52 protein-coding genes and 4 pseudogenes (2 of these 56 only partly in view) are annotated in these 56,118 nt (G+C 61.6%); 25 read left to right on the forward strand and 31 right to left on the reverse strand.

Features of this window, described 5'->3' with window-relative positions; all coding sequences use genetic code 11:
• From AC4BCK_RS18105 to kdhC, 9 genes are all read right to left on the reverse strand, one after another.
• Positions 1–809 carry the 5' portion of an XdhC family protein gene (locus AC4BCK_RS18105; RefSeq protein WP_363960038.1) on the reverse strand. 325 nt of this gene lie to the left of the window's left edge, so only the first 809 of its 1,134 coding nucleotides appear in the window; it begins with the start codon at positions 807–809; its stop codon lies beyond the left edge, outside the window.
• Positions 802–1,890 (reverse strand): vWA domain-containing protein, encoded by a 1,089-nt coding sequence (locus tag AC4BCK_RS18110; RefSeq protein ID WP_363960035.1) that lies wholly within the window; start codon positions 1,888–1,890, stop codon positions 802–804. The genes AC4BCK_RS18105 and AC4BCK_RS18110 overlap by 8 nt, the downstream gene beginning before the upstream one ends.
• Positions 1,891–1,908: 18 nt before the next feature.
• On the reverse strand, positions 1,909–2,802 hold the full coding sequence (locus AC4BCK_RS18115) for an AAA family ATPase (protein WP_354176553.1): 894 nt from the start codon (positions 2,800–2,802) through the stop codon (positions 1,909–1,911).
• Between the two features lie 197 nt (positions 2,803–2,999).
• Entirely contained in the window at positions 3,000–3,881 is an 882-nt protein-coding gene (locus tag AC4BCK_RS18120; RefSeq protein WP_363960062.1) for a carbon-nitrogen family hydrolase, read from the reverse strand.
• A 5-nt stretch (positions 3,882–3,886) separates the two neighbouring features.
• Positions 3,887–4,591, reverse strand: a complete 705-nt coding sequence (locus AC4BCK_RS18125) for an SRPBCC family protein (protein WP_009357526.1) — start codon at positions 4,589–4,591, stop codon at positions 3,887–3,889.
• Positions 4,592–4,603: 12 nt separating this feature from the next.
• A complete protein-coding gene (locus tag AC4BCK_RS18130) occupies positions 4,604–5,797 on the reverse strand; it encodes an FAD binding domain-containing protein (RefSeq protein ID WP_363960029.1) in 1,194 nt (397 codons plus the stop codon).
• Positions 5,794–6,726 (reverse strand): cyclase family protein, encoded by a 933-nt coding sequence (locus AC4BCK_RS18135; RefSeq protein ID WP_141002297.1) that lies wholly within the window; start codon positions 6,724–6,726, stop codon positions 5,794–5,796. The genes AC4BCK_RS18130 and AC4BCK_RS18135 overlap by 4 nt, the downstream gene beginning before the upstream one ends.
• Positions 6,723–7,031 (reverse strand): Dabb family protein, encoded by a 309-nt coding sequence (locus AC4BCK_RS18140; RefSeq protein ID WP_363960026.1) that lies wholly within the window; start codon positions 7,029–7,031, stop codon positions 6,723–6,725. The genes AC4BCK_RS18135 and AC4BCK_RS18140 overlap by 4 nt, the downstream gene beginning before the upstream one ends.
• A gap of 95 nt (positions 7,032–7,126) precedes the next feature.
• Complete coding sequence (gene kdhC / locus AC4BCK_RS18145; protein WP_363960023.1) at positions 7,127–9,511, reverse strand: 6-hydroxypseudooxynicotine dehydrogenase complex subunit gamma; 2,385 nt, start codon at positions 9,509–9,511, stop codon at positions 7,127–7,129.
• Between the two features lie 167 nt (positions 9,512–9,678).
• Between kdhC and AC4BCK_RS18150 the strand changes: the two genes are divergently transcribed.
• Together AC4BCK_RS18150 and AC4BCK_RS18155 are read left to right on the forward strand one after the other, a co-directional pair.
• Complete coding sequence (locus tag AC4BCK_RS18150; protein ID WP_363960020.1) at positions 9,679–10,782, forward strand: 2,6-dihydropseudooxynicotine hydrolase; 1,104 nt, start codon at positions 9,679–9,681, stop codon at positions 10,780–10,782.
• Entirely contained in the window at positions 10,775–11,125 is a 351-nt protein-coding gene (locus AC4BCK_RS18155) for a cupin domain-containing protein (RefSeq protein WP_363960017.1), read from the forward strand. The genes AC4BCK_RS18150 and AC4BCK_RS18155 overlap by 8 nt, the downstream gene beginning before the upstream one ends.
• 33 nt (positions 11,126–11,158) lie before the next feature.
• On the opposite strand, the gene AC4BCK_RS18160 is transcribed toward AC4BCK_RS18155, so the two are convergent.
• Positions 11,159–12,382: a PucR family transcriptional regulator gene (locus AC4BCK_RS18160; RefSeq protein WP_363960014.1), complete on the reverse strand. Its 1,224-nt coding sequence runs from the start codon at positions 12,380–12,382 to the stop codon at positions 11,159–11,161.
• A gap of 64 nt (positions 12,383–12,446) precedes the next feature.
• Between AC4BCK_RS18160 and AC4BCK_RS18165 the strand changes: the two genes are divergently transcribed.
• From AC4BCK_RS18165 to kdhB, 3 genes are all read left to right on the forward strand, one after another.
• The gene (locus AC4BCK_RS18165; protein WP_363960011.1) at positions 12,447–13,631 is read left to right on the forward strand and encodes a PucR family transcriptional regulator; all 1,185 of its coding nucleotides are present in this window, start codon (positions 12,447–12,449) and stop codon (positions 13,629–13,631) included.
• A 149-nt stretch (positions 13,632–13,780) separates the two neighbouring features.
• Positions 13,781–14,674 (forward strand): 6-hydroxypseudooxynicotine dehydrogenase complex subunit alpha, encoded by an 894-nt coding sequence (gene kdhA / locus AC4BCK_RS18170; protein ID WP_363960008.1) that lies wholly within the window; start codon positions 13,781–13,783, stop codon positions 14,672–14,674.
• Complete coding sequence (gene kdhB, locus AC4BCK_RS18175; protein WP_363960005.1) at positions 14,671–15,153, forward strand: 6-hydroxypseudooxynicotine dehydrogenase complex subunit beta; 483 nt, start codon at positions 14,671–14,673, stop codon at positions 15,151–15,153. Before kdhA ends, kdhB begins: the two co-directional genes overlap by 4 nt.
• Positions 15,154–16,409: 1,256 nt before the next feature.
• On the opposite strand, the gene AC4BCK_RS18180 is transcribed toward kdhB, so the two are convergent.
• Complete coding sequence (locus AC4BCK_RS18180) at positions 16,410–16,625, reverse strand: hypothetical protein (protein WP_363960002.1); 216 nt, start codon at positions 16,623–16,625, stop codon at positions 16,410–16,412.
• Between the two features lie 17 nt (positions 16,626–16,642).
• Positions 16,643–16,867 (reverse strand): annotated as a pseudogene (locus tag AC4BCK_RS18185) (DUF948 domain-containing protein); the annotation flags it as partial.
• Between the two features lie 199 nt (positions 16,868–17,066).
• On the opposite strand from AC4BCK_RS18185, the pseudogene istA reads away from it, so the two are divergent.
• A pseudogene (gene istA / locus AC4BCK_RS18190) lies at positions 17,067–17,876 on the forward strand (IS21 family transposase); the annotation flags it as partial.
• Here the strand turns inward: istA and AC4BCK_RS18195 are convergent.
• Positions 17,871–19,400: an IS1634 family transposase gene (locus AC4BCK_RS18195; RefSeq protein ID WP_363960563.1), complete on the reverse strand. Its 1,530-nt coding sequence runs from the start codon at positions 19,398–19,400 to the stop codon at positions 17,871–17,873. The pseudogene istA and the gene AC4BCK_RS18195 overlap by 6 nt on opposite strands.
• Positions 19,401–19,493: 93 nt before the next feature.
• Here AC4BCK_RS18195 and AC4BCK_RS18200 point away from each other — a divergent pair.
• Positions 19,494–20,327: pseudogene (locus AC4BCK_RS18200) on the forward strand (IS21 family transposase); the annotation flags it as partial.
• Positions 20,324–21,112: an IS21-like element helper ATPase IstB gene (gene istB, locus AC4BCK_RS18205; RefSeq protein ID WP_237428195.1), complete on the forward strand. Its 789-nt coding sequence runs from the start codon at positions 20,324–20,326 to the stop codon at positions 21,110–21,112. The pseudogene AC4BCK_RS18200 and the gene istB, both read left to right, overlap by 4 nt.
• Before the next feature lie 135 nt (positions 21,113–21,247).
• On the opposite strand, the pseudogene AC4BCK_RS18210 reads toward istB, so the two are convergent.
• The 7 genes and pseudogenes from AC4BCK_RS18210 to moaA all read right to left on the reverse strand — a co-directional run.
• A pseudogene (locus AC4BCK_RS18210) lies at positions 21,248–21,400 on the reverse strand (DUF948 domain-containing protein); the annotation flags it as partial.
• Between the two features lie 554 nt (positions 21,401–21,954).
• On the reverse strand, positions 21,955–23,232 hold the full coding sequence (locus AC4BCK_RS18215; protein WP_363960319.1) for a (S)-6-hydroxynicotine oxidase: 1,278 nt from the start codon (positions 23,230–23,232) through the stop codon (positions 21,955–21,957).
• A gap of 70 nt (positions 23,233–23,302) precedes the next feature.
• Positions 23,303–25,753 (reverse strand): 2,6-dihydroxypyridine 3-hydroxylase subunit NdhC, encoded by a 2,451-nt coding sequence (ndhC, locus tag AC4BCK_RS18220; protein WP_363960322.1) that lies wholly within the window; start codon positions 25,751–25,753, stop codon positions 23,303–23,305.
• Complete coding sequence (ndhB, locus tag AC4BCK_RS18225; RefSeq protein WP_354176544.1) at positions 25,746–26,246, reverse strand: 2,6-dihydroxypyridine 3-hydroxylase subunit NdhB; 501 nt, start codon at positions 26,244–26,246, stop codon at positions 25,746–25,748. The genes ndhC and ndhB overlap by 8 nt, the downstream gene beginning before the upstream one ends.
• Positions 26,243–27,094, reverse strand: a complete 852-nt coding sequence (gene ndhA / locus AC4BCK_RS18230; RefSeq protein ID WP_009357542.1) for a 2,6-dihydroxypyridine 3-hydroxylase subunit NdhA — start codon at positions 27,092–27,094, stop codon at positions 26,243–26,245. The genes ndhB and ndhA overlap by 4 nt, the downstream gene beginning before the upstream one ends.
• Positions 27,095–27,727: 633 nt before the next feature.
• On the reverse strand, positions 27,728–27,994 hold the full coding sequence (locus AC4BCK_RS18235; RefSeq protein WP_363960326.1) for a MoaD/ThiS family protein: 267 nt from the start codon (positions 27,992–27,994) through the stop codon (positions 27,728–27,730).
• Between the two features lie 7 nt (positions 27,995–28,001).
• On the reverse strand, positions 28,002–29,126 hold the full coding sequence (gene moaA, locus AC4BCK_RS18240) for a GTP 3',8-cyclase MoaA (RefSeq protein WP_363960329.1): 1,125 nt from the start codon (positions 29,124–29,126) through the stop codon (positions 28,002–28,004).
• 278 nt (positions 29,127–29,404) lie between these two features.
• Here moaA and AC4BCK_RS18245 point away from each other — a divergent pair, with 278 nt between their 5' ends.
• The 6 genes from AC4BCK_RS18245 (at position 29,405) to AC4BCK_RS18270 (ending at position 34,690) form a co-directional block, all read left to right on the forward strand.
• Positions 29,405–30,694: a molybdopterin molybdotransferase MoeA gene (locus tag AC4BCK_RS18245; protein ID WP_363960332.1), complete on the forward strand. Its 1,290-nt coding sequence runs from the start codon at positions 29,405–29,407 to the stop codon at positions 30,692–30,694.
• A 56-nt stretch (positions 30,695–30,750) separates the two neighbouring features.
• On the forward strand, positions 30,751–31,176 hold the full coding sequence (moaC, locus tag AC4BCK_RS18250) for a cyclic pyranopterin monophosphate synthase MoaC (RefSeq protein WP_490566931.1): 426 nt from the start codon (positions 30,751–30,753) through the stop codon (positions 31,174–31,176).
• A gap of 178 nt (positions 31,177–31,354) precedes the next feature.
• On the forward strand, positions 31,355–31,762 hold the full coding sequence (locus AC4BCK_RS18255) for a molybdenum cofactor biosynthesis protein MoaE (RefSeq protein ID WP_400594665.1): 408 nt from the start codon (positions 31,355–31,357) through the stop codon (positions 31,760–31,762).
• Between the two features lie 249 nt (positions 31,763–32,011).
• A complete protein-coding gene (gene modA / locus AC4BCK_RS18260; RefSeq protein WP_363960335.1) occupies positions 32,012–32,806 on the forward strand; it encodes a molybdate ABC transporter substrate-binding protein in 795 nt (264 codons plus the stop codon).
• Between the two features lie 19 nt (positions 32,807–32,825).
• Positions 32,826–33,644: an ABC transporter permease gene (locus AC4BCK_RS18265; protein ID WP_490566301.1), complete on the forward strand. Its 819-nt coding sequence runs from the start codon at positions 32,826–32,828 to the stop codon at positions 33,642–33,644.
• A complete protein-coding gene (locus tag AC4BCK_RS18270) occupies positions 33,641–34,690 on the forward strand; it encodes a sulfate/molybdate ABC transporter ATP-binding protein (protein WP_363960341.1) in 1,050 nt (349 codons plus the stop codon). The genes AC4BCK_RS18265 and AC4BCK_RS18270 overlap by 4 nt, the downstream gene beginning before the upstream one ends.
• Before the next feature lie 1,437 nt (positions 34,691–36,127).
• On the opposite strand, the gene AC4BCK_RS18275 is transcribed toward AC4BCK_RS18270, so the two are convergent.
• Entirely contained in the window at positions 36,128–36,433 is a 306-nt protein-coding gene (locus tag AC4BCK_RS18275) for an antibiotic biosynthesis monooxygenase family protein (protein ID WP_363960344.1), read from the reverse strand.
• Between the two features lie 220 nt (positions 36,434–36,653).
• Between AC4BCK_RS18275 and AC4BCK_RS18280 the strand changes: the two genes are divergently transcribed.
• A protein-coding gene (locus AC4BCK_RS18280) for an IS5 family transposase (protein WP_490565937.1) occupies positions 36,654–37,551 on the forward strand; the annotation gives its coding sequence in 2 pieces (ribosomal slippage) (positions 36,654–37,004 and positions 37,006–37,551; 897 coding nt in all).
• On the opposite strand, the gene AC4BCK_RS18285 is transcribed toward AC4BCK_RS18280, so the two are convergent.
• Positions 37,548–38,489: an SMP-30/gluconolactonase/LRE family protein gene (locus AC4BCK_RS18285; protein ID WP_366280245.1), complete on the reverse strand. Its 942-nt coding sequence runs from the start codon at positions 38,487–38,489 to the stop codon at positions 37,548–37,550. The two genes, AC4BCK_RS18280 and AC4BCK_RS18285, sit on opposite strands and share 4 nt — an antisense overlap.
• Positions 38,490–38,688: 199 nt before the next feature.
• On the opposite strand from AC4BCK_RS18285, the gene AC4BCK_RS18290 reads away from it, so the two are divergent.
• Positions 38,689–39,027 (forward strand): hypothetical protein, encoded by a 339-nt coding sequence (locus tag AC4BCK_RS18290; protein ID WP_174175080.1) that lies wholly within the window; start codon positions 38,689–38,691, stop codon positions 39,025–39,027.
• A gap of 37 nt (positions 39,028–39,064) precedes the next feature.
• Here the strand turns inward: AC4BCK_RS18290 and AC4BCK_RS18295 are convergent, their stop codons facing one another.
• Together AC4BCK_RS18295 and AC4BCK_RS18300 are read right to left on the reverse strand one after the other, a co-directional pair.
• The gene (locus AC4BCK_RS18295; RefSeq protein ID WP_490566302.1) at positions 39,065–40,000 is read right to left on the reverse strand and encodes a threonine/serine dehydratase; all 936 of its coding nucleotides are present in this window, start codon (positions 39,998–40,000) and stop codon (positions 39,065–39,067) included.
• A gap of 7 nt (positions 40,001–40,007) precedes the next feature.
• Complete coding sequence (locus tag AC4BCK_RS18300; RefSeq protein ID WP_490566303.1) at positions 40,008–40,268, reverse strand: hypothetical protein; 261 nt, start codon at positions 40,266–40,268, stop codon at positions 40,008–40,010.
• 238 nt (positions 40,269–40,506) lie between these two features.
• On the opposite strand from AC4BCK_RS18300, the gene AC4BCK_RS18305 reads away from it, so the two are divergent.
• The gene (locus tag AC4BCK_RS18305) at positions 40,507–41,112 is read left to right on the forward strand and encodes a dTMP kinase (protein ID WP_490566304.1); all 606 of its coding nucleotides are present in this window, start codon (positions 40,507–40,509) and stop codon (positions 41,110–41,112) included.
• Positions 41,113–41,183: 71 nt separating this feature from the next.
• Here the strand turns inward: AC4BCK_RS18305 and AC4BCK_RS18310 are convergent, their stop codons facing one another.
• Complete coding sequence (locus AC4BCK_RS18310; RefSeq protein ID WP_490566305.1) at positions 41,184–42,032, reverse strand: hypothetical protein; 849 nt, start codon at positions 42,030–42,032, stop codon at positions 41,184–41,186.
• 321 nt (positions 42,033–42,353) lie between these two features.
• Here AC4BCK_RS18310 and AC4BCK_RS18315 point away from each other — a divergent pair, with 321 nt between their 5' ends.
• A complete protein-coding gene (locus tag AC4BCK_RS18315) occupies positions 42,354–43,106 on the forward strand; it encodes a GntR family transcriptional regulator (RefSeq protein WP_188731370.1) in 753 nt (250 codons plus the stop codon).
• 33 nt (positions 43,107–43,139) lie between these two features.
• Here AC4BCK_RS18315 and AC4BCK_RS18320 read toward each other — a convergent pair whose 3' ends face one another.
• Both AC4BCK_RS18320 and AC4BCK_RS18325 read right to left on the reverse strand, forming a co-directional pair.
• Positions 43,140–43,598, reverse strand: coding sequence for a PTS sugar transporter subunit IIA (locus AC4BCK_RS18320; protein ID WP_174175090.1), 459 nt, complete (start codon positions 43,596–43,598; stop codon positions 43,140–43,142).
• A complete protein-coding gene (locus tag AC4BCK_RS18325; protein WP_079595209.1) occupies positions 43,598–43,828 on the reverse strand; it encodes a PTS sugar transporter subunit IIB in 231 nt (76 codons plus the stop codon). Before AC4BCK_RS18325 ends, AC4BCK_RS18320 begins: the two co-directional genes overlap by 1 nt.
• A gap of 230 nt (positions 43,829–44,058) precedes the next feature.
• Here AC4BCK_RS18325 and AC4BCK_RS18330 point away from each other — a divergent pair, with 230 nt between their 5' ends.
• The 5 genes from AC4BCK_RS18330 (at position 44,059) to AC4BCK_RS18350 (ending at position 49,935) form a co-directional block, all read left to right on the forward strand.
• Complete coding sequence (locus AC4BCK_RS18330) at positions 44,059–45,309, forward strand: PTS transporter subunit EIIC (RefSeq protein WP_490566306.1); 1,251 nt, start codon at positions 44,059–44,061, stop codon at positions 45,307–45,309.
• A gap of 92 nt (positions 45,310–45,401) precedes the next feature.
• Positions 45,402–46,181 (forward strand): glucosamine-6-phosphate deaminase, encoded by a 780-nt coding sequence (nagB, locus tag AC4BCK_RS18335; protein ID WP_174175094.1) that lies wholly within the window; start codon positions 45,402–45,404, stop codon positions 46,179–46,181.
• The gene (locus AC4BCK_RS18340) at positions 46,166–46,957 is read left to right on the forward strand and encodes a copper homeostasis protein CutC (RefSeq protein WP_490566307.1); all 792 of its coding nucleotides are present in this window, start codon (positions 46,166–46,168) and stop codon (positions 46,955–46,957) included. Before nagB ends, AC4BCK_RS18340 begins: the two co-directional genes overlap by 16 nt.
• Positions 46,954–48,156, forward strand: a complete 1,203-nt coding sequence (locus AC4BCK_RS18345) for an N-acetylglucosamine-6-phosphate deacetylase (RefSeq protein ID WP_490566308.1) — start codon at positions 46,954–46,956, stop codon at positions 48,154–48,156. The genes AC4BCK_RS18340 and AC4BCK_RS18345 overlap by 4 nt, the downstream gene beginning before the upstream one ends.
• A gap of 54 nt (positions 48,157–48,210) precedes the next feature.
• Complete coding sequence (locus AC4BCK_RS18350; protein WP_490566309.1) at positions 48,211–49,935, forward strand: HNH endonuclease signature motif containing protein; 1,725 nt, start codon at positions 48,211–48,213, stop codon at positions 49,933–49,935.
• Positions 49,936–50,105: 170 nt separating this feature from the next.
• Here the strand turns inward: AC4BCK_RS18350 and AC4BCK_RS18355 are convergent, their stop codons facing one another.
• The 3 genes from AC4BCK_RS18355 to AC4BCK_RS18365 all read right to left on the reverse strand — a co-directional run bounded on the left by AC4BCK_RS18355 (position 50,106) and on the right by AC4BCK_RS18365 (position 52,861).
• Positions 50,106–51,023: a Rieske (2Fe-2S) protein gene (locus AC4BCK_RS18355; protein WP_174175100.1), complete on the reverse strand. Its 918-nt coding sequence runs from the start codon at positions 51,021–51,023 to the stop codon at positions 50,106–50,108.
• Between the two features lie 92 nt (positions 51,024–51,115).
• Positions 51,116–51,415 (reverse strand): putative quinol monooxygenase, encoded by a 300-nt coding sequence (locus tag AC4BCK_RS18360; RefSeq protein ID WP_174175102.1) that lies wholly within the window; start codon positions 51,413–51,415, stop codon positions 51,116–51,118.
• A gap of 39 nt (positions 51,416–51,454) precedes the next feature.
• A complete protein-coding gene (locus AC4BCK_RS18365; protein WP_490566310.1) occupies positions 51,455–52,861 on the reverse strand; it encodes a cation:dicarboxylate symporter family transporter in 1,407 nt (468 codons plus the stop codon).
• Between the two features lie 241 nt (positions 52,862–53,102).
• On the opposite strand from AC4BCK_RS18365, the gene AC4BCK_RS18370 reads away from it, so the two are divergent.
• Both AC4BCK_RS18370 and AC4BCK_RS18375 read left to right on the forward strand, forming a co-directional pair.
• Entirely contained in the window at positions 53,103–53,408 is a 306-nt protein-coding gene (locus AC4BCK_RS18370; protein WP_188731353.1) for a hypothetical protein, read from the forward strand.
• The gene (locus AC4BCK_RS18375; RefSeq protein WP_400574572.1) at positions 53,405–55,102 is read left to right on the forward strand and encodes an amidase; all 1,698 of its coding nucleotides are present in this window, start codon (positions 53,405–53,407) and stop codon (positions 55,100–55,102) included. Before AC4BCK_RS18370 ends, AC4BCK_RS18375 begins: the two co-directional genes overlap by 4 nt.
• Before the next feature lie 58 nt (positions 55,103–55,160).
• On the opposite strand, the gene AC4BCK_RS18380 is transcribed toward AC4BCK_RS18375, so the two are convergent.
• Positions 55,161–56,118, reverse strand: the 3' portion of a protein-coding gene (locus AC4BCK_RS18380; RefSeq protein ID WP_251420397.1) for an Lrp/AsnC family transcriptional regulator. The gene runs 71 nt beyond the window's last position; the window shows 958 of its 1,029 coding nt (coding positions 72–1,029); its start codon lies beyond the right edge, outside the window; it ends in the stop codon at positions 55,161–55,163.

Raw genomic sequence — 56,118 nt, forward strand, 5'->3', positions numbered from 1 at the left:
ACAGTGCGGTTGTCCACCTTTCCCTTCGCCACTTCTTCCTGAAGGTAAACGTGGGGCCACGATACGATTACCTCATCGGCCCCAGGAAAACGCGCTGCAGTGGCAAACACTGGACGAGCATCGCAGACCGTCACATTGAACCCGACCATTGACCCAGCCCGCGCGACTGCCGCGGCAAAGTCAATGGCCCCGAAGATGATCATTCTGGGCTTCGGCTGGTAGGAAGAAACAAAGACCTTTGTGCCGGTTTCCATCCGCTCTCCACTGGGGCCGTACGTGATCACTTTGGATTCGCCGGAGGCAAGCACCCCTCGAGCATCGTCGGCCACCGCATGATCCAGCATGGCACTGCCAAGGGTTCCGGAAGCGTGGGTTGGCCAAACTACGAGCCGCTTTCCCAGCATTTCTGCCTGGTCATGTTCCACCACGGTCGCGGTAGCAACCGGGTTACCTACCTGAACGTCCTGAATGACAGTCCTTATATCGGGATAACTTTCGTCGGTAACTCGTTCAACGAAGACGTCGATTATTCCGCCACAGGTTAAACCCACTGCTACGGCGTCATCGTCGCTATACCCAAACCGTTGCAATACCGGGGTACCGTCTTCGATTACGTCCTGGGCAATTTGGTAAACAGCCCCCTCAACGCAGCCGCCGGAAACTGAACCGACGGCCTCCCCCGCGGTGCTAACAGCCATTGCTGCGCCCGCTGGCCGGGGGGCCGATTTTGACGTGCTGACCACTGTAGCGAGTGCGAAGGTTTCTCCGCGCATCGTCCACTGTGCTACTGCTTCAATAACTTCACGCATGTGCTATCCGATCTGCTAGGTCCCTAAAGGCGGCCATGGTGTGGCCTGCGACCAAGGCATCGATGTGCGGAAGAACGGCCTTGATGCCGCTCTGTAGGGGTTCATATCCGGGCTTGCCACGGTGGGGATTGGACCAGATGACACAGTGCGCCAAGCTATGGAGGCGGGCAACCTGGTGGGCCAGCTCCCCTGGATCCCCGCGTTCCCACCCGTCGCTGGCGATCACTACCACAGACCCTCTTAGCATTGCGTGTTGTCCCCACAAGGTGATGAAGGCCTGTAGGGCTTCCCCCAGTCGCGTGCCTCCGGACCAATCCGGCACGACGAAACCTGCGTCCAACAATGCGACCTCTGGATCCGGATGCTGTAAGGCCGATGTCACTCTGGTAAGTCGTGTGCCGATAGAAAATACTTCTGTCGTGTCCGCGCCATCTAAAAGCCGGTGACCGAAGCGAAGAAAACTGTCAGCGTAGGCTTCCATCGATCCCGAAACATCCACGATCAGGACGACTCGGCGTGACTTTTTCGTTCGGTGGCGATACTGCAGCTGGCCTGGTTCGCCGCCTCGTTTTAGGTGGTCTCGAACAGTGTGTGCCGGATCGATGCGCTTGTGGCGATGGGTCCGCTTGTAACGCGCCCTTCTCAGCGGTGGTCTAATAGGCAGGGCAGCAAAGGCCTCCGCAAGATACCTCTTTTCCTCAGCAGACATCAGGGCTACATCCCGATGCTGCAGGGCTTCGTCCTTGCTAGCCAGTGCAATTTGCTGCTCGAGTTCTGACTGGGGGCTGTCGCCGTCTGCTGCGTCTGGCAGGCTGGCCTCCTGTCTCTCCGAAAAGGGCACAGGTACTAGAGGCTCGGATGAAAACCACAAGCGAAACGTCTGGTCGTAAGTCTCGAAGTCGGACCTGCTCCTACACAACGTCGCGCGTCCGGCCCAGAAGACCTCGCTGCGGCGTTGGAGATTGAGAACGCTCAGAGCCTCGAGGTAAAGCCGGGCCTGTTCGGCCCCTATGGCCATCCCCTCATCTCTGAGAGCACCTACGAAGCCATAGAAGATCGTCAAACCTATTTGTGAAGACATCACAATCACAATTCCCGGTCAGGTAGGGAAGATGGTTCTCAAGGTGCTCAAGATAAGCTCCCGGTCGTCTTGGTCTTTGCAGAGGGCACCAATCGTCAAGCCAGCACTGTCGGAGTTAATGTCACTTCCGCCAAGGCGGTCCAAGGCCTGGGCCCAGTCAAGCGCCTCCGCTACCCCGGGAGAACGTCGCAAGCGCCCTTCATTGCGCAGGGACTGGACTACGTCAACCACCTGCTGCGCTAGCTTCTCATCGACGCCGGGAAGCCGCGTCTTGATGATTTCCAACTCACGGGCCGGTTCTGGGTGGTCTATCCAATGGAAGTAGCACCGCCGTTTCAAAGCCTCGTGTAACTCACGTGTCCGGTTCGACGTCAGGATCACGATGGGTGGAACACTCGCGGTGATGGTACCCAACTCAGGAATTGATATTTGGTTTGACGCAAGCACCTCCAAGAGGAAGGCCTCAAACTCATCGTCCGCCCGGTCAACCTCATCGATGAGCAGAACGGCCGGCCCGCCTTGCAAGGCACGAAGAATCGGGCGGGGAAGTAGGAACCGCTCCGTGTATAGGGACTGCTCCAGTTGCTCCGCATTCGTTGTCGAATTTGCTGCCTCTAGTGACCGCAGGTGCAGAATCTGACGTGAAAAGTCCCAATCATAGAGCGCCTGGGTCGATTCGATGCCCTCGTAACACTGCAGCCGGATCAACGGGATCGCGAGCATCTTGGCTAAAGCTTCAGCCAGCGACGTTTTGCCCGTTCCTGGAGCACCCTCGACAAGCAACGGCTTATTCATAGCAACAGATAAGAAGACGGTGGTGGACAAGCCCTCGTCAGCCAAGTAGTTGACAGCCTTGAGCCGCGCGGCCATCTCTCCGGGGCTTTCTGGCTTGATCACTTTGTCGTTGCTCATTGTTCGCCTTGCTAATCGTTTGAGAGGTTGTGCATTCTGGCTCTCCGCAGTGACTACGTATGTCGTAACGGATACCGCTGGTAGACGGCCGCTATGCCGTGCACGAGCGTAAGATCAGCCGGTTCCGGGATGTCCCCCCTGTATCAAAAGGCAGGACATCCCGAAGCCGAGAACATCAGCTCGGACTGAACCCTTTGCTATTCCTGCAAGTTGCTCGCGATCATCGTCTTGCCTTTAACAACCCAGATATCTGCCCGCTGGTCGTTCAGGACTGGGAAGGAACTTCGCATTTCATTCAGCGAATCGAGATCCAGACTGGCGTGGAGAACGGTTTCCTCTCTCTCCGCCTGGGTCAGGATGTTTCCGTTGCCATCCACAATCTGACTGTGTCCACCCAACTCTATGTTCTGGTCAGCCCCCGTCATATTGCACTGAATGACGAAGGATTGGTTTTCGATTGCTCGAGCGCGACCCAGAGTCTGCCAGTGCTGAATGCGCGACAGGGGCCAGCACGCTGGTATCACATTCAGTGCCGTACCCTCAGCTGACATATGCCGATAAAGTTCGGGGAAGCGAAGATCGTAGCAAGTGCTGAGTCCAGTGATGGCGGTGCCTCGTTCTGTCTGCACCTCGAGAATCGCGGGCTCATCGCCCGCTGCTATCAGCTTTGGTTCTCCATCGGAAAACCCAAAGCGGTGGATCTTCTTATACGTTGCCCGGAGGGATCCGGCCGGGTCAAAAAGAACAGACGTATTCCACATGCCAGAAGCCGCGTTGCTGTGCTCCGTCACCATGAAAGAGCCGGCATGCAACCAGGCTTTCTTTTCCGTGGCCACTTCGGACAGGAAGGTAAACACCTCACTTTGCAGCGAGACAGCGTTCTGTCGCCAGGTGTCGTAGGAAAACCCGCCATGAAGCCACAGTTCAGGCAGAACGATGAGGTCCGCTTCGCCAATGCCAGAAATCAAGCCCTGGGTACGCGAAATCCTGTCCTCGAGCAGTTCTGCCGAGTCGAATCTCACCTGAACAGCCGCTACATCAAGCTGCCCCCTATTTGGTGCTACTTCGCGCACATCCATCAGGTTCAAGACTTTCGGTTGCTTCCGGCTGCAACACCGGCAGCGAAGACCGCAATCAGTGCAGCTACGACAGAAACAATTGCGGGCAGCCATTGTCCGGCTGCGGGGATCTCCATCTGGGGGCCCTTTTTGGCAGCCCGCGTGTCCTTCGCCAGCTTGATGAGGTCCAGTGCTTCGGGTTCTGCCTGCGAAGGCTGCCTTAGTTCTTTTCCTTGGCCTCCTTCAGTCTTTGAGAGCTCAGTGGATGCTCCGCTGGTGGACTCGCCCCCTGAAGTCATCTCCACGGCCAACCTTTGAGCGAAGACTCCGAGGATGGCGGTCGCCGCTTCATTGATCACACCTCGCCCGAACTGGGCGATTTTTCCGGTCATGTCCAGCTCGGTCTGAACGATAACGGTTGCGCCATTGGCTTCCGGCTCAAGCCGGGCGGTAATGGTCGCCGACATATTCCCTTGCCCGCGGGCATCCTTCGCACGGGCCTGGATTACTGCGCGCCGACCCTTTTCATCGACCTCAATAAAGCGGGCGACGCCTACATACTCGGCCGTGATGGGCCCCACCTTGATTTTTGCCTTACCCTCGTACTCATCACCATCAACGCTGGTGATGGAGGCTCCGGGAAGCATGGGGGCGATTCGCTGCAAGTCCAGCAGTACCGGCCACGCCTCCTCCGGTGGGACGGGCACGGTGAAAGTGTTGGTCATCTCCATGATGGTTTTTCCTTAAACGTTCTCGACGACGGATGGTTCATCCACTTTAGGGAGCCCGAATGCAAATGCGGGGTTTCCGGGCTCAAAGCTTCCCCCGTGCTGCAGGCGGGACGCCATCTCTTTAACTTTCTGGAGATAGGCGTTTCCCTGCTGCAGTTGTTTGGTTTCCCAATTTTGCAATGACCCCCGCAGATCGTGGTTCCTTGTAAAGACTTCAGCAAGGGTGCGTGCGTCGTCACAGGCTTTTGCTCCACCCGCAGCTGCGTGGGGCCTGGGAGTCACAGCCGCGTCTCCGATCAGCAGGACGCGGCCGTGAACCATGTGATCCACGGTGGCATCTGCCACAACAGTCACAAAAGGGGAAGACGCGTTGAGCACGAGTTCCCTGAAAGGCTTGAAAAGTCGCTCGCCCTTGCTGTGGAACTGACGGAGATTGTGGGGATTCAGCGAGTTGTGGTGCACTGATGTCGGGAGCCTTATGCCGCGAACGTCTGTCATAAGTTCGTCGATGTCAGCTCCTTCAGGGACGTTCCAGTACCACTGAAAGTTCAGACGCGGAGACTCTGCGTTTTCCCGTCCAGGTATCGGGTAAGCGATGAGATGACCGTCTTCCAGAAGACCGTACGTGAACTTGTCGTTGAAGTAGTTCCACACATCATCGGAAACTTCGCCCGGCTGAAGCACGCCACGCCAAGTGACGTAGCCCGCGTATTTAGGCTCAATGCCCAACAGTCGTTTACGAACTACAGAGGCTCCGCCGTCTGCGCCGATCAACCAGTTCGCTTCAGCCTGCGTGCCGTCGGAAAAGCGCAGCTGCACCGCTTCGGAATCCTGGTTGAGGCCGACGAGGCACTTACTGGTGTGGTATCGCTCGGGTCCGAACAGCTCGTAGAGCGCCCCGTAAATTGAGTCGTAGCTAGTAAAACGCCAGTCTGCAGGAACGGATCCGAAACTTTCTCCTGTCAGCGCGTCGACATATTCCATGGAGGATGACGGAACGCTAATGGAGTCCAGCTCAACACCTTGCTCCATCAAGTAACGAACAAGCTCCGGTTGAACGACGATGCCTGTGCCGAAGCCCGAGAGGGGCTGGGGGGATCGCTCATAGACATCGACCTCAACGCCAGCATCTCGAAGCATCAGCGCTGCGGTCAAGCCAGCTATCGAACCTCCAACTACTGCAATGCGGTCGGTTGTCGGGCTCATGCATTCTTCCTTAGTGCCATGGCGAGCGGCCGCATTGGCGCGCCGCTCGCTCCCCTAAGACGGATCGGAGCAGCGATCAGACAAAATTCCTGCACTCCATCCTTGGCCAGTTCCTCCAGGTTCAACAGTTCCACCATGGGTACACCTGCTTCAGCAAGGAAGTGCGTGTGCCCTGGGAGCCAGTTGTCTTCGTGCTCGGACGGGCCTACCTCTACGCACTCCTGGTCAGCACCAATTGCAGCAATGTTTTGGGTTGTGAGCCACCGGGCAGCGTCCAAGCTTAGGCCCGGAGGGTTTCCAAGAGTCTTGGTTCCGTCCGGCCAGTAACGCATACGTCCGGTACGAACAAAGGGCACATCCCCTGCCTGCAATGCGAGGCCGGCTTTATCCAGTGCCTCTTCAAGGTCTGCAACAGTGATGGCGTAGGAATCAGGAAGGCAGTCAACGTTCTTCAGGCCAGCAATATCCAGCAACACGCCGCGGGTGATGATTGGCGGAATTGTCTCCGCTCCACCCTTGGTCCAGGTCCGGCTGCCCAGATTCTCCTCTGGCCTGTAGCCGTTATAGATCTGTCCGTCGACACCGAAGTGGTTCAACGAGTCGATGTGCGTTCCGGTGTGGGTGTACATGAAGACAACGTCACCCGAGTAACACACGTGCCTGTTGACATGCTCTCCAACGCCGTTAAGGTTATCCACCACTGTGCCCTGGGGGGTGTGGCTCATGAAAATTTGGTAGCTAGGGTCTCCGGCGCCCTGAAAGCTGGGCATGCCCACGAAGTAGTCAACGCTAAGGTCATAGACCCGCGAAGGATCTGCCCGTTGAAGAACGTCTGCGCGAACGGACTCATCAAGGAGGTTTAGTGCCCCTCGCTCGTCATTGGGTCCCCACGGGCTCTTCCCTACCTTTACATCTGCAGTCTGGCTCATTGGGCTGCCTCAACTTCATAATCCACCACAGCCCTGTCCGCGAACATCGGCATAAGTGTCGCGACTACTTCGAGGTGGAAGGGATCCGTGGAGTACTTGTCCAGATCAGCCCAGCTTGCAAAGTCAGAAATCAAAACTCCATCCCACGGCGCGCCGTTGTCGCCAGGGTCACCGGAGTGGGTCCCAATCTCCCAGCCTTGAATGAAACCCAGGCGCGGCGGAAGGGTGTTGAGAATTTCAACAATCTCCTTCTGGCTGCTGCCTTCAGCTACGCGCCATGCAAATACGTGTCGAATCTTAGTCATCAGTGGACCTCTCATATGTGTCTTGGATTACCCGCCGGGTTGTCTGTTCAGTTTCGTAAGAGCAGCGAAGTTGTCCCACTGGCGGATTGCACAAGTTACCGTTCTGCTTTGTTCAAACCTTGACAGCGGGTGAAGATCTGCTCGGGTGTGACTGGCAATCGGTCGATGTGTATGCCATCGGCAATGGCATCATCTATGGCGGAAGCGATCGCCGCTCCGGCGGCAATGATGCCAATTTCCCCAAGGCCCTTGGCGCCGAAGGGGTTGTCGGGTGACTTGGCATCTTCAGTTACAAAGCAGTCGACGTTCGGCATCTCCTGAGCGCCTGGTAACAAGTAGTCCATGAACGAAGTCGTAATAGGCTGTCCGTCCTCTTCGTAAAGGAACTCCTCGTAAAGCGCACCCCCAATTCCTTGAACAGCGGCACCTATGATTTGGCCCCTTGTGGTCAGGGGGTTGATTACCCGCCCGGCTTCCGTGGACGTGGAAAAGCGGAGAATCTTATGACCGCCTGTGTCAGGATCTAGCTCGATTTGCACCAGGGTTACGCCGTATGGGTAGTTCATGGCGTTGTTCACGTAGACGGCGTCCGCAGCCAGGCCGGGTTCGTCATTGTCCGCCCTCGCTGTGAAAGGGTCCCTCGCCGCTGCGATTTCGTACAGCGTAATTTGTTGATCGGTGCCCTTGACCTTGAAACTGCCTGCAGTCAGTTCGAGGTCGTCGGGATCGACTTCCAACATCTCGGCGGCCAGACGTCTGGCTTTATCCACCACTGCAAGCGCTGCCTTGCGGGCAGCACCTCCGGCGAGAACGGTTGAACGGCTGGACCAGGAACCAACGCCGTCCGGAATAAGCTCCGTATCGCTGTGAACGATGTCGATGTTTTCGGGAGCGATCTGTAGCTCTTCGGCGACAATCTGGGCCAGAACCGTCTCGATTCCCTGCCCTACCGAAGAAGCTCCGGTCTTGACCGTAACGCGGCCGGCACGGCTGACGTCGACACCGCCTGTTTCGAAAAGCCCCAGCCCTGCTTTGTCCATCAGCACGCCCAGGCCTACGCCCACTTTTCGGCCCTCTGCCCGCAACTGTCTGGATTCCTCAAGCCACTCTGGAAAGTTTGCTGCCTGCAGCGCTTCGTCAAAATGTTTGACTACATCTCCCGAGTCGAAGTGGTACGGCTCGTGGACGATATCAAGACCCGGCGCCCAAGGGAGGTCCTCCGCCGTTAAAAGGTTCCGTCGCCGGAATTCCGTCTTACTGAGGCCGATTTCTTCACAAGCCAGATCGAAAATCCGCTCGCGAGCGAAGGTGGATTCGTAGCGTCCGGGCGCACGATACGCGCCGACAGGTGTTTTGTTGGTAAACACGGCGTGCAACGTAGCATCGTAAGCAGGGACCCGGTAGGGGCCGAACACGATACCGGCAGTAATGTCGCTGACCAGCGGCTCCGCTTGCCTGAAAAAGGCACCATGATTGTGGAAAATTTCGTCCTTCATGCCGAGGATTCTGCCCTCAGCATCGAGCGCGAGTTCGAGGTTATGCACCATTTCCCGGGCATGGGACGTGGCAGTCATGTGCTCGACGCGGTCCTCAATCCATTTGATCGGTACTCCCAACGCACGGGCCGCCCAAGCTGCAACGACGGTCTCTGGGAAGACTCCGCCCTTCACGCCGAAATTTCCGCCGACTTCCACGTGTTTCATCCGTACGTTGACCTCGGGAAGATCTAGCATCTTGGCGATGATCCTCCGGTTGTCATGCACATGCACGGTGCCCCAGATGAACAATGTGTCCCTTGCCGGGTCGGGCTGTACCAGTACGGCCCGTGGTTCCATAGGTACACCGGAATGGCGGTTGGTGACGTACTTGTGGCGGATGACGTGCTCCGCTTCGGCGAAGGCCCGATCAATATCGCCGTAGGCCTTTTTGATGCGTGCACCTTCGTTGCCACGCCCCGGAAAAAGCTCGACCTCACCGGTCAACGCTTCTTCCGGGTCCAAGAGGACCGGGAGCGGCTCATACTCGATGGAGACAAGTTCAGCCGCGTCTTCGGCACGATAAGGATCAACTGCAAGGACAGCAACCACCGGTTGCCCCACGTACAGCACCTTGTCTACTGCCAGGACAGGGTGACTAAAGTCCTCAATTTTGTCATATATCTCGTGGTATCCCAGCTCTTCCAAGAGGACGGAACCCAAGTGTCGTGTGTGCTCAGACGTGATAACCATTCGTACGCCTGGAGTCTTTTCAGCTTCAGTAACATCAATGGACACGATCCGGGCATGGGCCTGTGTTGAACGGACAATGCGCATATGCAATTGCCCGGGCACTCCCAGATCGCCAGCGAATGTTGCTGATCCAGTAAGTAGCCGGCGGTCCTCGCGCCGCAGCACCTCCTGGCCTATCCATGCCTGCCTGTTGCCCTCGTCCGCGCCGGCTCTACCGTTGTCAGGGATGAGCGTTTTAGCCTTTGCCATCATGCGCTCAGTATGTCATCGGGCCGTCCAGCCCGGATGTTCAGGCATTGACAAAAACGCGACCTAAGTATCCGCAGTTAGTAGGCGCCCTCGCGCAGCTTCCATAGCATGATCATTTCGCAGCCCCCTTGTGCGGGGGTCACGGAAGCTGAATTTAGGGAGATGGCAGGATGACTGTAACTTCGCAAGTGAAACCTGAAGATGAAATGCTGAACTGGGGACGTCTTATCCTTGACGGCGTTTCCTACTCAGACATGGTGGGTGCCCGCGATAGGCCCAAGGAGATCACCTGGTTTGACTACTGGATGAATCTCGCAAATGACTATGAGCAGGAAGCGGAAAGAAAAGTGGCCCTGGGCCATGACCTGTCCGCCGGGGAGCTCCTGATGTCAGCTGCACTTTGCGCCCAGTACGCTCAGTTCCTCTGGTTCGACGAGCGCCGACAGAAGGGCCAAGCTCGAAAAGTTGAGCTATATCAGAAAGCAGCTCCACTTCTGTCCCCCCCTGCAGAGCGTCACGAGCTGGTCGTTGACGGCATACCGATGCCTGTCTACGTCCGCATTCCTGAGGGCCCGGGACCACACCCCGCCGTCATCATGCTCGGGGGTCTTGAGAGTACCAAAGAGGAAAGTTTCCAGATGGAAAACCTTGTGCTCGATCGGGGAATGGCTACAGCCACATTTGACGGGCCCGGCCAGGGCGAAATGTTCGAACACAAGCGGCTTGCGGGTGATTACGAAAAATACACGTCCGCGGTAGTGGATCTTCTCACCGGACTTGAAACAATCCGGAACGATGCTATCGCAGTGCTGGGGCGCAGCTTGGGCGGTAACTATGCTCTCAAATCTGCCGCATGTGAACCGCGTTTGGCCGCATGCATCTCTTGGGGCGGATTCTCGGACCTGGACTACTGGGACCTCGAAACTCCTCTGACAAAGGAAAGCTGGAGGTACGTCTCCAAGGTTGGCACTCTCGAGGAAGCAAGGCAGCACGTCCACGCGGCTTTGGAGACCCGGGACGTCCTTCCGCAGATCACATGCCCGACGTACATCCTGCACGGGGTTCACGACGAGGTTCCATTGTCCTTCGTGGATACCGTTGTTGACTTGGTGCCGAAACAACACCTGCACCTAGTAGTTGAAAAGGACGGCGATCACTGCTGCCACAACCTTGGAATCCGACCGAGGCTTGAAATGGCAGACTGGCTCTATGATGTTCTGGTAGCCGGAAAGAAGCTCACCCCGACAATGAAGGGGTGGCCCCTCAATGGATAAAATCAGGAAGATCAGTACCGGCACGGCGCCGCTTGAATCCTGGCAGCCGGATGGTGTCACCGTCCAAGAGGGAAACCCCAGTGGTCATGGGTTCACGCTCTTCGAACGTACTTCCTCTCCTCAATTCGGCACGGGTATCTTCACCTCGCAGCCCAGCACAACAACCTATGAACTTATGGACAACGAGATAATTTACGTTGTCGAAGGCTCGGCAACGCTCACTCTGGCGTCCCAAGAGCCGGTGTCCGTGACTGCCGGCGACCTGGTATTCCTGCCGAAGGGGCATGTGTCGACTTGGGAGTTTCACGAGCCCTTCAAGGAGATCTGGTTCTTGGTTGAATAAGAGCTGCCATCAGCGACACCGCAACGTGGCCACTTACGGTGCTGGCTGCGGGAGAGCGGGAGACTCCTCTAGCCCTCCGAGCTCAAGCTTCATGGCATCGACCATCCGCCAGAGTCTGATGGCGACGGGCAATTCATCTCGCAGCACTCCTCTTGAACCTATTTTGGCTTCGATCAGTTTCAGCCGATAGGCGATAGTTCGGCTGTGCACTCCCAGGCGCTGTGCAGCCAACGCCGCATTCTGGCCCGAAGCAAAATAAGCTTCGAGGGTTTCGACCAGCCTGCTCGGGGGGTCTTGGTGCAATCCGAGACCCCCCAATTCGTCGGAGATGAATGACGTTACTGCGGCGAGATCCCGCGTAGCCAACGCCTCAAGCATGACATCTTCATACCAAGTAACCTGGGTGCCCAGTTTTTGGGCGACCGACTCGGCTTCCAACGCCCGTCTATGGGAAACTACGAATCCATCGACACCTTCGCTTAGAGTCCCAAACGCAATCCTTGTATCCTTCGGCAAGGCATCTGCGAGGACAACTTGCGGTGAGGGCAGTCGATTCGACCACTCGGCCCAGATATAGCCGGTCTCATCCTCGGCCGTGATAACAAGGGGGCGAATCCGCGAGGCGGCGCCGAGCGTACGAGCAACAGCCTCAACGCCTTCGCCCGATACCACCGCAGCCAGGTGCCGGCCTGAAAGGTTGTAGGAAAATACTGTCGAATCTATTGGGAGCCCGGCGAGGAGGGCCCTCAACGACGATAGCTTCCTGCGATTCTGGCTTTGCCTCGAAAAGGCAGTGCTCTCCATTTGGTACGTTTCGATGATGGAAGCGGAAACTCTATCGTTCCAAGCGAAATGGCTCGCACTGGCATGCCTTAGAACCTTTGACCTTTGGAGGGGATCGATGATGATTCGGTGCGCCTCTTCAAGGATAAACTCCCACAACGTGGCTTGGGCCGCCCTAGATCCCCTGAGTAGGTGATGGAGGTCGACGCCCGCCCGTGCCGCCAACCTCACTTCGCGGAGAGTCTCATTGGAAGCCCTGGTGGCTCCTACCCGCCCTTGACCGATGTATTCGAGGACATCGCGCAAGGAAGCCGTGATGGTTTCCGATTCTGCCTCTGTAAGAGACGAGTTCCGTGTCGCGGTCGAATAGTCTTCGTACGCATACTGCAGTCTTGCCCTAATACAGTCGTAGATTTCAGGAATCCTTGCCTTCACGGCAGCGGAGAGTTCATCCAGTCCTTCCTCAATGGTCATACACTGAGACTATCAACGGAGCTGGCCTGCGCCGAGACGCAGGTAGCGCGCATGAAGTAGGAACATGATCCAGACGCAACTTCTATCGGCAATATCGGCTGCCATTACAGCAGATATAGATCAGCTGTCCGACTTTATGGTCCGTCGACTCCAAGATGATGTTCAGGCTGGTGTGGGCTTAGACCCGGCACTGGCGCAGCGGAGGTCTGAGCGGCTCGCCGCTGCCTTGCTATCTATCAGCAGGGCATTGTCCGGGTCAGAGGAACCCGACGAGAATTTTCTTGCCGAGGCCACCCTCGAGGCGCGTGAGACAGCCCAAGCCGGCGTGGATCTACTCGAACTCATTCACACCTATCGAGTGCTGCAGTCTGCGACGTGGGATGTGCTCTTGGACTTTACAACCACTCTTGTCCCGGATGCATCACAGCAATTGGAAATTCAGAAGTGGGTCTCTCAGCTGCAGCATCGGTGGCACGACGTTGTAGTCGCCAATGTCATCGACGCGTATCGTTCGGAACAGCATCGGTTCTTTTATAAGTCGGAGGATCACCGGCTTAGAAATGAGTTGCGGGATTTCATTGCAGGACGGCGCACTGCCCGACCTAACGCGAAGTACGCCTTTGAAGGACAACATTTATCCGTGGTGGCCTGGGGACATGATCCAAAGGGTACGATCGACCGCGCCGCTACGCTTATCAACAGCGATGCGCCTTTGATACTGGAAAGCACTGGCGGAGCGTTTTTGGGCTGGTTGGCGGTACCGGAGGGCCAGGATGCCGTCGCGCAAGTCAGTGAAAGTGACTTGCCTGATGGTGCACATTTAGCTCTAGGGTCCCTTGATAAGGGCTTCTCCGGGTTCCGGCGCAGTCACCAGCGCGCATGGAGGGCCTATAAAGTGGGCCGTCTGACGGGCGCGCGGATAACCTTATATTCCGATGTGGCTCTCGAAGCTGTCTTCGCCACAAATATGCAGGCGGTGCGTGACCTGGTCTCGCAGCAGTTGGGCCCTTTGCTCAGCGACCCCCGCAGAGACATACTTTGCGACACCCTTCGGGCTTATTTCTCGGCCGGTTGCAACGCCGTAGCGGCTGCAACGGCGCTCCAGGTCCATGAGCGCACCGTCGCCTACCGGCTCAGATCCATTGAAGAACGGCTTGGCATAAGCGTTGCAGAACGCAATGTGGAGCTCCTCGTCGCACTACGGCTTTATGGCTTGTTGAAGTCAATTGCTGGGACCGACATTCTGTAGTGAAGGTCAGCGTCCAGTGCTAGCGCGTCGCGGGATTGTCTGTTCTAGGTAGGTCGCGGCACTGATTTGTCCCATGACGCAGAGCGTAAATTCATACCAAGGGGGCAAAGTAGTGACATGAACAATGAGCGCGGCCGGCGGTACTGCCCGTGAAGCCACCTTCTTTCGATTACGTTGTTGCCGATTCGGTTGAGCATGCGCTCCGCCTGCTGGCGGATGGCGGCGATGACGCGAAGGTCATCGCCGGCGGTCAAAGCTTAGTCCCGCTCCTAAATTTCCGGATGGCCCGTCCGTCCCTTTTGGTCGATATAAACCGCATACCTGGTTTGGCAAACATCAAGAAATCCGATCAAACTATTGCGATCGGCGCCTTGACCCGTCATGCGAAGCTAACAAGCTCCAAAACCATTTCGCAAAACCTTCCAATCCTGTCGGAAGCGGCGGCGTGGATCGCGCACCCTCAAATTCGTACTCGAGGAACGATCGGCGGCTCCCTTGCACATGCCGATGCAGCCGCAGAGCTGCCCGTAGTCCTGCTAGCCCTTGACGCCTCCGTCACCGCAAAGTCTCTACAAGGCGAGCGGAATATTCCTATAAAGGAACTATTGGTCTCGCATTTTGTCTCAAGCATCCTTCCCGGCGAGCTCATTGTGGAGGTAAACGTACCTCTGCTGCCTCCTGGAACCGGTGCTGCATTTGATGAATTTTCCCGAAGACATGGTGATTACGCCATAGGAGGGGCTGCATCCATCGTCACCTTGGACGCGCAAGGCAAATGTTCGCGGGCGAGGATTACTGTCTTGGGCGGAGGGTCAACCGCCATTCGCTGTCAAGAGGCGGAGAGCATCCTGATTGATAGCACTCTCTCCAGTCAAGATATTGTCGCCGCTGCGCGCGCCGCGGTACAGGGTCTTGACCCCGTGCCCACAGTGCACGGGAGTGCTTCCTACCGTGCACAAGTTATTCGGACGCTCGTCGAAAGAACCCTCGCCCAAGCACTGGACCGCGCGAGACCGACACAGGAAAGCAGGGATCACCGATGAATGCCTTTCACCTAACGGTTGAAGTAAATGGAGTCAACCACGAAACGGACGTCGAGCCTCGCCGGCTCCTTGCGGACTTCCTACGGGATGACCTGCACCTCAGGGGTACTCGAGTAGGCTGCGAGCACGGCGTATGCGGTTCCTGTACTGTGCTGATGGATGGCCAGCCCGTGCGATCCTGCACCGTGCTGGCCGTACAGGCGAACAATTCCAGGATTGAAACCGTCGAAAGCCTACAGCAGGACGGACAGCTTCACCCGCTGCAAAGTTCCTTCTCAAAATGCCATGCCTTGCAGTGTGGATTTTGCACCTCAGGATTCTTGATGACGCTTAAGCCTCTCTATGATGACGACGAGGTTACCCTCGATGCGACGAGTGCTCGCGAAGTTATCTCGGGAAATATTTGTCGTTGTACGGGATACCAGCAAATTGTGGAAGCTACAGTAGAAGCCTTCAATTGTAGGGCTCACGACGACTGACTCTAATCTCGACCCCTTCGCGGGGCTCAACGTTTCGGCGTCCCCATCATCCCCTAACAGCTTTCCCCGTGGCGGTTATGGATATTTCCGAAACAGAAATTCCCATAGGCACTCTGCATAATAAAAACGCAGAATCTTAGAAGGCGAAGAATGCAACAACACGTGCTGAATCCTGATGATGACACGACCAGGATGAACGGACCGGATGAGCAATTCTGGCAGGCAGCTTCTGTACAGAAGATACTTCTCAGCGCAGCCTCCGCCTATCGGGATCCTGAGCATGTCTCGATATGGGAATCCTGGCCTCACGGCTGAAGGTCAAAGACACAGGACAAAACGAAAATGGACCGTAGCCGGAAATCCAGCGTAGCCATCGCGAGTGCAAGACTAAACAGCATCATGCGGTCCCTATGTTTCCGGGCCAGACACGACTCCTCCTGGCTCGGGATTCACCATCCTGGGATAACTGCGGGGAATGCAACATCTGCATTCCCCGCAGTTATCCCAGAGTATGACTACTCTGAACACAGGACGATGTCAGCCGTAAGCCATCACCAGCAGTTCAAGCCAGCGACCGTCGAGAAACCGATAGCGGCGGTTTGGGATCTCCCAAAAACGCCGTCGCTGGCGAGCAACATCTCCCAGGTCGTCTTCGGATATCTGAGCGTGCGCCTCACGACACCCGTGCGAATGCTGTGAAGCCTACGATCTGCTTTGTTGCAGATACTCATTCGATTCCGGCGGGAGCAGTGGGCGCCGACCCTTGTTCCCGGAAATCGCGCGATTGGTCCAACGGGCAACCCAGTTCCTCAAGACCTCGTTCCTGTGCCACCTAAATTCCACCGCCCGGAGCACGGTAACGCCAGGTAGTGCAGTGGGTACCGGAGGCTGACCTCCGGCTAGTCATCCGACGATGCGCCCGGCAGGCGGTCTGGTCAATTCCGGCACGAGCGAAATGCTGTTGCCGCTACCACCCCCGGCTCCGGCGCCATCAGCGTCACCGGACGCGGGCGCATCCCAAGGAAAGACCAACTCCGGAAAGAGGCCAGCCAGCCAGCAGAGATTTCATGCCGGTCACTGCCCGTAAACATGGTGGCACCTGCGTTCGGCCCGGCCACGAAACGGTCCATTTTATATGCTGGACACCTGACCAGCTCTGGAGCGGACAGTGGCGCCGGGACGGTTTCGCGTCCCGGCGCCAGCGAGAGAGGTTTAGCCCGGTATCCAGCTCCGGTCTACACACTCAGGGGTTTGGATCACGCTACTTTGCCACTGAGCGCGACGCGAAGCTCGGAGTCCCGCTCGCGCATTCCTGCGCGGACCGCATCAGCAAAATCGTAAACTCCCTCAGTAATTCGGCCAACTGCCTGATTTAGGCCTCCAGGCCGCAGGCTGGACCGTGAGTCAGTAACCGTCCGAAGGGCAATGACTCCAATAGCCACCCCGATACCCATCCAAACAAGTCGTTTCATTATTGGTTCTCCAAAACTCAGCGGCTTCGGCGGCCGGTAACGGGCTTGGAGTGATTTGCCAAGGCCGTCCTGACACCATGGCTGAAAGCCAACACCCTAATCAGTGGTGACCCGATCGAGGCCGCGACCAAGGACGACAGCGCGGAGAGATTGGCGCTGGCGTCCGAAACGTTCGATGCTATGTCGTCCACCTTCTTGAGTTGTTGATGTGTAGTGGAAACAGTAGCTGTTACCTCAGCCATCTGTTAGCGGCCATGAAAAACTGCCCATAGGCGGCCACGAAAGTGCCCGCTGGCGGCCAGCAGAACTGCCCGCCGGTGGCCATGAGATCTGCCCACTTCCTTACTTGTTCCTGCCGCGTCTTTAAGCGGTGGGGGCCTCTCCCTGCGGTTTGATGACGGTGTCTAAGCGCACCAAAAGCGAACCAGGAAGAGGCCCTGTATGAAGTCTGACGGAGAAATCATGGAAATTCTTGCTGCCTACGATCTGACCGGATCGTTGCGCGCCACCGCGGAGCTCACGGGCTGCTCGCACCACACCGTTGCTAAACACGTCACCGCCCGTGACGCGGGCCGGCCGATCGGGGAACCCGCGGCCCGCGGCCGGGTCACCGACGCGTTCCTGCCCAAGATCGAGGAATGGATCGAAGCCTCCAAGGGCCGGATCCGGGCCGACAAGGCCCACGAAAAGCTCCTCGCTCTGGGCTACACCGGTTCGGAACGGTCTACCCGCCGGGCGATCGCGCAGGTCAAAGCCGCGTGGCGGCTGGGCCACACCCGCGTCCACCGGCCGTGGATCACAGAACCGGGGATGTGGTTGCAGTACGACTTCGGCGACGGGCCCCGGATCGGCGGGGTGAAGACCATCCTTTTCGTGGCCTGGCTGGCGTTCTCACGCTTCCGCATCGTGATCCCGCTCAGGGACAGGACCGCGCCGAGCGTGTTCGCGGCCCTGGACCGGTGCTTCCGGATCCTCGGAGGGGCGCCGACCTATGTCCTCACGGACAACGAGAAGACCGTCACCACCGCCCACGTCGCCGGGGTCCCGGTGCGCAACCAGCAGACCCTGGACTTCGCCCGGCACTACGGGGTGACCGTGCTGACCTGCCAACCGGCGGACCCGGCCACCAAAGGCGGAGTCGAAGCGTCCGTGAAACTCGCCAAGGCCGACCTCGTGCCCAAAGACACCAACCTCCGCGATGACTACCGCACCTTCGCCGAGCTCGAGGCCCCGAGTTGCACAGGCTTAGTGCCCCGGTGCGTTGATCGGCGGTAGCCGGTCGAGGATGGCCCGTGCCTCCAGGTCGATGGCTGGCGCGGCGGTAATGGTCTGAGCTCCGATGCGCACGGTGACGGTGCGCAGGGGCTTGAGTGTCCGCACGAGCTTCTTGATCGTGACGCCGGTAGTGTCCTGGAGATGGCGTGCGATGGCGAGGGCTGCGAACACGACGGTGAGGTGGGCTTCGATGGCATCGCGCTGACGGTGGAACACGGGCCGGGCGCGTAGGTCGGATTTGGTCATGCGGAAGGACGCCTCGACCTGCCAGAGGTCGTGGTAGGCGGTGATCACCTCGGCGCCTGGCATCTTGGTTTCGGGGAGGTTGGTGACGTAGCCCTTGAGCCCCGAGAGCTGGCGGGCGCGGTCGATAGTGGCTTGGTCCAGGGTCTTCTGTGCGCCTGTGACCTTCAGGAATCTGGCCTTCTTCAAGGGAATCTTGCCGTCGGCGATGCGTTCGGCTTTGTCGATCATGAGATTGATGGTGCGGTTGTCACGCTTGGCTCGTTTGAAGGAGTACTGGTAGACAATCCGGCGCTCCCGGGCGGACTTGCCGGTGCCCATGACGCGCTTGGATTCAAGGATCTGCCCGTTTTCGAAGTAGTCCCCGCGGCGCTCAAAGTGCTCGGCCAGGTCGTAGGGGGCCTTGGTCAGGCGGGAACCGACGATGAAGGAAAACCCGGCATCTTCGAGCGCGTTCAGGTTCGCCGCCGAAAGCATTCCCGCGTCGGCGACGACAACCATGTTCGTCACCCCGTGCCGCTTCTGGAACGCTTCCAGAACGGGGATGAGGGTGGTTGTCTCGGCCTTGTTCCCCTCGAACAGATGCACTTCCAGCGGGAATCCGCCCGGATCCACGAGGAGCCCGACCTGGACCTGCGGGTCAACGCGGTGCTCCTTGCTCATCCCGACCTTGCGCAACGCGTCTTCGTCCTCATTCTCGAAGTGAAGCGTCGTGACATCGTAGAGCACCATCGCCGAGGTTCCCGTGGTCCGGGCCGAGTGGGCAAGGCACGCCTTGGCCAGCGTGCCGCGGTAGTCACGGTTCTGGCAGCGTTTCAGCGCCGCTCCCAAAGTGTTGCGGTGCGGGGCGGCTACGCCCAGATCCTCGAGTATCCCGACCGTGGCGGCTTTCGAAGCCGGTTCCACCAGCCGGGCGAGCACCATCGCAGCGAACGCGTCGTCCCCAAGTACGTCGAATCCCAGTCGGGAGTAGGCGTCCGCGAGGACTTCCCACAGGACCTCGCATCGTGAACCGGCGACCACCGCATTGTGCGCCGGGACCGCAGATTCTGAGCTTGCCGGGACGAGGTCGAGCTCAAAGGCCTGTTGGCCGGCGTTCAGACGCTCCTGCCCGGCGCGGACCAAGGCTGCCACTCCAGCCTCGTCGTGGGCTGAGCCGAGGTGCTCGAGGATCCGCCGGACCCCGGACCGCTTCTCAACGATTTGGACCGCGGTCGCGCCCGAGCCAGTTTTCACCTTCCGGATATGCGGGGACACCCCAGAAGGCTACCGTTAGTGCCCCATTTCAGAAGGTGACCCCGCCTTGAGCTGGGCAAACACTCCAGAACCCCAATTACCTGTGCAACTCGGGTCGAAGCGTCCGTGAAACTCGCCAAGGCCGACCTCGTGCCCAAAGACACCAACCTCCGCGATGACTACCGCACCTTCGCCGAGCTCGAGGCCGCCTGCACGGCGTTCATGGACGAGGTCAATCACCGTGAGCACCGGACGACGCGGCGGAAACCCGCGGCCATGCTCGCCGAGGAAGCCCCGCGGCTGCACCGGATCCCGGACACCGCCCACACGGTCGCGTTCGGCCTGGCCCGCGGCGTTCCGGAGAACACCCCAATGGTCACCTTCGAAAACGCCCAGTACTCCGTCCCGGCCCACCTGCTCGGAGCCCGGGTGTTCGTCCGCACCCACGGCACCGGGCCCGGCGAGCAGGTCATCATCGTCCACCACGGCACGACCGGGCCCGTCGAAGTCGCCCGCCACGAACGGGCACGGCCCGGCAGCCCCGCCATCAACGACGAACACTTCCCCGGAACCCGGGCGAAGCTCCCCGGCGACTACGAGGTGAGGGCCCGCAGCGCGGACGAGGCCGCGTTCCTGGCCATCGGCGAAGGCGCCAGAACCTGGCTCGTCGAGGCCGCCGCGGCCGGGACCGCAAGGATGAACGTGAAAATGGCCGAAGCCGTTACGCTGGCCAAAATCGCCGGCACTGATCAGGTCGACCGGGCCCTGGGCGACGCCGCCCTGCACGGCCGGTTCGCGCACCCGGACCTCGCCTCGATCTTGAACGCCAACATCCGCCGCACTACCACCCACGCCGCCAACGAAGCCACCTCCCTCACCCAAGGAACAGGGGCGTGGGCCGCGATCGGCAACCCCGCAACCATCACCACGCCGGAGGAGGCCCGATGAGCCCCGTCACCACGACCAATACCGTGGCTCCGCCGCTACCGGCGGACCTGGAGGCCCTGATGCGGTCCCTGAAAATGCCCCACGCCCGGGCGCTGGCCCCGGACCTGATCGCGACCGCCCGCGCCCAGCGGTGGGAACCGGCCGAGGTCATCAAGGCCCTCTTCACGGAGGAAGCCGCCGGCCGGGCCCGGTCCATGCTCGCTTCCCGCCGCAAAGCAGCCGGGTTCCCGACCGGGAAGACCTTCGAGGCGTGGGACCCTGCAGCGTCCTCCATCCCGGGCCCGACCCAGCAGGCACTGCGGACCCTGGAATGGATCACCCGCAGGGAAAACTTGGTCGTCTGCGGGCCCTCGGGGACGGGGAAGACGTTCTTCCTCGAAGCCCTCGGCCAGCAGGCCGTCGAAGCCGGAATGCGGGTCGCTTGGTTCAGGCTCGAGGACCTCGGCGTCCTCATCCGCGCCCACCGAACCGATGACAGCGTCACCCGGGCCGTTGCCCGGATCCTGCGCGCCGAGCTCGTGGTCATCGATGATATTGGTCTGTTGCCCGTGGCCACGGACGCCGCCGAAGGCCTCTACCGGGTCGTGGACGCAGCCTACGAAAAACGCTCCGTCGCGATCAGCTCCAACCTCCACCCCGCCGGGTTCGATGAGCTCATGCCCAAAACCCTCGCCACCGCCACCGTTGACCGACTGCTGCACCACGCCCACGTCTGCCAGACCAGCGGCGATTCCGTCCGTCTTACCCAGGCCCTCGCCGGAAAAGGAGTGACCCGCTTGAACTGACCAACCCAACGATGGCCGACCCCGCCGAAACGAATCAGTGGGCAGATCTGTTGGCCATAACCGGGCAGTTTTACTGGCCACCAGCGGGCACATCAACTGGCCGCCCATGGGCAGAACGTAATGGCCATTGACAGCCATCAGCGGTGTGGTGCCCTCACTCAATGACCTGATCGCAATTCGTACCTCGTCGAGTACCTGGCCCAGTTTCATAATGGGCACTGCCAGCAGCAGGACAAGGAGTGCAAACATCACCGCAGCAATGAGGCCGGCGAGAGCACCAACAGACATAGACATTCATCTCCAAGAACTTATATGTGTGAGCACAAAGCTGCTCGTATGGATAGGGAAAGCATGCAGGGGGGGGAAATCCACTGGGTGCCGGGGACCCTTGAAGTCAAGACCAGAGATAGAGGCGCACCCTCACAGCGGATGCCTTCTTGTGCAGCGCGCACCCTGAAAAGCGGCAAGGTATGAAAGAACAACGCGTACCTGGCCGCTCAGGCGAGAGTCCCGCCGCGGAGCAGCAAGTAAGGCGGTACCACGCCAGCACTCGATGGCGCGGACACGCCGGCCGATCGCTAGGCAGCAAATCACGAACCGTCAAGCTCGTCACTGCTAAGCCATCTGAACGCCACCGGCCCCAGCCATTCCTGGGGCCGGTGGCGTTCATGGAATCAGTTCAACTGCTAGCAGTTTGTTGTTGTCGCAGGCGCTGGCCACAACCCAGACGCTGCAGCCGCCATCTACAGTTCTTAGACGCACCACGTGCTCCAGCCGTGTGACTGCCCTTGGGCCGGAAGTGAACCTGGAACACCAAGGAGAGGTCTTATCGAACCCGCGCTCTACGAGTGCAGGATTGCGTTTACGGCGCCCTCCGCGGTTTCCAGGGCCCCTTCGATATAGCCCGGGAACGCCAACGAAACATCGGAGCCTACAAAATAGATCCGGTCAGCAGGCTCTCCAAGTTCCTTATGCACACGAGTAAACTGCCCCACTCGGGGAGAAACCCAGGGTCCTTCGAAAAGTGGGTCTGCAATCCAGTCGTGGTAGTCGATACCCAGAACTTCAACCTCTGGCAGGTAGTAACGCACCGCGTCCTTGACAGCGCTTAGGTCGGTAGCGTCGAAGGATCCTGAGTCCGTAAAAGCGACCAACAGTCGTTCGCTTTCCGAAACCTCACAATAGTCGTAAAGCGTGGGAAAAACTCCGTCTCCAACGCATTCAATTCCTGCTTCGGCTCCGCGCACGTGAATGAGAATCTTCAGTCCCCGGCCGCCATGCCCTTCCTCGATCACTGACAGCCGCCTTTCAGGAAGGGAGGGGGTAAACAGGATCCTCCGCCAAGTGTTCATTGGCGTAGCAACAATCACGGAATGAGCTTGAAATGCATCCCCATTTTTCGCGGTTACGTGCACTACGTCGCCAGACTGGTCTATGCCCGTAACGACTGTATGCATTCTGATTTCAGGAATATCCTGGCCCATCGCGTCGACGAGGTCAGCGGAACCATTAGCAAAGACTTCATCCAGCGAGAGAACCACGCCGAGGATGCTGTAGTGATGTGCTGCAATAAGTTGCAGCGCCCAAAGCGCGGATGCTTCGTCAGCCGGCAGGCCAAGCATGTTCCGCGCCCAAGCGAGCAAGAATTGCCTGGAAACAGGGGGCAAATCGAGTTTGTCAACGTACTCGATTAGTGGAATGTCCAAGTCCTCAAGGTCTTGGTTCTCCAGCCCCTTTTCCAGATCGATCCTGTGTGCGTCCCGCAGCAATGTGTAGATGGCTGCTTCCACTGCAACTGCTTCTAAGCCAGGAATAGGAAATGCCTGGTCCAGTGCGGTCGGTCCAAGGCGATGCTTGAACGAGGTGAACTCGCTAGCAGCTGTAGTGGGAATTCCATACCGGTCCAGTTCAGCCGCTAACCGCGGATGGTGCTTCCGGTGAAGGTACGCTCCACCGATCTCGACCTGTAGATTCGGCACATTCCGGGACTCCCGGGAATACGCTCGTCCACCGAGGCGCCCCCCGCCTTCAAGCAGAACTACTTTCTTACCAGCATTGGTAAGGTCACGTGCTGCTTTCAGCCCTCCAAAACCCCCACCAACCACAATCGCGTCATACAAAGTTTTCTTCCTTCACATTCGTGCCCTAAGGGTGTTCGCTTCTACCCAGAAGTTGCAGGAAACAATGCCCCTACTCCAGGTCCATTGCGCCTCGATCAAGCGCAGGTACACCTGCCCGACCCCAGAGTTCTGTCCAATCTTGGGGCCCTTCCAGGTCAACAATGCCCTTGGTGGCGCGAATAATCTTCTCGGGCGTGGCCGGGAGTTCATAGAGAACAGAACCAAAGGGAGATAGGGCATCATTGACTGCATTGAGTACCGCGGCCGGTGCAGCAATCAGTCCTGACTCTCCCATCCCCTTTACCCCTGATGCTGTCATCTTCGACGGAGTTTCAAGATGCCTGATTTCAAACGGCGGGGAAATGTCCATAGTTGGCGTCTGATAATCCAAGAAGGATGTAGTAGACAAGTTTCCTGACTTGTCATAAACCAGCTGCTCGAAGAGGCCGGCGCCAATTCCTTGAATGACTCCGCCGCGGATCTGACCTTCAACAATTGTGGGATTAATCATTACCCCGCAGTCCTCGACGGAGTACACCTTTTCGACCGTCACGAATCCGGTAACAGGATCCAGCTCAACGATCAGGGCATGACCACCGTTAGAAAACATCGGACGCGATGTGTCCCACGCCTTTGTGAACTCCAGGCCTGGTTCAAAACCGGCAGGCCACTTGGATGAGTCCCAGTAGACCGCCATGGCTACGTCGGCGATGCTCACCCGCGATTCCGGAGCCCCAATTACAGATGCGAAGCCCTCTTCCAACACCACATCTTCCTCAGAAGACTCGAGCATGTTGGCTGCGACGGCAACCAGTTTTTCCCGGATGGCATGGGCTGCACGGTTGACGCATCCACCCGCGATGACAGCGGCGCGGCTTCCGATAGTGCCACTGCCATAGGCGCCCTTGGTGGAGGTACCGGCATCTACGCTGATCGATTCGAAGGGTATGCCCAAGACATCCGCCGCTACCTGGGCGAGGGTCGTTTGATGGCCTTGTCCCTGGGAATTCAATCCCGAAGTTACTGTGACCGACCCAGTAGAATCCATCTTGACGGTCGCCGTATCGTGGAACACATCAGTTGCTCCATGAGCCTGCATCATTCCCGTGCTCTCGCCGCTACTTTCGACGAAGACGCTTATTCCCAGTCCCAGGTATTTCCCGTTCTTGCGAGCTTCTTCTTGTCGAAGAAGAAAAGCCGGGTAATCGACCATTTCTTCCAACGCGTTGATTACTTCAAGAAAGGAGCCCTCCTCATATACGACTCCCTGGGGGTTTGTCCACGGGAATTCCCGGACGACATTCTGCCTCCTGATTTCGAACGGAGAGACCTTCATCTGCCGCGCCAGGTCGTCCATGAGGCACTCGCGGGCAAGAGTTCCCGCCGTGTAGCCAACACCACGGAAGGCGCCCATGGGACACTTGTTGGTAACAGCCCCCTCGTACACATACTCAGCGGCCGGGATATCGTACACACCGGTTGGCGTGACTGCTGCTGTGGCCCAACATTCGACAGCCATAGTCTGCGGGGGCATGTGGTAGGCTCCCCCGTCAACTAAAGCATGGGTACGAACCCCGGTTATTCTTCCCTCAGCGTTGGCAGCATATTGAATTGTCACGAACTGCTCATGAGCGTGTGAACCCGCCAGCAGATTTTCACGGCGATCCTCTACCCACTTCACCGGCGCCTTAAGGTGCTTCGAGGCCAAGGGCATGAGCATTTCTTCTGGAAATACGTGCGCCTTCTGCCCGAAGCCACCACCGGTGTCAGGAGAAATGATCTCACTCCGGGACTCATCGAAACCAAGAAAGAGGCTCAGACACATTTTCACGTAATGGGGCATCTGTGTTGACACCCAAAGTTTGAGCCGATCCTCAGTCCATTCGTAGTCTGCTAGGCAACCCCTCGTCTCCATGGGTGCGGCTGCCACGCGGCCAGGGTGGTACAGGGCGGAAACCACATGCGCAGCATTGCTGAATGCCTCATCCACATCCCCAAAGGTTGCCCGCCCCCGGATTCCCACATTGTCAGGGCGTTCGCCGTTTGCTACCGGGCCTCCTTGAATGGATTGGCGGGGGTCAAGTACGACCTCGAGTTGCTCCAGGTCGAGGCCTACGAGATCACATGCATCTTCTGCTACCGCTCGCGACTCTGCGACTATCAATACAACCGGTTCACCAACGTAGCGGACGACGTCCTTGGCCAGGAGAGGCATGGTCATCGCTTCGCATCCCTCAGCGGTGTACTGCGCTTCAATGCCGGCGCAGTACTCCTCAATGTCCGCGGCGGTCCAGACAAGGTGAACGCCAGGCATTTCTGAGGCGGCCGACGTGTCAATGCCGTTTATTTGAGCATGAGCAGCGGGGCTGCGCACGAAACAAGCATGCAATTGGCCGTCAACGTTGACGTCATTCAGATACTTTCCCCGGCCGGTGAGAAGTCTTGCATCCTCAGTTCGGGGGACCCGTTTACCGATGACGTTTCTTGTTATTGGAGGAGAGAAATAATGTGGGTTATCCATTTTCATTTCCAATCTGGCCCGCTGCATCCAAAACAGCCTCAACAATCGTCTGGTACCCCGTGCACCGGCATAGGTTACCCGACAGGGCTTCGATAACTTCGTCTCTTGTCGGGCTAGGGTTTGATTCAAGCAACTCGGTAGCCGACATGAGGAAGCCTGCAGTGCAAAAGCCGCATTGGAGGGCGTGGTGCCTTTTGAAAGCTTCCTGAAGGGGGCTGAGGGCGGCTCCATCCGAAAGGTCCTCGACCGTCCGGATGGTGCGTCCGTCGCCCTGAGCGGCAAGAGTCAGGCAGGATCGTACAGCCGCCCCGTCCATGAGTATCGTGCACGCGCCGCAGACACCGTGCTCACACCCCAGCTTGATGCCCGTAAGTTTTTGGTCGTTCCTCAGATGGTCGGCCAAGGTATCGCGCGCGTCCACTGCGACAGTTCGGCGACGTCCGTTTACTTCCACGTCAATTTCGACGCGATCTGAAGGCGGTGGTGTTGTCACGTACGTGCTCCTGCTTCAACTATGGTGCGTCGGATCAGCTCCTGCACCAGGCCATGCCGATATTCGGCCGAACCGTGCATGTCTGAGATATACGAGAGCGATTTCGCTCCAGCTTCTGAGGCCACTTCTGCCCTATCCGGCGACAGCTCAGATCCGGTAAGGACCTCTTCTGCATCGGGTACTCGTTGGATCTTGCCGACAGCACCTCCAACGGCGATCCGGGCATCGGAAATGCGCGAATCTTCAGCCGACAAAACGACTGCAATATTCGCGAGCCCGTAGTCTCCGGATCGTCTGGCAAACTCCCCATAGCCCCAACCGTTCGGGCGTGACGGTATCCAAACATCAGTGATAATTTCATCAGCGGCAACACTTGTCATGTACGGACCGACGAACAAGTCATCGGCCTCAATGGTGCGTCGTCCTCTTACGCTTTGGACTTCCACCATTCCATTGAGGGCAACCAGCACGAGTGGCCACTCGCCCGCTGCATCTCCATGAGCCAAGGATCCACCCAGTGTCCCCCGATTTCTAATCTGGGGATGGGCTATGTGCCGTCCAGCTGCCGCCATCATTGGCAGGTGCTTTGCAATGACAGGGGAACTCACGATGGTGGTATGGGTGACCATAGGGCCGAAGCGAATGTAATCTCCAACTTCTTCCATGTCAGTCAGGCCAGGAACGCCTCCGAGGTCTACAACGACGGTCGGTTGGGCTAAACGCATAGCCATGACAGGTAAAAGACTCTGGCCTCCAGCGATCACTTTGGAGTCCTCATCGTTTGACAGTAAGTCGCAGGCTTCTTCGATTGAAGCCGGCGATGCGTATCTAATAGCGGGTAATTTCATCCTTCACTCCCTCGAATGACTTACATCATTCCCTATGGGCCGTGGCTTCTTGCATGGCATCGAGGAACAACTGCGACGTACCTTTTGTCGGAGTGTGCATAAAGAATGTGTCCCGGCTAACATCCGCTTTCCGGCGAGGGCGGGGCGGGTCGAAAGACGGTGGTCCAGGCTGAACGCGTGAACCGTCTTGATGAGTGAGGCCCGCAGAGGGATGCTCTTGAGCCCTTTGGTTTTCCTTTCGGCGCTCGTCCTGAAAGCGCCGCCGGTCCGGTCCTGCGCACAGGAATTGGAAGGCGTCTCCCCCGCTATGCGGCGGCTCTACCTGCCATCGCGCCGTCTCCGAGTAGGGGCTGGCATATGGGCGGAAGGTTCAAGTGCTGATACTCCTGCGGCCACAAAGCGAAATCTCGCCTGATGCATAGCCACGTGGAAGGTCCTCAAGAGACACCACCGGAAGAACCAGGACGGTACACAAACGCGCACCTTCCGGCGGGGCTGGGGGCAGCCAAGTAGCTAGGTGGTGATCGGCTGCTACGCGCTCGTGCCGGAAGCAGGCCTGCCGTGTAGCCAGTACAGACTGCCTATTATCGGCAGGCCTCCGGTGCAGCCCGGATGTGCCGAGGCTGCACCGGCCTACCCGCCGGCGAAAGGGGGGAGCACGTCAACCACATCATCGGGTCCCACAACGGTTGAGTGGTCCCGCACCGCCACCTCATTGAGCAGGAAGCTGCTCCGCGAGAGGATGCGGGAGAGCGGAGGAGTGCCGGCAGGAGGCTCGGGTCGTTCCACGGCCAGCACGGCGTCCAGGAGCCCGGCCACGGTGGTGCCCTCCGGAAGGTCGAACTTCTCTTCCTCGAGACCTGCGGCTGCACGCGCGGCAGCGAAGTAGCGTACGTTCATGACAGTGTCAGCCCCCGATGGCGCTCATGCTGCGGTCCGGCTGGACGAAGTCCGGAGCGTCAAGTCCCACGTGGTCCATGCCGTGGGCCTTTGGCTTGAGCCACATGGCGTCCTGCCAGCGGCGTGCGAGGTCGTCGTCGCTGGCGCCGGACCGCAGGAGGCCAAGGAGGTCGAATTCCTCGTGAGAGAACAGGCAGCTCATGATCTTGCCCTCGGCCGTGATGCGGGTCCTGCGGCAGTCCGAGCAGAAGGGCTCCGTCACCGAAGCGATGATGCCGACTGTCCCCAGCACGGGCCCGTCCGCAGCAGCGGCAACAGACCCGGCCACCCGGCGTCGTACTTCAAAGCGTTCGGCAGGGGCACCGTCACGGGCCCGCGGATCGGGGGTAAGGACGAAGTCGGTGGACAACAGCCCGCGGATCTCGGCCGCGGTGATCATGTTGCGGCGGGTCCAGCCGTGGTCGGCGTCCAGCGGCATCTGCTCAATGAAGCGCAGCTCGTAACCGCGCTCCAGTGCCCATGCCAGCAGCGACGGGGCTTCGGCGTCGTTGATGCCGCGCATGAGGACCGCGTTGAGCTTGACCGGACCGAGCCCGGCCGCCCATGCCGCATCCACCCCGGCCAGGACCTGGTCCAGGAACGGGCGGCGGGTCAGCTTGGTGAATGTTTCCTCGTGCAGCGAGTCCAGGGACACGTTGATCCGGGTCAGCCCGGCCGCCTTGAGCGGCGCGGCCTTCCTGGCGAGCCCCACTCCGTTGGTGGTCATGGAAATCGGCAGGTCGGGATGGTTCCGCCGCAGCTCCGCGATGATGTCCACCAAGTCGTGCCGCACCAGCGGCTCACCGCCGGTCAGCCGCAGTTCGCGGACGCCCAACTGCTCCACGCCGACCCGGACAATACGGACAATCTCCTCGGCAGACATGACCGCCTGCTTCGCAAGCCATTCGAGGCCCTCAGCAGGCATGCAGTATGTGCAGCGCAGGTTGCACTTGTCTGTCAGGGACAGCCGCATGTCAGTGGCACGGCGGCCGTAGCGGTCTACCAGCCCGGCACCCGCGCCGGCAGGACGGGCCGCCGGTACGGACAGCCCGGCATCCTCCCGCGGCTGCGGCATTCCTAACTGGACACTCATGAAATCAGGGTACGCGAAACCAAGATGGACGCGTTTGTGCTGGAAGGGACAATTGGGGCGGCCAGTTATGCCAAGTAGCTATAGCCTGAAACTCCGCTTACCTGCTGCAATCATTCTGCAGCAGGATTACCAGCTAATACACAGCGCAATGGACGCGACGCGTACCTGAAAATCAAGCGAGGAGCCGGCGGCCAAAGCTTCCGTCGGAAAAGTGAAGCGCCCTGGCGTGGCCAAGCAGGATTTCAGTAAAAACCGGAAAGATCTCCCGAAGGCAGGACATGCAGAGGCAAGAAGAGCAGTTGATCGCGCTGACCGGCAACAGTCCCGGCCCGGGGAACACAGGAAACTCGCTGCCGGAACATGAACACCGAAGCATTTCCACGCACCTACAGGCAATCCGGGATGTGCTCTTTCCGCTGTTGACCCCACCCAAGGCTGAGCAATTACCTCTAATGGCTGCGCTCGGTCGCGGCCTGGCGGAGACCTTATATGCACCGATAGATTTGCCACCCTTCACCAACTCACAGATGGATGGCTATGCAGTTAGATCCCAAGACGTAGCAGAGGGCCGGGGACAATTGCGTGTGGCCTCGCCGGTCCCGGCGGGCGCATTGCCGTCCCCTTTGACTCGAGGGACGGCTGCTCCAATCATGACTGGAGCCCAATTACCCGCTGGGGCTGATGCTGTCGTCCCCATCGAGCGGGCAGTGCCAAACCTTTTTCCGCCCCCTGGTTTGGATACGACAGTGCGGCTTCCCGAGACAGCCGCGGGAACGTTCGTCCGTGGTGCTGGCAGTGATATAGCTTCCGGCGAGTGTGCACTCGCCGCTGGCACTGTTCTCGGCCCACGTCAGCTTGGTTTGCTCGCGGCGTTGGGTGTCACTGAGGTTGTTGTTAATCAGAAGCTCACAGTGCTGCTGGCCACCACGGGGGACGAGGTCCTTGAGCCCGGAGAGAACCTCGCGCCAGGAAAGATTTACGACGCAAATAACACTCTTTTGGAGTCCTCGATGCTCCAGGCCGGGCTTACCGTGATCAGGGCGGGCATTGTCAAGGATGAGCCTGGCGCTCTATCAAAGCTCCTGAGAAGTCATGCTGCCCATGTCGACCTGATTGTTACCAGTGGTGGTGTGAGTAATGGTGCCTACGAGCCCGTTAGGCAGGCGATGGTCGATCATGACGTTGAATTTTCCCATGTCGCCATTCAACCCGGCGGTCCCCAGGGCGTCGGCACTTTTGACGGAATTCCAATCCTAGCGTTCCCCGGCAACCCGGTCAGCTGCTTAATCTCGTTTGAGATGTTCCTGCGTCCGCTGCTCAGCGAAATGTTTGCCGCGCCGACACCGAGGCTTTCCTTCCGTGCACCCCTTTCACATCCCCTAACGTCGCCCCCAAAAAAGCACCAGGTCAGGCGGGGAGTCCTCTTACCGAATGGCACAGTACGGCTGGAAGGGGGTGAAGGTTCCCATCTGCTCCGAGCGCTTGCACGGGCAAACGTTCTGGTGCACATTCCGGAGGGAATCTCGGAACTAGCTGAGGGATCGGAGGTGGAGGTGTGGGCATTATAAGGCTAGAAAGTCCTTCTGGTGTGCTCACTCACCTGCGGCTGGACGGCAGTGCGCAAATGGTGGATGTTTCAGGAAAAATTGAGTCCGACCGGGAGGCGACAGCTACGGCAACAGTCCGTACAACTTGTGAAGTTCTGCTGCTGCTCACATCGGAGGGGTTGCCTAAGGGTGACGCCTTGGCCGTGGCCCGGATCGCTGGCATCTTGGCTACCAAGAGAACGTCCGACTTGATCCCGCTGTGCCACCCGCTGCCTATCTCGAACGTGGCGGTCGACTTCGTGCTGGAGTCGGACAGCGTGCAGCTTGTTGCCACTGTTAAAACCAATGGCGTGACAGGTGTAGAGATGGAAGCCCTGACTGCGGTGACCGTAGCCGCCTTAAACGTTTACGACATGATCAAGGCTGTGGACAAGCATGCTGTTCTCACCGATATCCGGGTGCTCGCCAAGAGTGGCGGCAAGAGTGGAAACTGGGCGCTGTGAGCATTCTTGGAAAGATGCATGGTTCTAATGGAAGAGGCTGCGCTGGCCTAATGAGAGGACAGGCATGAGCACTGACCAGCATACGAGTCATGAAAAAATTGCCATCGGACGGAAGCCAATTGGGCGGGCCTTTATCGTGGTCCATTCCGGGCTCAGCGATCAACGGATCTCCGTGGATATGGCCATCGCTGCCGTTGAGTCGAGCGCATCTGGAGCAGTGGTCAGCTTTAGTGGAGTAGTGCGCAATCACGACGGCGGTAAGGCAGTCGAGCGATTGAGCTACACCGCTCACCCCAAGGCGCACCAGGCCCTGAAAGACGTTTTGGAGGCGGTGGCTGCCGAGTACTCGTTTCCAGATGAGGCTGAGGGGACCGTTCCTGTGCGAATTTGGGCGGCACATCGCGTGGGTGTACTCCGGATTGGGGATGCGGCTCTTGTTTGTGCCGTAGCCGCCGGACACCGTGGACAGGCGTTCGCCGTGTGTGCGGAACTGGTTGACCGGATCAAGGATGAAGTACCCATTTGGAAGGAACAGTTCTTTTCCGATGGAACCGTGGAATGGGTTGGTGTCGGGACCGCAGGATGAACTTGTCCGTACCCCTCACGTCTGAGTTGAGGTGATCAGGTCATCCAGGAAGGATCCCCAAGAGTTCTCAGTCAGCACGTAAACGTCGTTGCATTGACCACCGCCACGGTTGTGAGAACCATCAGCAGAGTCGCGAGCCCGGCAATGCACCAACCGGAAGCAAAAGGGTGACTACCCGTGCGCGAATGTAGCGTCGGAGCCCTGCTAGGTATTCCCAAATCATTGAATGATCTATAGAAAGAGCACCATATGAGCATCACCCGTCGCGTCAGCGGCCTACTGGCCGCGGGCGTCCTTGCAGCCGGTCTGGCTGGGTGCGCCGGCCCTACCGCGGGCACAGCCCAGAGCGGATCCACGAATGCAAGCGCCGGCGGCACCCTTACCGTTTACGCCGCCGCGTCCCTGAAATCGACCTTCACCGAAATTGCCGCCGAGTTCGAGGCTGCGAACCCGGGCACGAAGGTCACGCTCAACTTCGCCGGATCCTCGGACCTGGTCACGCAGATCACCCAAGGCGCCCCGGCCGACGTGTTCGCTTCCGCCGACACCAAGAACATGGCCAAGCTCTCGGACGCCCGGCTCATCGACCGAACACCAACCAACTTCGCCACGAACGTCCTGGAAATTGCAGTTCCGCCAGCTAACCCGGCGTCAATTGCTTCCTTCACGGACCTGGCGAAGCCGGGCGTCAAGGTGGTTGTCTGCGCACCACAGGGACCTTGCGGCTCCGCCACCGAGAAGGTGGAAAGGGCCATGGGAACAACCTTGAAACCAGTCAGTGAGGAATCCTCCGTCGGGGACGTCCTAAGCAAGGTCATTTCCGGGGAAGCAGACGCTGGCCTGGTCTATGCCACCGATGTCAAAGCCGCAGGCGACAAAGTCAAAGGCATCAAATTCAGCGATTCAGGCCAGGCCGTGAACACATATCCGATCGCCACCCTGGACAGCAGCAAGAACAAGGAGCTGGCCATTGCCTTTATCGACATGGTCACCGGCAGCGAAGGCAAAAGGGCCCTCGGTCACGCCGGGTTCGGAACCCCATAAGAAACCCTGGACAGCCAGCATGGCAAACCGGCAGAGCACCGGCTACAACGCTGTTCCGCCGTGGATTTTCGCCATCGCGGCAGCAGGAGGGTTGCTTGTCCTGCTGCCGCTGGCGGCCATAGTGGCCAGGATCAACTGGGGGCAGTTCATCCCGCTCGTCACGTCGGAGTCCTCGCTCACGGCGCTCGGCCTCAGCCTAAAGACGTCGGCAGTCAGCACAGTCCTGTGCATTATCTTTGGGGTGCCGCTGGCCCTCGTCCTGGCCCGCGCCAGCTTCCCCGGTCAGCGCCTGCTGCGGGCGTTCGTATTGCTCCCCCTTGTCCTGCCCCCGGTTGTCGGCGGCATTGCATTGCTCTATGCGTTTGGTCGCCAAGGCCTGCTCGGGCGAAGCCTGGAGCTAGCGGGCATCCAGATCGTGTTCTCCACCACCGCCGTCGTCATCGCCCAGACGTTCGTGGCGTTGCCGTTCCTAGTGGTCAGCCTCGAGGGATCGCTGCGCACCGTTGGCGTAAAGTACGAGGCGGTCGCGGCGACGCTCGGTGCCCACCCCACAACGGTGCTGCGCCGCGTCACTATCCCGCTGGTCCTGCCCGGTCTTGCCTCCGGATCCGTGCTGTCCTTCGCGCGCTGCCTGGGCGAATTCGGCGCCACCCTCACCTTTGCCGGCAGCATGCAGGGTGTCACCCGCACCCTGCCGCTGGAGATCTATCTTCAACGCGAAACGGACGCCGATGCCGCCGTCGCGCTTTCCCTGGTGCTGGTGGCGGTGGCAGTGGCCGTCGTCGGGCTTTCCTTCCGGCGGCCGCGGATGCTGGCGGCAGAGGCGGGATCCAAATGACCCTGCACCTCAATGCCGCGCTGCGCGCGCGCAACTTCGACGTCTCCTTCACACTTGAGGCCACGGAAACAGTGGCTGTGCTGGGTCCCAACGGCGCCGGCAAGTCAACCCTGCTGGAGATCATCGCTGGGCTAATCCGCCCTGACAGTGGAAACGCGATGCTCCGACAGGAAAGGCTGTTCGAGCTCGACAATGGGTCAAACCACTTCCTGCCGCCTCACGCTCGGGGAACGGCACTGCTCGCCCAGGAACCGCTCCTGTTTCCGCACATGAGCGTGCTGGAGAACGTAGCCTTCGGGCCACGAGCGGCCGGCGCTAACCGGGCCAATGCGCTGCAGACGGCGTGGCACTGGCTCGCCGAAGTGGAAGCCGAGGAGTTCGCCGACCGGCGGCCAGGCCAGCTCTCCGGCGGCCAGGCACAACGCGTCGCCATCGCACGTGCCCTGGCCACGGACCCCGAACTGCTGCTCCTCGATGAACCCATGGCGGCCCTCGACATCCATGCCGCTCCCATGCTGCGCCGCCTTCTCAAGCGGGTCCTCGCCAACCGCCGTGCCATCATCATCACGCACGATGTTTTGGACGCGCTCGTGCTCGCTGACCGGGCCGTCGTCCTCGAAAGCGGACGGATCACCGAGGAAGGCCCCACCCGCCGGGTCCTGGAAAAGCCGCGCAGCAAGTTCGCCGCCGGACTGGCGGGCATGAACCTGCTCCCCGGAACCATCAGCGGCCACGGGCTCACGTCCCACGGCGGACTAGACATTACCGCGCACCCGGAGGACGGTGCCGTCCCCGGCCAGAACGGCGTCGCCGTATTTTCGCCGACGGCAGTCTCGGTTTTCGGAAGCGCCGAGTACGGCAGCCCGCGGAACTCATTCGCCGTCACCATCACAGACCTGGAACCCCATGGTGACCAGATCCGTGTCCACGCCGGCGCCCTGTCCGCAGATATCACACCGGCCGCCTCGGTGGACCTCGGGCTTACGCCCGGAATGCGCGTCTACTTCGTCATCAAGGCCACGGCCATTACCGTTTATCCGGCGTAGCCTGCAAGATTTGAGGTCATAGGCGATCCTGGACAGCATGCTGCTCCTGCGCACTGGCGACACGCTCGGAAGAGAGTGCGCCTGCGGCAAGGTAATGGCCAACAATGCCGGCCCTAGACGCCTCAACGTACGGCTACAGCCTGACCGCTGGTCTTTCCGCGTTCAGGTACCGGCCTGCAGGGGAGAGAACGGAATAGAGCACGTCAGATCAGTCTTTGCCGTCGCCGCAGCATTTGTGGTTCCGTCGGAATGAGAGGCCCACCTGCAGGACTCCAGCTTTTTTAGACGACCTCTGCTCGACGATGCAGGCTCGGATGTCCGCCGAGGATGATCCCGCTTATAACCGCACAAGACATATTGATGGCCCGCTAAGAGCGGAAGGAGGGCAAGTGGCGCCGCGGGCTTCAGCAAGTCACACGTCTCTAATCTGACGATCGGCGGAACAATCTCAGGCGTTTTCGAATCCATCTCATGAAACGCCGCTCTCCCCGTTTCCCTTCAGCGGGGATAAAGAAATCTGGATCTGTGCCTCCGCGAGGAAGATAGACCTCCTCACCCGGCGCTGGGAACGACGCTGCTGTTTTCGTATCACTAGAAGTCATCTAATCCTCCTTAGGGCATCTTGATAAACCTACGTGTCACACGAATTTCTTGGTCTGCGTTGGTTCAACCCGTGAACGCGTCCCTGACCAGTAACGGATCAACGGTAGCCTTACAGCGGCTCGGTGTCTTTAGACGCGGCCATCATATTTTCCTTCTGGCAGGGCCTAGGAACCCCTTCACTTCCTGCTACGCGCATGATAAGCATCTTCGCCGGGCGAAGAGAGCACCCATGTTTCTTGGCAAAGCTGCGTCACTACGCGGACATCTAGAGCGATGGCAGCGCGTCCCTTTGATTCGCGGTGGTCGAGTCCCCAGCCAATCGGACCGACCGAACGAGGGACCGCGATCTTCCCGTCTGTAGAACGATGCCGTCGAAACCGAGTTGCTATAAGGGATGTAATGTACAACAGGACCCGTAGATCCGACGCCGAGATGGGTCGCTACGCGGTTAAATTACTGTTGCTGAAAGTTAGAAGTGAGGATGCAGGTAACCGAGGCCACGAGTTCGTCACGGAACTTGTCCAATCTTCATCAACTGGCAATCCCCAAGGATTCCAGTAAGACCGGGCACGACTCCATCGCACGCACTTGAATCTGTTCTCGCACACTACCGGCGTAACGATCGGACGGCGGCTCACGGCCGAGGATGTCAGGTAGACACCCGGGAGTCCGCGAAGTGCCGCAGCAGCCTTCAACTTCTTCAGGACAAGTGCGAACCTGGAGGCAAAATCGCTGCCACAGTACGCGAGCCTGTCGCCTCTCTAAACCCAAACGAGAACAGATCCCCTGAGAGCCTGTTCCTGAACGAGTCCGTGGGCGTCCAGAACTAGTTGGCTAGTTGGTACCCTGAGCATCCTCTATAACGTCGTACAGTACAGTCTGATGGTCTACGGATTGTAGTTCGCCCAGCCTCGTGCGTGAGGCGAGAAAGGCAGGATCCTCATGCCAGGCCTCCCAGTCCGACCGGCTTCTCCAAGTCCCTATGATGACACGAGTGCTGGGTGCGCCAGCGGAAGCGAGCAACTGACCGGAGATCCAGCCTGCCTTGTCGTGGGCTGATTTGAAGCGCTCTCGGAGTAGTTGGTCCCACTCGTTCTCTGAGTTCGACTCGAGCTGCATAGTGCTGACAACGGTTATCATGCGACCTCCTTATACCGGAACAATTGCCTACCACTAACGGTCTAATCAGGTTCTTAGGCTAGATGCGGGCTTATCAACGGAGCAAGAGCAATGCAGAAGGGGGTCGGTTTCGCGAGGCCCACCTGAGGGATTCTGGATTCTCCTATTTCGACTCCACAACGACGGCCGCACTAGGGCGTGTCTCCTAAATCTCAGGCTCTTTAGCCGAGATGCTTGATGGGTGTCTCGTACTTCTGTTTTGACTGACGGGCAGTGGTCCCAAATTCAGCCGTTGCTGCCGTCCTCCGCTGGCCGCCGGGGTCGTCCTTTCCGGGACGACCGCCGGGTGGTCGAAGGCATCATTTACCGATATCGGTGCGGGATCGCCTGGCGTGACGTGCCTGCGGAGTTTGGTCCCTGGCAGACCATCTGGAAGCGGCACCGCCGCTACAGCGGTGACGGCACCTGGGACACCATCCTGGCAGCGCTGCTGACGACTGCGGATGCCCGCGGTGAAGTGGATTGGTCGGTCTCGGTCGACTCGACGGTGAACCGTGCCCACCAGCACGGGACCAACCTTCCCCGCACCACAGGGGGCCTGCTCGAATTACATGAATCTGTTTGCTGAGCCCGAAGATCACGCCATCGGGCGCTCCCGCGGTGGATTAAGTACCAAGATTCACGCCTTGGTCGACGGTAAAGGCAGGCCGCTGGTGCTGCTCGTTGCCCCCGGCCAGGGCGGGGATGCACCCATGTTCACCCACCTGATGGACCAACTGAAGATCAACCGCGCAGGTCCGGGCAGGCCGCGCACCCGCCCGGACCGTGTACGCGGTGACAAGGCATACTCCTCCAGAGCAATCAGGACCCATCTTCGCGACCGCGGCATTGTCGCTGTCATCCCGCAACCATCCGATCAGATCGGCCATCGAAAACGACGAGGATCCACCGGCGGCCGCCCTCCAGCCTTCGACAAAGAGGACTACAAGGGCCGCAACGTCGTCGAACGAAACTTCAACACCTTCAAGCAGTGGCGCGCCCTGGCAACCCGATACGACAAACTTGCCCTCACCTACCGCGGCGGAGCAGTCCTCCGGGCCATCAGCATCTGGCTGACAGCTTTAGGAGACACGCCCTAGTCCCAGGCCGGGACCAGGACTGCTTCGTACTGGGTTGGCGGTGGCTGCTGTCCGAACTTGGCGTTGACCGCGGCGAGCGTGTCCCCGAACCTGGCCACCGTCGTCGGGACATCGAAGTGTTTGCTGGTGATGACGTCCTTGACCCTGAAGGAAGAGAAGTTATCGGACAGTTTGAGGCGGCTCACCTGGTTCGCCATGTTCTGGACCGCCCATACAGTGCGGTCCTTGACCAGGATGCCATCGACGAACTTCAGGTCCGGCCCCTTGATCCTGTTGCTCTTTCCCGTGTCCGGATCCACGGCATAGAGGGCCTGGTTTTGCGTATGGGCCACAATCAGGATGTCGTCATCGTCGGCTGCTGCGATGCCGTTGAATCCGAACTGGCCGGGTTGCAGGGGTTTGCCCGCCTCACCGCCCACTTTCAGTGTCTCCACATCTGCTGCACCTCCCAGCTCGCCCCGCCTGCTCACGGGGACGAAATAGAGCTCGGGCGCGGCCGAATTGGTGAACCAGGCGCCGTCCCTGCTGAGGGTGACGTCGTTGATGAAGCCGGGTGTCAGGTCATATTCCTTGACCTGCTTGCGGGTGTCAGTGTCGTAGACGTACGCCTTGCCCGTGGTGCCGCCTGCCACAAACAGCAGGTCGTTGCGGGTATCGGCCTTCATACCGACGGCCATCCGGCCTTCCGGCACGTCGATAAAACGCTTGGCCTTTCCGTCATGGATGTCGCCGCGGAAGATGTCGCCGGTCAACAGTTCGCCGGCGTAGAAGGTTGTTCCCTCACCCGCCGCAATGCCTTCGGCGGAATTCGCTCCGCGGAGGACAATGACGTCGTCAGCGGAAGGAGTCGATGCGCCTGCCGTCAATGCCGGGGGCAGCAGCAGGGCCAGAAGAGCGGTGAGTCCACCAACGGCACGGCGTCGTACTGTTTTGCGCATAGTGGTTCCTGGATGTGGGCTGATGCGCGGGGCCCAATCTGCGGCAGCTCCGCACGATGGTGATCCCATTTTAAGCTCCCCCACGAAGGCCCGCCAGAGCATGGTGCCCCCTTCACAGTGGAGGGGGCAGCGGCTGGGACCGGCGTACAGTCCAGGATTCTGCTTACAATCGAAACCTCAATCAACTACTGAGGGATCCATGAAGAAATTCGCCACAGCCCTGATCGCCGCCGGCCTCGTTGTCTCTGCAACGGCCTGCACCGCCTCGAACCAGCTCACCACCGCGGAAACCTGCGAGCGGATCCAGTCCGTTGTGTCGAACCCGGCCAACAACGCCGGCAAGACCGGCATGAACCGCCTGGCCAACCAGATCCGGCCCATCCACGCCGTTGCCTCGGACGACCTCAAGGGTGCGCTTGAGTCGATCATCGAATACACGGATGAGCAGGCGAAAGAGACTCCGGACGAGGACAAGCTCGCCGAACTGACGGCAGACTACGAGGAAGCCGGCAGCACGTACAGCCAGTTCTGCAGCTGATTCCTGCCACAGATGGGCACTCTGCCATCGGACCCGGCTACGTGAGGGTGGCCGGGTCCGTGTTCGCCCCGCACAGTATGACCGCCACCCGTTCGCCCACGCCCTGCGTGTAGGCGCCGGAATTAAGCGCGGCATAGGCCGCGGCCGCGCCGTTTTCCACGACGATCCGGTAGCCGTCCCACAGCTTCGTCCGCGCTTCGATGATGTCGGCATCGGATACCAGGACGCTTTCGACGCCGGCGCGGACCGCCACGGAGTAGCCGATGTCGCCGATGCGGCGGGCCCCGAGGGAGTCTGCCGCAATTCCCGCCACTGGGACGTCCACCGGCTCTCCGGCCGCCAGCGCAGCGTTCAGCGTGGGAGCCGACTCCGGCTCCACGGCCACCACTTTGGCCCTGCCCTCCACGGCCGCGGCGATTCCTGCCATCAGGCCGCCTCCCCCAACCGCAACCAGCACGGTGTCCACCCCGCCCACCTGGTCAAGAAGTTCCAGCCCCGCAGTTCCGGCGCCGGCGGCAATTTCGGGCTGGTCATAGGCGTGGCAATAGACGGCACCGGTTTCCCGGGCTTGCCCGATGGCCGCCTGGTATGCATCCGCGTACTCGGCGCCGCCCTGCACCACGGTGGCTCCGGTGGCTTTCAGCTTGCGGACTTTCACGGCAGGGGCGGCGGCGGGAACAAACACTGTTGCGGGGACGCCGAGCTGTGCGGCTGCATAGGCGTTGGCCAGGCCGGCGTTTCCTCCGGAGGCAACCACGACGCCGACCTCCGGTTTCAGCTCACCGCGTTCCTTGGCGGCGAGGACGCGGTTGAGGGCGCCGCGGGCCTTGAAGGTTCCCGTGTGCTGCATGAATTCGCATTTGAACCACACCGGGCCGGGAAAGTCTCCCGGGTCGCCTTCCAGGACAGGCGTCAGCCGGGTGAGGCCGGCGGTCCTTCGCGCTGCCCGTTCCACGTCGGCGCGGGTGATCACTGGCGCGTCAGACCTCGTCGTCCCAGGTTCCCGGTTCCTGCAGGGCGGCCTCGGGCTTTTCCTTCTGGGAAGGGTCGCCGCTGCCGGAGTAGGACGCGGGGACGGTCCCGGCGGCGTGGCCCTGCTGCTCCTCGCGGATGTTGCCGGCACCCGGCAGTTCCGGGTGCTGGCCGCTCTGCGGGGCCTGCTTGGGTTCCTTGGCTTCGTCCGGATCACCCGGCCCCCGAAGGTCTGCGGCGTTCTGCGGCTCGTCATTGCTAGCAGTCATGGTCCTGCCTTTCGCTCGGGAACTGCGGCGTTCGGCCGGGGTTTATTCCCGCACCGCCCTCCAGCCTACGGGCTGGCGCTCCCCTGGAGCAGGAAGTGCCTGTACTGGGTTTTCCTGCACCCAGGTTCTGTGAAACGCCCGCCTGATCCTGTGAAATGGGCGGTGAACCTGTGAATTGGGACTCAGCCGGGACTTCCACGGCACACCCTGCGTTAAGTCCATGGCGGAAGGAGGCCACTTGCTTATAGTCCTGACCGGAATCGACGGTTCCGGGAAGTCCACGGCCGCCCAGGCCCTGGTGTCCTCAGTCCGTGCTGGCGGCGGCACGGCCGTGCTGTTGAACAACCACGCGGGCAGGCGCAGCATGTCGGTTCTGGGCGCCAGGCTGGGCATCCGGCTGCCGCCCCGCGTTGCCGATGCCCTGGAGACCACGTTCCGGGTGTGCAACGTGCTGGTGAACCATCTGCGGGCCAGCCGGGTTGACGGCCTGGTGGTGATGGACAGGCACCTCTACTGCCAGTTGGCCCTGCGCGCCACGAAGGGCCTGCCTCGCGGCCGCCTGCTTCGGTGGCTGCTCGGTGCACTCCCTGCCCCTGACGCCGTGGTGCATCTTGACGTGGACCCGGCCGTTGCGCACCGGCGCATCGCCGCCCGCGGCACTGATGCCGAGACGCTGGAGGACCTGGCTGCTTTCGCCCGCGCCTACCGCGAACTGCCCGAGTACGGAACCTTTGAAAAGGTGGACGCCTCCGTCCCTGGTCCGGAGTTGGCGCGCCGCCTGGCCGCAGTGGTGCACGGACTGGGACGGGCCCCTGCGGAGGGACGCCACCCGGCCTCCACTTGAGCGGATGCACGCTGTAATACAGGAAGGCGGGCGGACCCAAGGTCCACCCGCCTTCCTGAAACGTGCATTTGCTAACTCGAGGCAGTCGGCGAAGGCGTGGCCATTTCGCTTTCCCCCGGCTCACTCTCCGTCTCAGACGGCGAGGCCGACCCGCTCGGTGAAGTTGTGCTGGTGGAACCGGACGTGCTGGTGGACGTCGGGCTGGAAGTGGCGCTGCCGCCGTCGGCCCCCTCCAGCACCTCGTTGATAAGGTCCTCAAGTTCCTTCTGGTCCGGATCTCCCAGGTTGGCGCCGCTCTTGGTGGCCACCACCAGCAGCCGGCCTTCCGCAGCGGAGACCTGCATCAGCTTCTGCTGGTTCTCGCCGCTGCGCGAGCTGAGGGTGGCGAAGGTCTTTTCAGCGCTGGTGTCCGCCTGGACCTCCTCACTGGTCACCTCGTAGGTCTGGCCCAGGGCCTGGACCGAGAAGTTGGCGCACTGGTCCATCTTGCCGCTGATCTCGTCCAGGACTTCGACGGCGTCCGGCCCCTCGCTGCCGGACTGGGCGGACAGCGTCCGCGGCTGGTCGCCCTCGGAGAGCGCGACGGCGATCTCGCCACTTTCCACGGTGTCCAGCAGTCCCGCCGTGGCGATGTCCTTGCAGTCTTCAGGATCGACGGTCGCGGTGCTCAGGAGCAGGTTGGCGATATTGCCGCCCTGGTCCACCTGTTCCTTGGAGTACAGCCTGAGCTCGTTGCCGTCGTCGTCCGTCATGCCGGAGATCAGCTCGCGGAGCTCATCTTCGCTGTACACCTTCGCCTCAGCCGTTGGTGAGGGTGTTTCCGAGGCCGACGGGCTCGCAGCTCCTCCGCCGCCGCCCGTGCAGCCCGCAAGGGCCATCAGTGCTGCCGTCATCAATCCAAGCGCAGGTGCTTTTCGCATTGGTACAACCCCTTTGAAGATAGGAAGCATGCTTAGTGTTTATCAGCTTAAGGGGTTGGGCCGCCGCCGAACATAACGGGGCTGTAACTTTCAGGGGCTCTCCCCTTCACACCACAACGCCGGGATCAGGCACCCGGCCGGTCCGCCTCCGTTGGACCCGGATGCCGTCAGGCCACGCTTGCCAGCGGCCTGTGGCCCAGGGTCCGGGATATTGCCCGGGCTGCGGCCGCCTGGGCCCTGGGAGGCCCTCCGGTGCCCTTGCTGTGGAATAATCCGAGGAGTGGTCCTTACCGGACCGCTCCAGGATAAGGAGGGGCCGCATTGTCCGTCACACCAAGGAGCACCGCCGAGGCGGCGGGCACGGCCATCAACAACTCCCAGATCCCCAAGCACGAGCAGCTGCGGACGATCATCCTCAAGCTGGCCAGGGAAGAACTGGAACCCGGTGCCAGGCTTCCCAGCGAGCGGACCCTCATGGACTCCTACGGCGTCAGCCGGATCACGGTGCGTGCCGCTATTGGACGACTGGTCAACGAGGGGCACCTGGTCCGGGTTCCGGCCAAAGGCACGTTCGTGGCGGATTCCCCCGTGCAGTCCACGCTGCACCTCGCCTCTTTCACCCAGGAAATGGAGGCGATGGGCCACGTCCCCAGCACAGTGGTGCTGGTGGCGGAAGCCGCCGCCGTTCCGGAGGACACCGCGGAAGCGCTCAGCCTGGCGCCCGGCTCCGAGGCCATCCACCTGCGGCGGCTCCGGCTGGCGGACGGGCGGCCGGTCAGCGTCGATGACGCCTGGTACAACCCGGAGCACGCCCCGGGCCTCCTGGACATCGACCTGACGGGCTCGGTCTACAAAGCGCTGGCGGCGCAGTTTGGCCACCAGATTGACCGGGCCCGGCAAAGCGTCCGGTCCGAGGGCGCCCCTGCCGATGTAGGGGCGCTCCTCGGAACCGGCACGGGTGCACCGGTGCTGGCTTTCGACCGGGTGTCCTACTCAGGTCCCCTGGCCATTGAGCACTCACGCTCCTGGTACCGCTCGGACCGCTATTCGCTGACCATGGAAGTGCGGCTTTAGCAGTCCCGGTCAGCGCTGGAGTCCTGTGAAACTTTAGCCCAGCGAAAACAGGGCGGCGCCGGCAGTCACTGCACCGGTTGCCATGGGCGTTGCCGTGTCCGGCTTGGTGTCGAGCACGACGACGGGACTCACCATTGAGTAGCCGGCAGCCAGGGCGGCGGTGGGGTCCACGTGCATCACGGGCTCACCGGCGCCGACGGTGTCACCCTGGGCAATCAGCAGCTTGAAGCCTTCGCCTTTGAGCTTGACCGTGTCGATGCCAACGTGGGTGAGCACTCCCCGCCCGGCCGGCTCCACCACAACAAAGGCGTGCGGCAGGAGCTTGACCACTTTTCCGGCGACGGGGGACACGACGTCGAACACCTCGCCCGCTGGCGGCTCAACCGCCGCGCCCGAACCCACCATTTGGCCTGCGAAGACAGGGTCCGGGACGTCGGATAGAGGAACCACGGCGCCGCTGATGGGCGCATGGACAACCAGCGTTTCCGGCATCAGAGCAGGTCCTCGATGTCTTCGGCCAGGTTGTCCGCCTCCGGCCCCACAATGACCTGGACTGCCGTGCCGGCTGCAAGGACGCCGTGGGCTCCGGCGGCTTTCAGGGTTGCTTCGTTGACCAGCGACCCATCCTTGACCTCGGTGCGGAGACGCGTGATGCAGGCCTCGACCTCCACGATGTTGGCGGCTCCGCCCAGGCCCTCAATGATTTTTTCTGCTTTGGACATGGCTGCCCTTTCTGACGGTGCCCCGGGGAGCACTGCTTCAGCACCAGGACCGGCGGCCCGGGTGCGACCAATTATGTGCCCGTTCATCGGAACTGTCAGCGCCAGCGTGGAAGATCTCCTCCCTTGACAGGCACTCGTGGGATGAATCACACTGAACTGGTCATAACCAGACAGTACCGGCTGGAACCGTTTCTCCACAAGCCCCCACCCGATCCCGCAGAGGTGTAACCATGTCAACATCCGAGACCGCCGCCCTGGCTCCCGAGAAGAAGCCGAACAGGGCCTTCGCCACCCTTCAGCGACTGGGCCGCTGCCTGATGCTGCCCATAGCCGTCCTCCCGGCAGCCGGCATCCTGCTGCGCATCGGGCAGGCCGACCTGCTGGGCGCCATCCCCGGCTTTGAAGGCGGCGCCGCCGTCATCTCCGCCGCAGGCAATGCCGTGTTCACCTGGCTGCCGCTCATTTTCGCCGTCGGCATCGCCATCGGCTGGGCCAAGAAGGCCGACGGTTCCACCGCACTGGCGGCAGTGGTGGGGTACATGGTGATCGACGGCGTCTTCAAGGCCATGTCCCCGCTGGTCCTGGCCGGGCAGGTCGACCCTGCCGGCAAGCCCGCCATGATCAACTACGGAGTCCTGGCCGGCATTGTGGTGGGCCTGCTGTCCGCCGTGCTCTGGCAGCGGTTCTACCGCACCAAGCTGCCGGACTTCCTGGGCTTCTTCAGCGGCCGCCGCCTGGTGCCCATCCTGACGTCCGTCACCAGCCTGGCAGCCGGCGTCGTCCTTGCCCTGTTCTACCCGCTCTTCAACGCCGGCCTCTCGGCAGTAGGTGAAGCCGTAGCCGGCAACGCCGTGGCCGGTGGCGGAGTCTACGGTTTCGCCAACCGCATGCTCATCCCGGCCGGCCTGCACCACATCCTTAACTCCGCCGTCTGGTTCCTCATCGGCGACTACACTGACGCCTCCGGGCAGCTGGTCCGCGGCGACCTCAACCGCTTCTTCGCCGGCGACCCCAGCGCAGGCATCTTCATGACCGGATTCTTCCCCATCATGATGTTCGGCCTGCCGGCGGCAGCCCTTGCCATCTGGCGCCACGCCAAGCCTTCGCAGAAGAAGATCGTGGGCGGCATCATGCTCTCCACCGCCCTCACCGCGTTCTTCACCGGCATCACCGAACCGCTTGAGTACTCCTTCATGTTCGTCGCCTTCCCGCTCTACATCGTCCACGCAGTCCTCACCGGGACCTCCATGGCCCTGGTCAATGCACTGGACATCCACCACGGCTTCACGTTCTCCGCCGGGCTGATCGACTTCGTCCTCAACTTCGGCAAGTCGGAGAACGGCTGGCTGCTCATCCCCATCGGACTGGGCTACGCCGTGATCTACTACTTCTTCTTCTCCATCGTCATCAAACGCTGGAACCTGCGGACGCCCGGCCGTGAAGACGACGAAGTCACTGTGGAGACAGACGCCGCCAAGTAGCGGCGTTTCCCTCCCCGCCCACGCCACCGCGGCCGCCGCCGCACGAGCAACAGCACCAACCACCAAACAGCAACCGAAAGCAGCTTCACCGCATGGAAATCATCATCCTTCCCACCCCTGCCGACGTGGCCCGCACAGCCGCGGACGCCATCGAGGAGCAGGTCCGCCGCGGCCCGTCCGTCCTGGGACTGGCCACCGGGTCAACCCCGCTGGGCACCTACCAGGAGCTCATCGAACGGCACCGGACCGGCGGCCTGAGCTTCGCCCAGGCGCAGGCTTTTCTTCTCGACGAGTATGTGGGCCTGCCGAGTGCTCACCCGCAGTCCTACCACTCGGTGATCCGGGACGAGTTCACGGCCAGCGTGGATTTCGCTGCGGACGCGGTGCATGGCCTGGACGGCATGGCTGAGGACCCGCAGGCCGAGGCGGAGCAGTACGAGGCGAGGATTGCAGCTGCGGGAGGGGTGGATCTCCAGATCCTGGGCATCGGCACGGACGGGCATGTGGGTTTCAACGAGCCCATGTCCTCGCTCGGCTCACGCACCCGGATCAAGACCCTCACACGCCAGACGCGGCAGGACAACGCACGCTTTTTCGACCACGCGGACGACGTCCCGGACCACGTACTGACCCAGGGTCTTGGCACCATCCGGGAGGCCCGGCACCTGCTGCTGCTCGCCATGGGCGAGGCGAAGGCGGAAGCCATTGCCGCCGCCGTCGAGGGCCCGGTTGCCGCCATCTGCCCGGCGTCCGCGCTTCAGCTGCATCCGCACGTCTCCGTCCTGGTGGACCAGGCCGCGGCCTCACGGCTGGCCCACCGGGACTACTACACGGACACGTTCGGGCGGAAGCCGGCGTGGCAGGGACTCTGAGCAGGGGCCAGGGCGCGCCGGCTGCTGCTGTCAGCCCGCCCCAGCTGGAGCTTGCCGTGGAAAACGCCGACGGCGTGCGGCTGGCTGCCGCCGTCGGCGCGGCCCGGGTGGAGCTCTGCGCAGCCCTCGCCGAAACCGAGGGCATCACGCCAAGCATCGGGATAACGGAACAGGCCTGCCGTGTTGGGCTGCCCGTCCACGTCCTGGTGCGGCCGCGGCCGGGCGACTTCGCCTACTCCAGTGAAGAGCTCGACGTCATCGAGCGCGACGTGGCTGCTGCGCTGGCCGCGGGTGCCGCGGGCGTCGTGGTGGGTGTTCTCGCGCCCGACGGCGGGCCGGACGTTCCTGCCCTCCGCCGGATTGTTGCAGCGGCAGGCCGGTCCAACCCGGCTGCGGAAATCACGTTTCACCGGGCGTTCGATGCTGCCCTTGCGGCCGGCGCCGACCCTGCTGACGCGCTGGCCCGGCTGGAGCAGGCAGGCGTGCACCGCGTCCTGACCAGCGGGGGCAGCCCGGACTGCGCCGCCGGCCTCAGTACCCTGGGCCGTTTGGTGGAGCTGGGACGAACATACGCGCCCTCCGTCCAGATCATGGCCGGCGGAGGAGTGACGCTTGAGCTGGTACCGTCGCTGCGCGGCATCGGCGTCCACGCCGTGCACACCTCGGCCCGGCAGCGATCGAACGGCCATCCCGGTGCTGGCCGGGCCCCGGCTGCCGATCCTGCCCTGGCAGCCCAACTGGCCGGAGCACTGACAATTGGAGGCCTGGAACCATGAGCGCTACTTTGATACTTCGCGGCCGCATCGTCACCGGAAGCATGGACGTCCCCGATGGCGCGGTAGCGGTCGACGGCGGCGTGATCACCTACGCTGGTCCGGCGTCGGACTTTCCCGGCGACCCCGGGCCCAAGGACCACGAGCCTGCGCGCATCATCCTGCCCGGGCTGGTGGACCTGCATTGCCATGGCGCGCTGGGTGCGGATTTCTCTGAGGGATCCGCCGAGGGCGCCCGGTCAGCGGCACAGTATCTGCACAGCCGCGGCACCACCACGCTGCTCGCAAGCCTCGTCACGGGGTCAGCGGAACACCTGGTCCGGAACCTCAAGGCACTGAAGACGCTGGCGGATGACGGGCTGATCGCTGGTTCCCATCTTGAAGGTCCGTTCCTCGCATCGGGACAGTGCGGCGCCCACGATCCCACGCTGCTGCTCGAACCCGACGCCGGGCTTGTGTCCGACCTGTTTGAGGCGGCCGGTTCCTCGCTGGTTTCCATGACGCTCGCAGCCGAGCTTCCGGGCGCTACGGCCCTGGTGGACATGCTCACTGCGCGCGGGGTCATTCCATCCTTGGGCCACACTGCCGCGGACCACGGCACCGCTGCTTCCCTCCTGGAGCAGGCTGCCGGAGGGCTGGCCGGGCCGGGGAACTCCACCGGAAGGATCCGCCCAACCGTCACGCACCTGTTCAACGCGATGCCCAGCCTGCACCACCGCGCTCCCGGTCCCGTAGCAGCCAGCCTCAGCGCGGCCCACGCCGGCAACGCCGTGGTGGAGCTGATTGCGGACGGCGTCCACCTTGCCCCGGAGACGGTCAAGATGGTGTTCGAGCTGGTGGGGGCGGAAAACATCGCCCTGGTCACGGACTCGATGGCCGCAACCGGCCTGCAGGACGGCCAGTACCGGCTGGGTACGCTGGCTGTCACGGTGGACAAGGGCGTCGCACGTGTGGACAGCACCGGCGCGATTGCCGGCGGCACCGCAACCCTCCTCGACGTCGTGCGGTCCGCGGTGGCGGCCGGGGTGCCCCTGCAGGGCGCAGTCCACGCGGCAACGGCCGTGCCTGCCTCCGTGCTGGGACTGTCCGCGCAAATTGGCGACCTCCGGGCCGGCATGCGCGCTGACGTCGCCGTTGTTGACGGGGACCTGAATCTGGGCGGAGTCCTGCGCCGGGGCGAGTGGGTCACGCCGCTGGAGTAGTGCTGTTTGGCTGCCTCACCGTTGAATGTCAGACCCCACTGCCAGGATGGATTTATGGAAGGCAATCCGGTGGTGGTGGAGGCAGAGGCGTTTGTTGATGCCTCCGTGGCTGCTTTCACGGCCGTGCTCAGCGGCGCTGCTGTTGCCGGCACGGCTGGTTCCGGTACGGATGTTTCTGGCCTTGGTGGCGTTGAGCCTGGCGCTGGCGGACTTGGTGATGATCCGTTGCAGCGGGTTGCTGATAATGCGTTGGATGTCCTTGCGGGGGTGGCGCGGTCGGAGGCGAAGCTGGCAGCGGTGAAGGCGCGGGCGGTTCAGGTGCTCGCTGCCGCCACGAGTGTGCTGAACGGTCCGCCGTCCTCACCGCAGGAGGCCACGGCCCAGGACCGGAGCCTGGTGGCCGAGGTCGGGTGTGCACTGGTGATCGGTGACCGCGCCGCCGGCGCCTTGTTGGCCGAGTCCCACGCCCTGGCCACCGCCCTGCCCCGGACCCTCGCAGCGTTGGGGTCCGGGACGATTTCCTGGCAGCATGCCCGGGAAATGGTGAACCAGACCGTGGGGCTTGACCGGGCCGGTGCCGCCGCCCTGGAGGCCCACTTCCTGGATCCGGACACGCCACGGCCGGCCGGGGCGGCGACGATCGGGGAGATGCCGGCCTACCGGTTCAAGGCCAAGGCCCGGACGTGGCGGGAACGCCACCATCCCGAATCGCTGGAGAAGCGCCATACCAAGGCCGCGGCGGACCGGCGGGTCGAATACCGGCCTGACCAGGACGGGATGGCCTGGCTCTCGGCCTGCCTCCCCGCCGACCAGGCCATAGCAGGCTGGAACCGGCTCAACGCCCTCTCCCGCGCCGCACAAGGACCCACCGAACCCCGCACCCTCACCCAACTCAGTGCCGACCACTTCGCCCAAGCCATCCTCACCAGCGGCACCAATGCCAGCATCGGCGACGGGGCAGGGATAGGAACGGATCTCACCCCTTCGTCAATCCGGGCGCAGGTCCTCGTTACCGTGCCGGTCCTCTCCCTCATGGGAGTAACCGATGAGCCAGCCATGCTCGACGGGTACGGACCCATCCCAGCGTCGATGGCGAGGGACCTGGTCGCCAACGGTGCTGATTCGTTCCACCGGGTCCTGGTCGATCCACGGGACGGGGCCCCGCTGGAGATCGGCAGGAGCAGCTACCGGGTCACCAAAGCCATGCGGAACTGGCTCCGACTAAGGGACGGCCAGTGTCCGTTCCCCGGCTGCAGCAACCCGTCTCTGGATAACGAGGCAGACCACCTCCTCGCCTGGCACCACGGCGGGACCACCGGGATCAGCAACCTCGGACAGCCCTGCCCAAAACACCACAAACTCCGGCACACCAGCGGCTGGAAACCAACACCAGCCACCAAAAATCAACCACCCGGCTGGACCTCACCCACCGGACGCCACTACAAAAGCGAACACCAGGACTGGGAACCACCCCACTGGCCGGAGTCTGCCCTGTCGGCCATGCCCGCGCGACTAGGACCGGAGGAGCACAACAACGGGCAAGTCCGCGACGTGATGCCCTGTCCGCCGATGGCCGCTGCCCAGGCCTGCCCTGCCGGAGACTCCGCATATTCGGAACCTCCGCCTGAGGAACCTGTGGATGGCAACCTCATAGAGCCAGACGACATACCCGCGGATGACCCCCTGTGGGAGGACTTCTACGCTGCCCCGCCCACGCTGACGCAGGACCCGATCGGGGACTGGGACCCACTAAGGAACTGGGAACCTGTACTGACGTAGCGGGCACCACATGCCCACAGACACGGGCGGCCGGGCACACGGGGTAACAGTCCAGTGTCGGGGCGACGGTCCAAGCACAGACCCGGGCCAGAAACGCGGGCGGAACTTCACAGGGATACAGGCCCCGCCCTCCGCCCAGTCCTAAACAGGACAAACGATTCAGTGTGCGCCTACTCAGCCCCGGGCAGGCAGACTTCCACGAGGCCGCCGCTGACCCGCGTCTCAAAGAGCGGCTGCCTCGCGGTCGCGGGGCCAGCCTGCACTTCGCCCGTGCGCAGCGAAAAGGTGCTTCCATGCCAGGGACACACGACGCACGGGTCGCTGCCGTCTCCAGGGCCGCCGTTCTGATCGACTCTGTCCTGGAGCCTGCCACCCTTGACCTTGCCTTCGTGCAGAGGCCCGGAAAGGTGGCTGCAGACGTCGGACAGCACGCTGACACTCTCACCCTCCCGGTAGGCAAGCAGCGGAATCTCGGCCACAACAATCTTGTGGAGCTTCCCGTCGGGCAAATCTGCGAGCGCTGCCAGAGGCTGCCATCCGCTTGGGAAGCGGTGCGGGATCTCCTCACTGTGGTTCACGCCTGCCGCCTGCCGGTAGGTGAGATGGCCGCCCAGGAAACCGCCCGCCCCCACAACGGCCAGGCCAAGATAGGCGAGCACCTTGCCTCCGCCGCGGCTGCCCCGGGCCCTGGCTACAAGGGAGGCAGCGTAAAGGCCCGTGGCCGTGATGTTGGCAGCGGCATGGACCAGCCCCACCCGCTGCTGCTGGGGGTGCAGCTGCGTCCAGTCGGTAAAGCCAGCCACCGCGGAAGGCACGGCAGCCCCGGTGCCCACGCCGATCAGGAGGGCGGAAGCCTTGTCGTTACCAGGCAGGGCGTCCAGCACGGCCGCGGAGATCCACGCACCCATCGGCACCTGGACCGCCAACGGATGCACGGGGTGTCCGATGGGAACGCCGTGCAGGACGTCGCGCGCCCACTTGGGGCGGATGGCCCGCTTCACCACTTTTCGGACCTTTTTGGAAACAGGGTCCAGCCACTCCGCATCTTCCAGGCGGGTAACAAGTTCCAGTGCAGGCAGCGGTTTCATGTGTCTCCCTTACCCCATCGCTCCGTGTCCAGTCGATGCCGGGAAGCTTACTTGCCCGGGCGGGGTGCAGCACAGGCCCCAGGTGCGAAAACCTAACGAAGCGGGGAACCCAGCACCGTGAACTGGTTGCCGCCCATTTCACCGGTGAGCAGTGGCATGGCTTCCTCAATCGCCGCCTGCACACTCTCCAGCCCCAGGGAAGCCCGGTGCGCCTCCTGCGATTCCCACAGTTCACAGACGAACACCGTGTCCGGCACGGCGTCGTTCACGCCCACCTCGTATAGCAGGCAGCCGGCTTCCTTCAGCCCGGCCATGGGCCGGACCAGGATTGAGAGAACGGCATCGCGCTGGCCGGGCTTGGTTTCGAGGCTTCCAACATTCGCAAAGGTCATAGGGACAGTGTGCGGCACGCCGGCGGCAAAGGCCGGAGGCTACCGCACCGCCGGCGCCGACGTCCCCAGCGGCGGCTGTTCGACGGCGGCCCCCGCCTTCACGCTGCCAGGCACCGAGGTTCCGGCCGGTTCCAAGGCCGCATCCGCCGTCGTGGTTTCACCTGCAAAGGCGCGGAGCATGGCGGCCCGATCGAACTGGCCTTCCCACTTGGCCACCACGAAGGTGGCAACGCAGTTGCCCAGCAGGTTCACCACCACGCGCATGGAGTCCATCAGCCGGTCCGCGCCCAACAGGAGGGCGACGCCCGCCACCGGGAAGATTCCCAAAGCACCCGCCGTGGCGGACAGGGCCAGGAATGCTGAACCGGGCACACCGGCCATGCCCTTGGATGTCAGCATGAGGATGCCCAGGGCAGCCAGCTGCTGGCCGAGGTCCAGGTTGTAGCCGAAGGCCTGCGCCAGGAAGAGGAGGGAAATGGACAGGTACAGCGCGGCGCCGTCGAGGTTGAAGGAGTACCCCGTGGGGACTACCAGGCCGGTGGTGGCGCGGGAGCAGCCGGCGTTGGTCAGCTTGGTCATGATGCGCGGCAGCACGGATTCGGTGGAGGCTGTGCCCAAAGCGAGAAGGAATTCCTCGCGGGTGTACTTCATGAATTTCCAGAGCGGCACCCGCGGATAAACCCACGCCACCACGAACAGCAGTCCGATAAGCACAATTGCCGCGCCATAGCAGGCTGCGATCAGCAGGGCATACGTGCCCAGCGAGCTGAGGCCGTACTGGCCGATGATGAATGCCATGGCACCGAAGGCACCCACCGGCGCCACCCGCATCACCCAGCCCATGATCTTGAAGAACAGCTCCAGCACGGTCTCCATCAGCGTGACGACGGGCATGCAGCGTTCACGGCCGACGACGACGATCGCCGCTCCGAAGAACACGGCGAAGCACAGCACCTGCAGCAGGCTGTTGCTGGCAAAGGCGCCCACCACGCTGGTGGGGATGATGCCCAGGATGAAGGCTCCGGCATCCTTCGGCGGTGCGGTGGCGGTTTTCGCGTTGAGGGCGTCCTGGGAGAGAGACGCCGGATCGATGTTCAGTCCCGCGCCTGGCTGGACCACGTTCCCCACCACCAGGCCAAAGACCAGGGCAAACAGTGTGGCTGCCGTGAAGTAGATCAACGCCTTGACGCCGGTGCGGCCCACGGCCTTGACGTCACTGACCGCGGCGATGCCGGTGACGATCACCAGGAAGATGAGCGGCGCGATGATCATCTTGATCAGCTGGATGAAGCCGTCACCCAGGGGGCGAAGCCCTGCGCCGATGTCCGGCCAGAAGTGTCCGATCAGGATGCCGGCCACAACGGCCACCAGGATCTGGAAGAAGAGGGACTTATAGAGCGGCTTCCTGGAAGCGGGAGGTGCTGCCGCGGGCGCGGTGACATTCATGCCGGTGCCTGTTCGTTGGAGGACGGCGGCACAGAGAATGCCGCAGGGTCACGAGCAACGTTAGGGAGCGCATGTTTCCGGAAAGATAAATCCATGATGCGGAACTATTAAGCCGCGCCAGCCAAGCGGCGGGAAATCTGCCCGCAACTTCCATGACATGACAGCGCCACGAGCCAGTGGAAGTATCACTGTGTCTCAGCTGTACCTGCTGCAACACCAGCAACGTAGAAGAAGGAGCATCATGCCCCTCACTCCCCCATCCGACGCCGAACTGGACATCATGATCCGGGCACGACTGGCATCCCTCGGCATCGACCTCAACCAGCTTCCCGCCGGAACCGCCAGCGACCCCGAGACCGGAAGCCCCGGACAGGCGTCGGTCCTGGCCAGCCTGCGTTCCTTCATGCGCACCACGGTCGCTGAACTGAGCGCCTACCAGGTACCTTTTGCCGGCGCGGCAGGAACTGCGGACCCCGCGCTCCTGTCCCAGCAGGCAGCTCCTCCCGCCCTGTACCCTTCAATCGATACTGCACGGAGGACGGCATGAACCCGGTGGACAGCGTGGACAGCCAGCCGACGGACCGCACCATTGACCGCCGGTCCTTCGTCAACAGGTTTGCCGTTCTTGCAGCAGCTACGTCGCTGGGTGCGGTGGCGCTTCCCGCTGTTGCCCACGCCGCACCACCAGCGGTGGTGCCCGCCGGGATCAACCCGAACGCGTACGGGGACGTCCGGCCCGAAGCCCTGGCGGACATTACCGAGCTGACCATCGCGGAAGCCGCAAGCCTCATCCGGCAGGGCCGGCTCAGCGCCGAACTGCTGGTGGAGGCCTACCTCGACCGGATCGGCGCGTTCGACGCGGACTACCAGGCGTTCAACCTGGTGGCAGCAGACGATGCCCTGGCAAGCGCCCGGGCCCTGGCCGGCGCCGCCTACAAGGGACCCCTTCACGGCATCCCGCTGGCCATCAAGGACAACTACTACACCCGCGCCTACCCCACCACAGCCAACTCATACATCTTCAAGGACTTCACGCCCCCGTTTGACGCAACGGCCGTGTCCAAGCTGACGGGCGCCGGCGGCATTGTCCTCGGAAAAACCCAGATGGGTCCGCTGGCCACCACCCGTGCCACCACTCCGGACGGCCGCATCACCACCGTCAATGCCTGGACCCCTGCGGATCCACGGACAAATCCGGGCGGATCCTCGTCCGGCTCAGCAACGGCAGTGGCCGGACGGATGGCAACGTCCAGCGTGGGAACCCAGACCGGCGGCTCCATCACCGCGCCGTCCAACGCCCAAAACCTCACGGGGCTCAAACCGACCATGGGCCGCGTTTCGCTGTACGGCATCATCCCGCTGAGCTATACGCGCGATCACCCGGGACCGCTCGCCAGGGACGCCAAGGACGCAGCCATCATGCTGAGCGCAATGGCCGGGGAGGATCCCAACGACCCACGCACCCTGGGGCTTCCGCCCGTCCCGGACCTGATTACCGCCGCAACTCCAGTCAAGCGCGGCAACAAGGTGGCCATGCGCTGGGGCACCCGGGTGGGCGTGATCCCGGACTTCACCGCAGGATCCTCGGAAACCGCAGCGGCACGCAAGGCCTTCCTGGACAAGCTCGCCGGCATTGAAGGAATCCAGGTTGTGGACGTTCGACTGCCCGAGGACTGGGACACACTGACAAGCACAGCGTTCAACAATGTGCGGCTGCCGGAACGGAGTGAGCCGTTCCTGCCCATACTGCGCAAGGATCTCCGCAGCTTTGGGGTGTCTGTGACCGGCTGGCTGCAGGGCTCTATGCTGGGCGCCAACGAGTACGTCCTGGGCCAGCGCGCCAAGGTCCTGCTGCTGGAACGCGTCCTGGACGATCTGTTCGAGCAGTGCGATGTGGTGCTCCAGACCAGCCCCAACCCCTTCGACGCGATTGGGCTGCCCGAACTCGCCCTGCCCATCGGTTTTGACTCGGCCGGCGTCCCGGTGGGCACCATCCTTGGCGGCCAGCCCTTCGCCGAGGACCGGCTGCTGGCGGTGGCCGCCGCCTACCAGGCGGTGACCGACTGGCACCTGCGGCGCCCCGCAAACCCGGCCGGCGAAGTCCCCGAGCCGATTTCCGTTGATCCGTCCAAGTCCCGGAAGCCGTTCGCCAAGAGCGCGCGCGGCAGGGTTTCGGCTGCACCCGCTCCACAGGGCCGGGGCCGCCTCGAGGCACATGAGGTGGCCGAGCTGTCCCAGTAGCAGCGCCAATGCCCCCGGCCCGCCTCCTTCCCGGGAGGCGGGCCGGGACGTCCACTGTTCAGTCCGCAGCCGGCAGTGCCGCGGCCTGGACCACCACCGTTCCGCTGGACGTGGTGTCCTCGTTCAGCATCCAGCCCACCCGTTTGACCGTCCGCAGCATCACCACGCTTTCCACCAGGTGCATGCCGGGGACCTTTTGCTGGAGGGCAAGTTCGGCAGTCATGACGTCCGCAAGGGACTGCAGCCACATGATGATGACGAAGTTGGTGGGCCCGGTGGTGGAGGCGCTCAGCCGAACATTCTTGATGGTCCGGATGGCGGCGGCCGCTTCCTCGTGCTGTCCTGCCGGGACGTTGGCGAACCACTGGCAGGTCACCGGATAGGAGGAGAAAGCCTGCGCGATTTCGCAGCGGAACAGCAGGATGCCGCTGGCCAGCACCCGGTTCAGCTGCCGCTGCACCGTTGCCGGACGCCGCCCCAGTTCCCGCGCTATCTGGGCGGCGGTCGCCCTGCCGTCGCGGGCCAGGAACGGCAACAGGTCCAGGTGGCTTTGCGGCAACTGCCCGGCTTCCGCATGCCGGGCGTCCTGGCCGCTTTGGCTGCCGAGCGTCCGAAGCAATGCCAGCTGAGGCTTGTCCAGGATATTCAGCCGCCACTCATCGGCACTCGTGTGCAGCCGTGTGCACAGCGCGGTCTGGTACTTGATCAGCCCCTCGATGCCCTTCAACTGGGCCACCACCGAGGCACTGAACTCCTTCAGCGACCTGGTAATCACGGTCAACATAAGGTCCCTGTTGCTTGCCGCTTCCTCCACGGTGACGATCCCGGGGATGCCAGCCAATTGCGCGGTCACACTGTCCCGCAGGTTCATGTCGCAGTCCACCGCCACGAAGGCCAGGAGCATCTGCCGTGGATCCCCCGCGAGGTGGGCCGTCACCCACGCTGCCCCGCTTGAGGTCAGCCGTTCCCAGCGGGCAGCAAGGGTAGTGGCGTGCACGCCCAGCACCTTGGCGGCA

This window comes from Pseudarthrobacter sp. As-47, from assembly GCF_058215595.1.

What these genes read in the sequence shown, in the direction of transcription:
- AC4BCK_RS18110 (WP_363960035.1), bottom strand. Translation starts at nt 1,890, where the DNA reads ATGTCTTCACAAATAGGTTTGACGATCTTCTATGGCTTCGTAGGTGCT.
- AC4BCK_RS18115 (WP_354176553.1), bottom strand. Translation starts at nt 2,802, where the DNA reads ATGAGCAACGACAAAGTGATCAAGCCAGAAAGCCCCGGAGAGATGGCC.
- AC4BCK_RS18120 (WP_363960062.1), bottom strand. Translation starts at nt 3,881, where the DNA reads ATGGATGTGCGCGAAGTAGCACCAAATAGGGGGCAGCTTGATGTAGCG.
- AC4BCK_RS18125 (WP_009357526.1), bottom strand. Translation starts at nt 4,591, where the DNA reads ATGGAGATGACCAACACTTTCACCGTGCCCGTCCCACCGGAGGAGGCG.
- AC4BCK_RS18130 (WP_363960029.1), bottom strand. Translation starts at nt 5,797, where the DNA reads ATGAGCCCGACAACCGACCGCATTGCAGTAGTTGGAGGTTCGATAGCT.
- AC4BCK_RS18135 (WP_141002297.1), bottom strand. Translation starts at nt 6,726, where the DNA reads ATGAGCCAGACTGCAGATGTAAAGGTAGGGAAGAGCCCGTGGGGACCC.
- AC4BCK_RS18140 (WP_363960026.1), bottom strand. Translation starts at nt 7,031, where the DNA reads ATGACTAAGATTCGACACGTATTTGCATGGCGCGTAGCTGAAGGCAGC.
- kdhC (WP_363960023.1), bottom strand. Translation starts at nt 9,511, where the DNA reads ATGATGGCAAAGGCTAAAACGCTCATCCCTGACAACGGTAGAGCCGGC.
- AC4BCK_RS18150 (WP_363960020.1), top strand. Translation starts at nt 9,679, where the DNA reads ATGACTGTAACTTCGCAAGTGAAACCTGAAGATGAAATGCTGAACTGG.
- AC4BCK_RS18155 (WP_363960017.1), top strand. Translation starts at nt 10,775, where the DNA reads ATGGATAAAATCAGGAAGATCAGTACCGGCACGGCGCCGCTTGAATCC.
- AC4BCK_RS18160 (WP_363960014.1), bottom strand. Translation starts at nt 12,382, where the DNA reads ATGACCATTGAGGAAGGACTGGATGAACTCTCCGCTGCCGTGAAGGCA.
- AC4BCK_RS18165 (WP_363960011.1), top strand. Translation starts at nt 12,447, where the DNA reads ATGATCCAGACGCAACTTCTATCGGCAATATCGGCTGCCATTACAGCA.
- kdhB (WP_363960005.1), top strand. Translation starts at nt 14,671, where the DNA reads ATGAATGCCTTTCACCTAACGGTTGAAGTAAATGGAGTCAACCACGAA.
- AC4BCK_RS18180 (WP_363960002.1), bottom strand. Translation starts at nt 16,625, where the DNA reads ATGAAACGACTTGTTTGGATGGGTATCGGGGTGGCTATTGGAGTCATT.
- istB (WP_237428195.1), top strand. Translation starts at nt 20,324, where the DNA reads ATGAGCCCCGTCACCACGACCAATACCGTGGCTCCGCCGCTACCGGCG.
- ndhC (WP_363960322.1), bottom strand. Translation starts at nt 25,753, where the DNA reads ATGGATAACCCACATTATTTCTCTCCTCCAATAACAAGAAACGTCATC.
- ndhA (WP_009357542.1), bottom strand. Translation starts at nt 27,094, where the DNA reads ATGAAATTACCCGCTATTAGATACGCATCGCCGGCTTCAATCGAAGAA.
- AC4BCK_RS18235 (WP_363960326.1), bottom strand. Translation starts at nt 27,994, where the DNA reads ATGAACGTACGCTACTTCGCTGCCGCGCGTGCAGCCGCAGGTCTCGAG.
- moaA (WP_363960329.1), bottom strand. Translation starts at nt 29,126, where the DNA reads ATGAGTGTCCAGTTAGGAATGCCGCAGCCGCGGGAGGATGCCGGGCTG.
- AC4BCK_RS18245 (WP_363960332.1), top strand. Translation starts at nt 29,405, where the DNA reads ATGCAGAGGCAAGAAGAGCAGTTGATCGCGCTGACCGGCAACAGTCCC.
- moaC (WP_490566931.1), top strand. Translation starts at nt 30,751, where the DNA reads ATGGTGGATGTTTCAGGAAAAATTGAGTCCGACCGGGAGGCGACAGCT.
- AC4BCK_RS18255 (WP_400594665.1), top strand. Translation starts at nt 31,355, where the DNA reads ATGGCCATCGCTGCCGTTGAGTCGAGCGCATCTGGAGCAGTGGTCAGC.
- modA (WP_363960335.1), top strand. Translation starts at nt 32,012, where the DNA reads ATGAGCATCACCCGTCGCGTCAGCGGCCTACTGGCCGCGGGCGTCCTT.
- AC4BCK_RS18265 (WP_490566301.1), top strand. Translation starts at nt 32,826, where the DNA reads ATGGCAAACCGGCAGAGCACCGGCTACAACGCTGTTCCGCCGTGGATT.
- AC4BCK_RS18270 (WP_363960341.1), top strand. Translation starts at nt 33,641, where the DNA reads ATGACCCTGCACCTCAATGCCGCGCTGCGCGCGCGCAACTTCGACGTC.
- AC4BCK_RS18275 (WP_363960344.1), bottom strand. Translation starts at nt 36,433, where the DNA reads ATGATAACCGTTGTCAGCACTATGCAGCTCGAGTCGAACTCAGAGAAC.
- AC4BCK_RS18285 (WP_366280245.1), bottom strand. Translation starts at nt 38,489, where the DNA reads ATGCGCAAAACAGTACGACGCCGTGCCGTTGGTGGACTCACCGCTCTT.
- AC4BCK_RS18290 (WP_174175080.1), top strand. Translation starts at nt 38,689, where the DNA reads ATGAAGAAATTCGCCACAGCCCTGATCGCCGCCGGCCTCGTTGTCTCT.
- AC4BCK_RS18300 (WP_490566303.1), bottom strand. Translation starts at nt 40,268, where the DNA reads ATGACTGCTAGCAATGACGAGCCGCAGAACGCCGCAGACCTTCGGGGG.
- AC4BCK_RS18310 (WP_490566305.1), bottom strand. Translation starts at nt 42,032, where the DNA reads ATGCGAAAAGCACCTGCGCTTGGATTGATGACGGCAGCACTGATGGCC.
- AC4BCK_RS18320 (WP_174175090.1), bottom strand. Translation starts at nt 43,598, where the DNA reads ATGCCGGAAACGCTGGTTGTCCATGCGCCCATCAGCGGCGCCGTGGTT.
- AC4BCK_RS18325 (WP_079595209.1), bottom strand. Translation starts at nt 43,828, where the DNA reads ATGTCCAAAGCAGAAAAAATCATTGAGGGCCTGGGCGGAGCCGCCAAC.
- AC4BCK_RS18330 (WP_490566306.1), top strand. Translation starts at nt 44,059, where the DNA reads ATGTCAACATCCGAGACCGCCGCCCTGGCTCCCGAGAAGAAGCCGAAC.
- nagB (WP_174175094.1), top strand. Translation starts at nt 45,402, where the DNA reads ATGGAAATCATCATCCTTCCCACCCCTGCCGACGTGGCCCGCACAGCC.
- AC4BCK_RS18345 (WP_490566308.1), top strand. Translation starts at nt 46,954, where the DNA reads ATGAGCGCTACTTTGATACTTCGCGGCCGCATCGTCACCGGAAGCATG.
- AC4BCK_RS18350 (WP_490566309.1), top strand. Translation starts at nt 48,211, where the DNA reads ATGGAAGGCAATCCGGTGGTGGTGGAGGCAGAGGCGTTTGTTGATGCC.
- AC4BCK_RS18355 (WP_174175100.1), bottom strand. Translation starts at nt 51,023, where the DNA reads ATGAAACCGCTGCCTGCACTGGAACTTGTTACCCGCCTGGAAGATGCG.
- AC4BCK_RS18360 (WP_174175102.1), bottom strand. Translation starts at nt 51,415, where the DNA reads ATGACCTTTGCGAATGTTGGAAGCCTCGAAACCAAGCCCGGCCAGCGC.
- AC4BCK_RS18365 (WP_490566310.1), bottom strand. Translation starts at nt 52,861, where the DNA reads ATGAATGTCACCGCGCCCGCGGCAGCACCTCCCGCTTCCAGGAAGCCG.
- AC4BCK_RS18370 (WP_188731353.1), top strand. Translation starts at nt 53,103, where the DNA reads ATGCCCCTCACTCCCCCATCCGACGCCGAACTGGACATCATGATCCGG.
- AC4BCK_RS18375 (WP_400574572.1), top strand. Translation starts at nt 53,405, where the DNA reads ATGAACCCGGTGGACAGCGTGGACAGCCAGCCGACGGACCGCACCATT.